Annotated in this window: 53 protein-coding genes (1 of these 53 cut by a window edge); 29 read left to right on the top strand and 24 right to left on the bottom strand. The window is 53.6% G+C overall.

All coding sequences use genetic code 11. The features are described from left to right. Window positions 1-15: 15 nt before the first annotated feature. Window positions 16-713 (bottom strand): IS1-like element IS1B family transposase gene (locus tag OGV65_RS19120; protein WP_095033700.1). Its coding sequence is split into 2 segments (ribosomal slippage): window positions 16-464 and window positions 464-713, totalling 699 coding nucleotides; the frame shifts between segments, so codons are not numbered across the junction. A gap of 230 nt (window positions 714-943) precedes the next feature. Here OGV65_RS19120 and otnK point away from each other — a divergent pair. The 8 genes from otnK to OGV65_RS19080 are packed head-to-tail and all read left to right on the top strand — an operon-like array spanning window position 944 to window position 7698. Continuing rightward, window positions 944-2200, top strand: coding sequence for a 3-oxo-tetronate kinase (otnK, locus tag OGV65_RS19115; RefSeq protein ID WP_286455335.1), 1257 nt, complete (start codon window positions 944-946; stop codon window positions 2198-2200). Continuing rightward, window positions 2197-2841: a 3-oxo-tetronate 4-phosphate decarboxylase gene (gene otnC, locus OGV65_RS19110; protein ID WP_016152294.1), complete on the top strand. Its 645-nt coding sequence runs from the start codon at window positions 2197-2199 to the stop codon at window positions 2839-2841. The genes otnK and otnC overlap by 4 nt, the downstream gene beginning before the upstream one ends. Before the next feature lie 9 nt (window positions 2842-2850). Next, window positions 2851-3657 carry a DeoR/GlpR family DNA-binding transcription regulator gene (locus tag OGV65_RS19105; protein ID WP_046274719.1) on the top strand — a complete coding sequence of 269 codons (807 nt, stop codon included), beginning with the start codon at window positions 2851-2853 and terminating at the stop codon, window positions 3655-3657. Next, a complete protein-coding gene (locus OGV65_RS19100) occupies window positions 3638-4414 on the top strand; it encodes a hydroxypyruvate isomerase family protein (RefSeq protein ID WP_141874984.1) in 777 nt (258 codons plus the stop codon). Before OGV65_RS19105 ends, OGV65_RS19100 begins: the two co-directional genes overlap by 20 nt. A 28-nt stretch (window positions 4415-4442) precedes the next feature. Further along, complete coding sequence (locus tag OGV65_RS19095; protein ID WP_141874983.1) at window positions 4443-5255, top strand: beta-keto acid cleavage family enzyme; 813 nt, start codon at window positions 4443-4445, stop codon at window positions 5253-5255. 21 nt (window positions 5256-5276) lie between these two features. After that, on the top strand, window positions 5277-6623 hold the full coding sequence (locus OGV65_RS19090; RefSeq protein ID WP_016156006.1) for a bile acid:sodium symporter family protein: 1347 nt from the start codon (window positions 5277-5279) through the stop codon (window positions 6621-6623). A 5-nt stretch (window positions 6624-6628) separates the two neighbouring features. Continuing rightward, a complete protein-coding gene (locus tag OGV65_RS19085; protein ID WP_019076297.1) occupies window positions 6629-7048 on the top strand; it encodes a GlcG/HbpS family heme-binding protein in 420 nt (139 codons plus the stop codon). Further along, window positions 7045-7698, top strand: a complete 654-nt coding sequence (locus tag OGV65_RS19080) for an aspartate/glutamate racemase family protein (RefSeq protein WP_016152288.1) — start codon at window positions 7045-7047, stop codon at window positions 7696-7698. Before OGV65_RS19085 ends, OGV65_RS19080 begins: the two co-directional genes overlap by 4 nt. Before the next feature lie 53 nt (window positions 7699-7751). Here the strand turns inward: OGV65_RS19080 and mngB are convergent, their stop codons facing one another. Together mngB and mngA are read right to left on the bottom strand one after the other, a co-directional pair. Then, a complete protein-coding gene (gene mngB / locus OGV65_RS19075) occupies window positions 7752-10385 on the bottom strand; it encodes a mannosylglycerate hydrolase (protein WP_286455334.1) in 2634 nt (877 codons plus the stop codon). A 24-nt stretch (window positions 10386-10409) separates the two neighbouring features. Beyond that, window positions 10410-12326, bottom strand: a complete 1917-nt coding sequence (gene mngA / locus OGV65_RS19070) for a PTS 2-O-a-mannosyl-D-glycerate transporter subunit IIABC (protein WP_286455333.1) — start codon at window positions 12324-12326, stop codon at window positions 10410-10412. 184 nt (window positions 12327-12510) lie between these two features. Between mngA and OGV65_RS19065 the strand changes: the two genes are divergently transcribed. Next, window positions 12511-13227 carry a GntR family transcriptional regulator gene (locus OGV65_RS19065; RefSeq protein WP_286455332.1) on the top strand — a complete coding sequence of 239 codons (717 nt, stop codon included), beginning with the start codon at window positions 12511-12513 and terminating at the stop codon, window positions 13225-13227. 81 nt (window positions 13228-13308) lie between these two features. On the opposite strand, the gene sucD is transcribed toward OGV65_RS19065, so the two are convergent. The 8 genes from sucD to sdhC all read right to left on the bottom strand — a co-directional run bounded on the left by sucD (window position 13309) and on the right by sdhC (window position 22953). Beyond that, the gene (gene sucD / locus OGV65_RS19060; protein ID WP_003022929.1) at window positions 13309-14178 is read right to left on the bottom strand and encodes a succinate--CoA ligase subunit alpha; all 870 of its coding nucleotides are present in this window, start codon (window positions 14176-14178) and stop codon (window positions 13309-13311) included. Further along, window positions 14178-15344: an ADP-forming succinate--CoA ligase subunit beta gene (sucC, locus tag OGV65_RS19055; protein ID WP_003022927.1), complete on the bottom strand. Its 1167-nt coding sequence runs from the start codon at window positions 15342-15344 to the stop codon at window positions 14178-14180. Before sucC ends, sucD begins: the two co-directional genes overlap by 1 nt. A 90-nt stretch (window positions 15345-15434) precedes the next feature. Next, entirely contained in the window at window positions 15435-16658 is a 1224-nt protein-coding gene (gene odhB / locus OGV65_RS19050; protein WP_016156001.1) for a 2-oxoglutarate dehydrogenase complex dihydrolipoyllysine-residue succinyltransferase, read from the bottom strand. Between the two features lie 14 nt (window positions 16659-16672). Beyond that, the gene (gene sucA, locus OGV65_RS19045; protein WP_016152283.1) at window positions 16673-19474 is read right to left on the bottom strand and encodes a 2-oxoglutarate dehydrogenase E1 component; all 2802 of its coding nucleotides are present in this window, start codon (window positions 19472-19474) and stop codon (window positions 16673-16675) included. A 235-nt stretch (window positions 19475-19709) separates the two neighbouring features. Continuing rightward, on the bottom strand, window positions 19710-20426 hold the full coding sequence (sdhB, locus tag OGV65_RS19040) for a succinate dehydrogenase iron-sulfur subunit SdhB (RefSeq protein WP_003022921.1): 717 nt from the start codon (window positions 20424-20426) through the stop codon (window positions 19710-19712). Between the two features lie 15 nt (window positions 20427-20441). Beyond that, window positions 20442-22208, bottom strand: a complete 1767-nt coding sequence (gene sdhA / locus OGV65_RS19035; RefSeq protein ID WP_286455331.1) for a succinate dehydrogenase flavoprotein subunit — start codon at window positions 22206-22208, stop codon at window positions 20442-20444. Next, window positions 22208-22555: a succinate dehydrogenase membrane anchor subunit gene (gene sdhD / locus OGV65_RS19030; RefSeq protein WP_005122550.1), complete on the bottom strand. Its 348-nt coding sequence runs from the start codon at window positions 22553-22555 to the stop codon at window positions 22208-22210. Before sdhD ends, sdhA begins: the two co-directional genes overlap by 1 nt. Beyond that, window positions 22549-22953, bottom strand: a complete 405-nt coding sequence (gene sdhC, locus OGV65_RS19025) for a succinate dehydrogenase cytochrome b556 subunit (RefSeq protein ID WP_016152282.1) — start codon at window positions 22951-22953, stop codon at window positions 22549-22551. Before sdhC ends, sdhD begins: the two co-directional genes overlap by 7 nt. Window positions 22954-23390: 437 nt before the next feature. On the opposite strand from sdhC, the gene OGV65_RS25540 reads away from it, so the two are divergent. The 3 genes from OGV65_RS25540 (at window position 23391) to OGV65_RS19015 (ending at window position 26153) form a co-directional block, all read left to right on the top strand. Further along, entirely contained in the window at window positions 23391-23444 is a 54-nt protein-coding gene (locus OGV65_RS25540) for a hypothetical protein (RefSeq protein WP_418135082.1), read from the top strand. A 206-nt stretch (window positions 23445-23650) separates the two neighbouring features. After that, the gene (locus tag OGV65_RS19020) at window positions 23651-24934 is read left to right on the top strand and encodes a citrate synthase (protein WP_016152281.1); all 1284 of its coding nucleotides are present in this window, start codon (window positions 23651-23653) and stop codon (window positions 24932-24934) included. 172 nt (window positions 24935-25106) lie between these two features. Further along, window positions 25107-26153, top strand: a complete 1047-nt coding sequence (locus OGV65_RS19015; RefSeq protein WP_103766035.1) for an AbrB family transcriptional regulator — start codon at window positions 25107-25109, stop codon at window positions 26151-26153. On the opposite strand, the gene nei is transcribed toward OGV65_RS19015, so the two are convergent. The 8 genes from nei to ybgI are packed head-to-tail and all read right to left on the bottom strand — an operon-like array spanning window position 26150 to window position 32445. Continuing rightward, on the bottom strand, window positions 26150-26941 hold the full coding sequence (gene nei / locus OGV65_RS19010; protein WP_137352662.1) for an endonuclease VIII: 792 nt from the start codon (window positions 26939-26941) through the stop codon (window positions 26150-26152). The genes OGV65_RS19015 and nei overlap by 4 nt on opposite strands. 14 nt (window positions 26942-26955) lie before the next feature. Continuing rightward, window positions 26956-27600, bottom strand: a complete 645-nt coding sequence (gene pcp / locus OGV65_RS19005; protein ID WP_286455330.1) for a pyroglutamyl-peptidase I — start codon at window positions 27598-27600, stop codon at window positions 26956-26958. Between the two features lie 9 nt (window positions 27601-27609). Continuing rightward, a complete protein-coding gene (locus OGV65_RS19000) occupies window positions 27610-28605 on the bottom strand; it encodes a DUF979 domain-containing protein (RefSeq protein ID WP_286455329.1) in 996 nt (331 codons plus the stop codon). Then, window positions 28602-29324: a DUF969 domain-containing protein gene (locus tag OGV65_RS18995; RefSeq protein ID WP_003831395.1), complete on the bottom strand. Its 723-nt coding sequence runs from the start codon at window positions 29322-29324 to the stop codon at window positions 28602-28604. Before OGV65_RS18995 ends, OGV65_RS19000 begins: the two co-directional genes overlap by 4 nt. 55 nt (window positions 29325-29379) lie before the next feature. Next, a complete protein-coding gene (pxpA, locus tag OGV65_RS18990) occupies window positions 29380-30114 on the bottom strand; it encodes a 5-oxoprolinase subunit PxpA (protein ID WP_279265155.1) in 735 nt (244 codons plus the stop codon). Then, a complete protein-coding gene (gene pxpC, locus OGV65_RS18985; protein WP_047497731.1) occupies window positions 30104-31036 on the bottom strand; it encodes a 5-oxoprolinase subunit PxpC in 933 nt (310 codons plus the stop codon). Before pxpC ends, pxpA begins: the two co-directional genes overlap by 11 nt. Then, window positions 31030-31686, bottom strand: coding sequence for a 5-oxoprolinase subunit PxpB (gene pxpB / locus OGV65_RS18980; protein WP_046274709.1), 657 nt, complete (start codon window positions 31684-31686; stop codon window positions 31030-31032). The genes pxpC and pxpB overlap by 7 nt, the downstream gene beginning before the upstream one ends. 15 nt (window positions 31687-31701) lie before the next feature. After that, complete coding sequence (gene ybgI / locus OGV65_RS18975; RefSeq protein WP_016152273.1) at window positions 31702-32445, bottom strand: radiation resistance protein YbgI; 744 nt, start codon at window positions 32443-32445, stop codon at window positions 31702-31704. 289 nt (window positions 32446-32734) lie between these two features. Between ybgI and dtpD the strand changes: the two genes are divergently transcribed. Further along, window positions 32735-34216: a dipeptide permease DtpD gene (gene dtpD / locus OGV65_RS18970; RefSeq protein WP_016152272.1), complete on the top strand. Its 1482-nt coding sequence runs from the start codon at window positions 32735-32737 to the stop codon at window positions 34214-34216. A 49-nt stretch (window positions 34217-34265) separates the two neighbouring features. On the opposite strand, the gene OGV65_RS18965 is transcribed toward dtpD, so the two are convergent. The 3 genes from OGV65_RS18965 to OGV65_RS18955 all read right to left on the bottom strand — a co-directional run bounded on the left by OGV65_RS18965 (window position 34266) and on the right by OGV65_RS18955 (window position 37109). Continuing rightward, window positions 34266-35198, bottom strand: coding sequence for an Rpn family recombination-promoting nuclease/putative transposase (locus OGV65_RS18965; RefSeq protein ID WP_279265157.1), 933 nt, complete (start codon window positions 35196-35198; stop codon window positions 34266-34268). 161 nt (window positions 35199-35359) lie between these two features. After that, entirely contained in the window at window positions 35360-36778 is a 1419-nt protein-coding gene (gene phrB, locus OGV65_RS18960; protein WP_286455328.1) for a deoxyribodipyrimidine photo-lyase, read from the bottom strand. A gap of 124 nt (window positions 36779-36902) precedes the next feature. After that, window positions 36903-37109: a YbfA family protein gene (locus OGV65_RS18955; RefSeq protein ID WP_003022870.1), complete on the bottom strand. Its 207-nt coding sequence runs from the start codon at window positions 37107-37109 to the stop codon at window positions 36903-36905. 308 nt (window positions 37110-37417) lie between these two features. On the opposite strand from OGV65_RS18955, the gene kdpF reads away from it, so the two are divergent. The 9 genes from kdpF (at window position 37418) to potE (ending at window position 49356) form a co-directional block, all read left to right on the top strand. After that, complete coding sequence (kdpF, locus tag OGV65_RS18950) at window positions 37418-37507, top strand: K(+)-transporting ATPase subunit F (RefSeq protein WP_001670793.1); 90 nt, start codon at window positions 37418-37420, stop codon at window positions 37505-37507. Next, the gene (gene kdpA, locus OGV65_RS18945) at window positions 37507-39186 is read left to right on the top strand and encodes a potassium-transporting ATPase subunit KdpA (protein ID WP_046274707.1); all 1680 of its coding nucleotides are present in this window, start codon (window positions 37507-37509) and stop codon (window positions 39184-39186) included. Before kdpF ends, kdpA begins: the two co-directional genes overlap by 1 nt. Window positions 39187-39206: 20 nt before the next feature. After that, window positions 39207-41255 (top strand): potassium-transporting ATPase subunit KdpB, encoded by a 2049-nt coding sequence (kdpB, locus tag OGV65_RS18940; RefSeq protein ID WP_016152268.1) that lies wholly within the window; start codon window positions 39207-39209, stop codon window positions 41253-41255. An 8-nt stretch (window positions 41256-41263) separates the two neighbouring features. Further along, window positions 41264-41830: a potassium-transporting ATPase subunit KdpC gene (kdpC, locus tag OGV65_RS18935; RefSeq protein WP_286455327.1), complete on the top strand. Its 567-nt coding sequence runs from the start codon at window positions 41264-41266 to the stop codon at window positions 41828-41830. A gap of 10 nt (window positions 41831-41840) precedes the next feature. Beyond that, window positions 41841-44525, top strand: coding sequence for a two-component system sensor histidine kinase KdpD (kdpD, locus tag OGV65_RS18930; protein ID WP_047359485.1), 2685 nt, complete (start codon window positions 41841-41843; stop codon window positions 44523-44525). Continuing rightward, window positions 44522-45199: a two-component system response regulator KdpE gene (gene kdpE / locus OGV65_RS18925; protein WP_016152265.1), complete on the top strand. Its 678-nt coding sequence runs from the start codon at window positions 44522-44524 to the stop codon at window positions 45197-45199. The genes kdpD and kdpE overlap by 4 nt, the downstream gene beginning before the upstream one ends. 280 nt (window positions 45200-45479) lie before the next feature. After that, the gene (gene speFL / locus OGV65_RS18920) at window positions 45480-45584 is read left to right on the top strand and encodes a leader peptide SpeFL (protein ID WP_114149115.1); all 105 of its coding nucleotides are present in this window, start codon (window positions 45480-45482) and stop codon (window positions 45582-45584) included. A 257-nt stretch (window positions 45585-45841) separates the two neighbouring features. After that, complete coding sequence (speF, locus tag OGV65_RS18915; RefSeq protein WP_286455326.1) at window positions 45842-48040, top strand: ornithine decarboxylase SpeF; 2199 nt, start codon at window positions 45842-45844, stop codon at window positions 48038-48040. Beyond that, window positions 48037-49356: a putrescine-ornithine antiporter gene (gene potE, locus OGV65_RS18910; RefSeq protein ID WP_286455325.1), complete on the top strand. Its 1320-nt coding sequence runs from the start codon at window positions 48037-48039 to the stop codon at window positions 49354-49356. The genes speF and potE overlap by 4 nt, the downstream gene beginning before the upstream one ends. A gap of 71 nt (window positions 49357-49427) precedes the next feature. Here potE and pgm read toward each other — a convergent pair whose 3' ends face one another. Next, window positions 49428-51068 (bottom strand): phosphoglucomutase (alpha-D-glucose-1,6-bisphosphate-dependent), encoded by a 1641-nt coding sequence (gene pgm, locus OGV65_RS18905; RefSeq protein ID WP_016152262.1) that lies wholly within the window; start codon window positions 51066-51068, stop codon window positions 49428-49430. Between the two features lie 24 nt (window positions 51069-51092). Further along, window positions 51093-51635: a replication initiation negative regulator SeqA gene (gene seqA, locus OGV65_RS18900; RefSeq protein ID WP_016152261.1), complete on the bottom strand. Its 543-nt coding sequence runs from the start codon at window positions 51633-51635 to the stop codon at window positions 51093-51095. 194 nt (window positions 51636-51829) lie between these two features. Between seqA and ybfF the strand changes: the two genes are divergently transcribed. The 7 genes from ybfF to tcuA all read left to right on the top strand — a co-directional run. Continuing rightward, window positions 51830-52603, top strand: a complete 774-nt coding sequence (ybfF, locus tag OGV65_RS18895; protein ID WP_032947058.1) for an esterase — start codon at window positions 51830-51832, stop codon at window positions 52601-52603. 128 nt (window positions 52604-52731) lie between these two features. Next, complete coding sequence (gene ybfE, locus OGV65_RS18890; RefSeq protein ID WP_003022842.1) at window positions 52732-53019, top strand: LexA regulated protein; 288 nt, start codon at window positions 52732-52734, stop codon at window positions 53017-53019. A gap of 155 nt (window positions 53020-53174) precedes the next feature. After that, entirely contained in the window at window positions 53175-53705 is a 531-nt protein-coding gene (fldA, locus tag OGV65_RS18885; protein ID WP_003022839.1) for a flavodoxin FldA, read from the top strand. A gap of 210 nt (window positions 53706-53915) precedes the next feature. Further along, window positions 53916-54002 carry a ryhB-regulated fur leader peptide gene (locus tag OGV65_RS18880; RefSeq protein ID WP_049259739.1) on the top strand — a complete coding sequence of 29 codons (87 nt, stop codon included), beginning with the start codon at window positions 53916-53918 and terminating at the stop codon, window positions 54000-54002. After that, a complete protein-coding gene (gene fur / locus OGV65_RS18875; RefSeq protein WP_003022836.1) occupies window positions 53995-54441 on the top strand; it encodes a ferric iron uptake transcriptional regulator in 447 nt (148 codons plus the stop codon). The genes OGV65_RS18880 and fur overlap by 8 nt, the downstream gene beginning before the upstream one ends. A gap of 128 nt (window positions 54442-54569) precedes the next feature. Then, a complete protein-coding gene (gene tcuR / locus OGV65_RS18870) occupies window positions 54570-55496 on the top strand; it encodes a tricarballylate utilization LysR family transcriptional regulator TcuR (RefSeq protein ID WP_286455324.1) in 927 nt (308 codons plus the stop codon). Between the two features lie 97 nt (window positions 55497-55593). Then, a protein-coding gene (tcuA, locus tag OGV65_RS18865) for an FAD-dependent tricarballylate dehydrogenase TcuA (RefSeq protein ID WP_235116612.1) crosses the window boundary here: on the top strand, window positions 55594-55805 show its 5' end (the start). It continues 1192 nt past the right edge of the window; only the first 212 of its 1404 coding nucleotides appear in the window; the start codon lies at window positions 55594-55596; its stop codon lies beyond the right edge, outside the window.

Genomic DNA, 55805 nt, shown 5'->3' with positions numbered 1-55805 from the left:
GGTAATGACTCCAACTTATTGATAGTGTTTTATGTTCAGATAATGCCCGATGACTTTGTCATGCAGCTCCACCGATTTTGAGAACGACAGCGACTTCCGTCCCAGCCGTGCCAGGTGCTGCCTCAGATTCAGGTTATGCCGCTCAATTCGCTGCGTATATCGCTTGCTGATTACGTGCAGCTTTCCCTTCAGGCGGGATTCATACAGCGGCCAGCCATCCGTCATCCATATCACCACGTCAAAGGGTGACAGCAGGCTCATAAGACGCCCCAGCGTCGCCATAGTGCGTTCACCGAATACGTGCGCAACAACCGTCTTCCGGAGCCTGTCATACGCGTAAAACAGCCAGCGCTGGCGCGATTTAGCCCCGACGTATCCCCACTGTTCGTCCATTTCCGCGCAGACGATGACGTCACTGCCCGGCTGTATGCGCGAGGTTACCGACTGCGGCCTGAGTTTTTTAAATGGCGGAAAATCGTGTTGAGGCCAACGCCCATAATGCGGGCGGTTGCCCGGCATCCAACGCCATTCATGGCCATATCAATGATTTTCTGGTGCGTACCGGGTTGAGAAGCGGTGTAAGTGAACTGCAGTTGCCATGTTTTACGGCAGTGAGAGCAGAGATAGCGCTGATGTCCGGCAGTGCTTTTGCCGTTACGCACCACCCCGTCAGTAGCTGAACAGGAGGGACAGCTGATAGAAACAGAAGCCACTGGAGCACCTCAAAAACACCATCATACACTAAATCAGTAAGTTGGCAGCATCACCCTCTCTTGTGAGACTCTTTTCGCAACGCTCAACACCTAACTTCATTATTTTCAATAAATTACCCGTTTTTAATCTGAATCGATGATGTGCTTATTTGTGATAATCATCATGTGAATGTGAAAGGCCCTCCTGAATAATATGTTCAATTAGCAAACAATCTGAACGGAGTTGATCCATGGCCGTCACCACAGGCGTTATCGCCGACGATTTTACCGGCGCAACGGACATTGCAAGCTTTATGGCGCAGCAGGGGTGGCGCGTCGCGCTTCTGCCCGGTATGCCCGATACCGCGCAATGCTGGAATGAAGAGGTTGACGCTATCGTCATCTCGCTGAAAAGCCGCTCATTACCCGCAGAACAGGCCGTCGCCCAATCCCTGTCCTGTGCCCGCTGGCTGAAACAAAATGCAGGTGTCCGCCAGATTTATTTTAAATATTGTTCGACGTTTGACTCCACGCCAACAGGCAATATTGGCCCGGTCAGCGATGCATTGATGAACGACCTGCAGGTTCCGCTGATCGTCCACTGCCCCGCTCTGCCGCAAAACGGACGCACGGTGGTGCATGGTCATCTTTTTGTACACGGTGTACTGCTTAACGAATCCGGGATGGAAAAGCATCCGCTCAATCCAATGATTGATGCCAGCCTGCCGCGCCTGCTGAGCGCGCAAACGCCAGGCGCGGTTGGTTGCATCAACCTCACGACCCTGCGTCAAGGTGTGGAAGCGGTCACTTACGCCCTGGCCCAACTTCAGGCTGAAGGTACGCGTCACGTTATCGTCGATACGCTGGATGAAGCAGATCTCAACACGCTGGCGCAAGCTCTCCATGCCAGCCCTCTGTTAGCCGGTGGCTCCGGGCTCGGCGGCGCGCTGGCCGCCTGCAGCGGAGGCCAGCAATCCATGCCGCCGGACTCTTTTCCACTGCCTGCCAAAACGGTGGTGTTCTCCGGTAGCTGTTCGGCAATGAGCAATCGTCAGGTTAATCGCTATAAGGCCGCGGCAGCGTCTCGTTTGCTTGATGTGTCCCGCTGCCTGTCTGATGCCGAACGCTACACCGATGAACTGAGCGCCTGGGCGATGACGCATATCAGCGACCCATTAGCGCCATTGATATACGCCACCCAGCCGCCAGACGTACTCAAACGTATTCAACAGGAGCACGGCGAACAGGCCGCCAGCCAGGCAATCGAACACGCTTTTGCCCGGCTGAGTTCAAAGCTACGAACTGCGGGTGTAAACACCTTTATCGTCGCGGGCGGAGAAACCTCCGGCACCGTTGTGGAAGCCTTGCAGGTGAAGCGTCTGTCCGTCGGCAAAGCCATTGCGCCAGGCGTACCGTGGGTATTTTCCTCCGGTCTGGCGCTGGCGCTGAAGTCAGGCAACTTTGGTGACGACGATTTCTTTTTTACTGCCCAGGAGTACGCATTATGAATTCGGTGAGTGAACACCAACTGCGCGAACTACTCGTCCACTATGGCCGTTCCCTGTTTATGCGCGGTTACAGCAGCGGCGGTTCCGGCAATCTTAGCGTCAAAATGCCGGATGGCGGCTATCTGGTGACCCCGACCAACTCTTGTCTGGGCGAGCTTGATCCTGCCACGCTAAGTCGGCTGGATGCCAACGGCGTTCATCTTAGCGGCGACAAACCCTCAAAAGAGGTGCCCATGCATCTGGCGTGGTATCGACATCGGCCATCCTGCGGCGCGGTCGTGCACCTGCATTCTCCATGGCTGACCGCGCTCTCCTGCCTGCCGTGCACCACGCCGAAAAACTGCCTGCCGCCGTTAACACCGTACTATGTGATGCGCGTCGGGCAATTACCGCTGCTGCCCTATTTCAAGCCTGGCCATGAAGGCATTGCCAGCGCACTGAGTGAAATCGCGGCAGACCATACGGCCGCGCTGCTGGCTAATCACGGGCCGGTAGTAAGCGGTCGCTCGCTGCGTGAGGCGGTGTTTAACGCCGAAGAACTGGAAGACAGCGCCCGCATCTGGCTGACGTTAAAACCGCTTGGCTATGTTCCGCTCTCAGAAGAAGCGGTGGCCGAACTTGAACATTCCCGGCAAGCGTGAGGTGACATAATGATCCCCGAGCAACGACGTGATTTTATCTACCGCTACGTGCACGAAAAAAATGCCGCCTCATTTAATGAACTGGCAGATTTGATGAGCGTGTCGCATATGACCGTGCGTCGCGACATCCAGTTGCTGGAAGAAGAAGGCAAAGTTATTGCCATTAACGGCGGAGTGAAGCTCAATAACCTGCTGAAATCCGAGCTGCCATGGCGGGAAAAAGCCGAGTTGAATCATGACGTGAAACGTAAAATGGGCCAGCTCGCCGCCATGCTCATTGAGCCCGGACAAACGCTGTATCTGGATGCCGGAACGTCGTTGTTTGAAGTGGCGAAAGCGGTCGCCGCCAGCCACTGTTTCAATCTGACGGTAGTAACCAACGATTTTTCCATCAGCCACTATCTGATGGATATGCCGCACATAACGCTCTATCACACCGGTGGTCTGGTGGATCAGCGTAACCGCTCATGCCTTGGAAAAAGCGCCGCCAGTTTTCTGCGCACCATTAATATTGACGTGGCGTTTCTGAGCTCCTCATCGTGGGATACCGAACGCGGCATGTCGACGCCGAGCGAAGGGAAAGCCTCGGTTAAAGAAGCGGTACTCACCGTTTCCCGGCGTCGGGTGCTGGTCTGCGACAGCAGTAAGTTTGGCAAATACGGCATGTTCCATATCTGTGGGCTGGAACAGTTAACCGACATTATTTCTGATAACCGGTTACCGGAAAACGCCCAGCAAACTCTTGCCAGCCAGGGCGTTAAGCTGCATCTGGTTGATAACCGGGAGGGTGCGCGCCATGCTGAAGTTAGCGGCTAACCTCGACTGGTTGTTTACAGATTTACCGATAGCGGCGCGATTTGCGGCGGCGCAGGCGGCTGGTTTTCGCGGCGTTGAAGGGCTATTTCTCTGGCAGCACCCGCTGGCGCATTTGCACGCTGCACAGCGGGAAACATCCCTGCCGGTGGTGCTGATGAACGCACCGGCGGGTAACTGGGCACAAGGTGAGCGGGGACTAGCCGCACAGCCCGGTCGAGACCAGGAATTTCACCATAGCCTCAACGTGGCGCGTGATTACGCCACGGCGCTGGGCTGTCGTCGGGTTCACGTTATGGCCGGTTCGCGCTGCGACGATCTGACGCTTCACGCTCAGCGCACTCTCCTGGCCAACCGGCTGCGTATCGCCTGCGATATGATGGCTGAAGCGGAAATCGATGTGCTGATTGAACCGTTAAATTCGCAGGATATGCCCGGTTATTTTATTGACAGCTTTCCGTTGGCCGAATCTATTATTCAAGAGGTTGGCAAGAAAAATATCGGTTTACAGTTTGATATTTACCACTGTCAGAAAATTCATGGCAATGTGGCAAAAAATATTGAACGCTACTTCACCTTAATTAAACATTTTCAAATTGCTTCTGTCCCCTATCGCCATGAACCGGGAACAGGTGAATTAAATGAAACATGGCTATTCGATTTTATTAGAAAAATGAATTACCAGGGCTGGATTGGCTGTGAATATCAACCATCAACATCAGGGCCCGACTCATTAAACTGGATAAAGCCTTACCTATAATTTAAATATCTCTGTACCGGAGGAAAATATGTCGGATACTGTTATTATTTCGCTGGCACCCGTTGCCGCGGATTGCCCCAGAGTTATACCCGCAGAACTGGCGCAGGAAATACTCGCCAGCGTAGAGCATGGCGCGTCCATCGTGCATTTACACGTTCGCGATAAACAGGGTCGCCTGACGCCGGATACCACCGATTTTCAGGCGACCATTGATAGCGTCATGCGCCATTCAGACCTGATTATTCAGGCATCTACCGGCGGCGTCTCTTCAATGTCCATCACCGAACGCTGCGCGCCACTCTCCTGTCCCGGCGTAGAGATGGCTTCGCTGAACGTCGGTTCCGTCAACCTCGGAGATGCGGTGTACTTTAATCCCGGTCCGGACGTGGAATATTGCTCCCGGCAAATTGTCGAGCACAATATTATTCCCGAGTTTGAAGTTTTTGAAATTGGCATGATTAATAACATCCTGAACCTTGAAGATAAAATAAAATTCCAAAAACCCATGCTCTTTAATATCGTCCTCGGCCATCGCGGCAGTACGCCAGCAACCATTGACGCTTTAATTGCTCTGCGTAGCATGATCCCGCGCGATGCCTTATGGGGTATTACTCATTTTGGCAGAAAGAATTTCGATATTATTGCCGCCGCCGTCGGCATGGGGGCCAGTGAAGTACGAATCGGCTTTGAGGATAGCTATTATTTAAGCGCTGAAGAAAAAGCACAGCATAATTACCAGCAGGTTGCCAAACTCGCCACGCTCATTCGCAGCATGGATAAAAAAGTCGCCACGCCAGAAATTGCGCGGCACATGTTATCTATTCCATCCCGGCAGCAATAACAACAGCAAGGACATTTCAACATGACTATGACCACTGTTATTCACAAAACCGGACTCGGCGTCAGCGTTGCGGGCGCGGCGCTGGCGATTATCGGTGCGCTAATCCAGTCCGCGGCGCTCTGGCAGCCCGGGCTGGTGATGTTCACCGCCGGATTCGCCGCCGGTGCAGGCTACTGGCCGGGTCTACGCAGCTATCAATTTACGCTATGGATCATCGCCGGATTTGTCGCCGCCATGACCTGGTCTACGGATCTGATCGTCTGGGGCGGTTTCAATATCACCCATAAATGGATCGTATTCCTCGTCATTCAGGCCACCATGTTTAGCATGGGCACTAAGCTAACGATCCAGGATTTTATTGACGTCGCCAAAATGCCGTGGGCGGTGTTTATTGGCACCTTCTGTCACTTCGTTATCATGCCTCTGCTCGGCCTGAGCATTACGCTTATCTTTAACTTTCCGCCTGAGGTGGCGGTCGGGATTCTGCTGATTGGCGCCTGCCCAAGCGGACTCTCCTCTACCGTCATGGTCTATATCGCGAACGCCAACCTGGCGCTGGCGGTCTCGATCGCCGCAGTCTCAACGCTGGCGGCGACGGTGATGACGCCGCTGTGGGTTAATCTGCTGGCGGGGTCGATGATCGATATCCAGCTCACCGCAATGGTAATGGATGTGGTGAAAATCGTATTGATCCCCATCGGCGCGGCAATTCTGCATGACTATCTGAAAACCTATGCGGGCGTGCGCGGACGCCGTGTCGTCCAGATGCTGGCCGGGATCGGCGCTCTTTGGTTGCTGTATATGATTGCTGGCGGCTGGGACGCGCTGTTTGGTCACGCCAGCGCCGACGCGCAAATGTACGCGGTGGTGCTCAACTTCGTGGCAGGCGGTCTCGTCTGGGCATTGTTCTACAACTGGCTGTATGGCCGCGTGGCGGGCGTGAAGAAAATCATGCCGACCATCTCAATGATGGGGATCATTTTCTTTACGACCACCGCAGCCGCAGCCGGGCGCGAGAACCTGGTGCAGGTCGGCTTCCTGCTCTGCTTCGCCATGTTGATGCATAACCTCGGCGGCTTCCTGATTGGCTATCTGATGAGCCGCTGGATCTTCCGCATGGACGTACAGTCTGCCCGCACCGTAGCCTTTGAAGTCGGCCTGCAAAACGGCGGCATGGCGTCCGGGCTTGCCGCAGCGATGGGCAAACTGGCAACGGTTGGCCTGGCCTCGGCGGTGATGACTCCACTTGGCAACGTCAGCGGCTCGCTGCTCGCGAACTACTGGCGCAAGAAAGACGCCAGACAGGCGCAGGCCGCCGCAGCCAAAGATCCCGTTCAACCCGCTTGCGAAAATCTGTCAAAAGGATAATCACGATGACAACTCTCACTCTGGGGCATGCCCTGCGCGCCGTGGCCTCTGCGCTCGACCTCGCCGAAACATGTTACGCAAAACGTCCGTTAAGCGTAGCCGTATGCGACGCCAATGGAGAACTAATCAGCTTTGCGCGGATGGATAACGCCAAACTGTTAACCATCGAGTTAACCCAGCGCAAAGCACGCACCAGTAGCCGCCTGGGCTGTACCACGCAGGCATTTTTACAGCGCCTGCAGAAAGAGCAACTGGATATTGGTTATTTTGCCGACCCGCTGTTTACGGCGCTGCCGGGCGGGATCCCGATTCTGCACCAAGGAAAATGCCTTGGGGCCGTCGCGGTAGGCGGTTTATCCGCGCAGGAAGATCATGATGCGGCGCTGGCCGTCGCGGAAACGTTACTTAAGGAGATTGCCCAATGAAAAAGGTCGCCATGCTGCATACCAGTGCCGCCACGCTTACGATGATGCAACAGCTGATTGCCGACATCATGCCGGATGTGGAAGTCATGCACCTGGTAGAAGAATCCATGATCAAGCAGGTAATGAAGGCCCAGGGCGTGACGCCCAATATTGCCGCCCGCATCGCCGACTATGTGCATATTGCCGAAAAAGCGGACTGCGATATCTTTATTACCGCCTGCTCCTCAATTGGTACTGCGGTGGAGCAATGCCAGTTTATGACCCCACTGCAGCTCGCGCGCATTGACTGCGCAATGGTGGAAGAGGCGATTGAAAAAGGTGAGCGGATCGCCGTACTGGCGACCGTGGCAACCACGCTGAAGCCAACGCTGGATTACGTACAGCGCAAAGTGCAGCAGAGCGGTAAATCGCGAACCATCACGCCTATATTAATGGAGGAGGCATTCCACGCGCTGCTGGCGGGAGACATGGATACTCATGACCGTATCGTCAGTGAAGGGTTACAGAGCGCCTTTACCCAGGCAGATGTTGTGATGCTGGCGCAAGCCTCGATGGCGCGCGTTTTACAGCAGCTCCCTTCCCCGCCGGTGCCGGTAATGACCTCGCCGGAAAGCGGAATTCGCTGGTTGAAAACACTGGCATCATCCTGATAGCGGCCGGTCAGCGCCAGCATAAGATTGCTGGCGCTGACTCATCACTTCTTTCAGGCCAGTTTCAGACTAAACGTCCGCGACTGCCCTGGCCGAAACTCGCCGTTAATCCCCTTCGCATCGCTCTGCTCGCCAGCGGGTATTTCATCCATACCGGTTTCGCGGCAATGCATTACGCTTTGGCTAAACGACACGGCGGCATCGCAGGTGACGCTGTCAGAGGGATTAAATAAACGCAGGATGATTTCATCTCTGTCCTCTGCTTTTTTTAACGCGCTAAGCTGACAGCCGACCGGTGACATACTCAACAGGCTGTAGCTATCGGGAACAGTAAACGCTGCTTTGTTGAGCTTCATCGCATCCCACGGGATTTTGTTATAACACTGGACGGGCGTCAGCCAGGCACGCGCCTGCTGAGCCAGGCCAACGTTAAGCGGCGTCCCGCTATAACTAAACAGGCAAAAGCGCCCGTGCAGCACGCCCCGCATCTGGGAATCCGGTACCGCCATTTTTATGCCTGACGGCCTGCCGGGACGTAATAAGAGATCCTCTTTTCCGAGTAAGCCGACGCCACGGAGCAGCGTCAGAGCAAACGTTTTTTTCTCCTCACCCACTACCTCAAATTCGCGCAATCCTTCGCTAAACACCGCGAGTCCATGACGCCCCTCCTGCAGCGCGGCGTAGTTGAGCAGATTCCAGACCGGCACCGGCGCTTCTTTCCATCCCTCAGCCTGCCAGTTGGCCATCGCTTCATCGTGAACAGGCCGCAGCAGCGAACCAAACTGGGTATCAGCCAACACGTCATTAGTGTGAAATGGCGTGGGGATAAGCACCCGAACTCGGTGATCGTCAGCCTGATTGTTAATGCGAATATCAACCTCAATCCGCCGGCTGTTATGGCTCAGCGTAACACCTATTTCGATGCTAACTTCACCATTGCGCTGACGTGACGCGCGCGCCTCCAGATCCGCCGGAACCGCCATCCGATAGCGAATGATTGCCCGGTCTTGCCATCCCTCGCGGATAATTTCATGCTCAAACGCAACGCCCGCAGACGTGAGGCGCCAATCCTCGCGCGAGGGGGAGTAATCGTACTCATCCCCGTCGTCGGCGCTTTCTTCAATCTCCAGTACGCGTTGATAAACAATCCCTGAATCCTTATCGCGTAGCTGTAGCGTTCCATCGTTATTGAGATCGATCAGCCAGAACGCGTTCTCCAACAGTGCCTGGGTCGCCGGAGCGGGTATCGCCTGACGGCCAGCAACATGCGGTTCGATATACAGCGTGCAGTACCCCATCGAAGGTAGAATCTGGTTGAGCTGAATATCAAACTCCATAAACGGCTCGTAGTTGCCGTAATGGACGATTTGCCGGTCGATAAGACCAGGATCAAGCTCGCGCACGCCACGAATAAAATAAGGGATTTCATTTCCTCTGCCATCAAGCAGGCGGAACTGGCTGGCGCGAAGACGTACGGTCGTATTGATCACCGCCTCACGCGGCCAGGGCATCAGGTTGAACATCACCAGCTTGTCTTCTTCACTGTGCGCCATGTTGTCAGTGATTTTACGCAGGTAAAAACGAATCAAATTGTCGGCCATATCTTCGGCCAGCACGAAGCGTGAAACGATTTCACGATGCACTTTATCGCTACAGCAACAGCCGATGCTGTCGTGGGCATGATTCTTTAAAATCTCTTTCCACATTTTCTCCAGCAGACCGTGGTGATATTCAAAACCTAAACTCCAGGCCAGCGTGGCGAGCGGTTCCAGCAGGTTAACGATTTTATTCTCAATACGCGCATGGATAATTTTGATATCCATTCGTGTGGAGCCAATCGTACGATGCACGCGCATATATTTACCGTCGATAAACTCGCCGTGCAGGGTAGCCAACGTCTCCCGATGCGCTTCGATATGAGCAAAAACCTCCTCGAAGCGGCTCATGACAAATTTTCGCTGCGGGTAGATTTCACGCAGTTTATCCATCACCGCAAAGATGTTTTGCTGTAACGGCATCTGGTCATGCCCGTTGGGTAATAGGATTTCTTTAGTCACCGAGGCGTTCTCCAGCACCTCGAAGTAGCCGTCAAGTCGCTTACGCAGCCCGGCCTCATCCTCGGGTAAGTACTTACCAATCGCATAGCCCAGCGGCAACACCTGTGTCGTGACCTGGCTACCGTCAGCGCTTTGCCATAAAAATTCGGTTTTATCGGTGCCATGACGTTCAGAGCACCCACGCCAGAACAGAGCCCGGTTGATACCAAAACCATTATAAATATGCGGCATCTGCCCGGACATCCCAAATGAATCAGGTAGATAACCTATCTTCATCGGTTCGCCAAAGGCCATACAACCGCGGATGCCGTACATCAGATTGCGGACAATTGACTCACCGGAAACGAGGGTCGTATCCGTTTGCGTGTACCAGGGGCCGATAATAAGCTTCCCGGCCTGCACCAGCGCTTTAACCCGCTGCCGGTTTTCAGGTTTCACCGCAAAATAGTCTTCCAGCACCGCCGTTTGACCATCCAGCACGTAATATTTGTACTCTGCATCCTGCTCAAGGCGAGTCAGGATCTCTTCCATATTGTTAACCAGCAAAATACGCGACTCTTCGGTGGTGAAGTACCACTCACGGTCCCAGTGCATATGCGGCGTAATGTGAACGCGAGATACTGCTTTCATCGTCATTTCCTGTTGAGTAAGTGCTTACGGCATCACGCTATCGGTGACGAATTTCCCCTGTTTAACCGCTTGACGACGCCAGAGCAGTAAAATCGCCGTGGAGATAATCGTCCCAATCAGCGCGGCGCCAAACCAGCCCGCGGCGGCCATCACCGCGCTTAGGTCTGCGGGGATAAGTAAAAAGAGCGAGAAAATCCCGGCACCTGGGGTCGAAAGCCCAATCCCCATGGCCCCAACGATGGCTCCGGTCGCCATCGACCCCATCACTAAAGAGCCAATCACCCGAATCGGGTCCTCAATCGCCAGCGGAATCGCGCCTTCGGTAATCCCGGCAAGGCCGAGCAGCCAGGTGGATTTACCGGTCTCAATCTCAAACTGTTTGAACAGGCGTGGCGCCAGCATGGTTGAAGCGGTGACGGTGAAAGCAGAAACCATTTTTACCGAAGCGAAAATGGCGTAGGGACCGAATACGCCGTTGGCCATCGCGCCCAAACAAAAGGCATACGCCGCCTTATTGACCGGACCACCAAGATCAAACGAACACATAAAGCCCAGGATCATACCGAGCAGTAGCGCGTTGGTGCCTGATAACCCATTTAGCCAGGCCGTCAGCGAGGTATTGATCCAGGCGACAGGCTCGCCAATCACAAACAACATCAGGCTACCCGCGCCCAACGTGCCAATCACCGGATAGAGGTAGAACGTTAAAAAGCCATTGAATTTGCTGCTTAATCGCAGATGCTGTTTCACCCAACGCATGAGATAACCGGCAATCAGGCCACCGGCAACACCGCCAAGAAAACCCGAGCCGATTAAGTTCGCCGCCAGACCCGCCGCAAAGCCTGGAGCCAGCGCTGGTTTATCCGCCAGTGAATAAGCGGTATAGGCCGACAGTACCGGAACCATCAGCGTGCCCAGCATCCCGCCGCCGAGTTGGCGATACATCCACAGCCAGGACTTCTCTAAGCTGTACACATCCTGTAGGCCGAAAATCTGTGCAATCAATACCGCCACCGCCAGTACCGTCCCTCCGGCGACGATTAACGGCACGGCAAACGAAATTCCGCTCAGCAGTGCTTGTTTCAGGTCGGTTTTCAGCCCCTTTTTCACCTCTGTCTGTGGCTGAGAAACACGCTGGCTTTGCAGAGGCTCCAGCGCTAACGCCTGTTCAATCAGCGCTTTTGCGTGGCGCAACGGTTCGGCAACCGGAACGGAGATCGCCGGGATACCGTTGAAACGTTCACTTTCTTTAATAGCGACCTCTGCGGCGAAAATGCAGGCGCGCGCATCATTCAGTTGTTGAGCCGTTAAGCGGTCTTCAATGCCATTGGCACCCTGTTTTTCCACCACCACGTTAACGCCCATTTGTCGGCCGGCTTTCTCCAGATACTCAGCCGCCATATAGGTATGCGCAATGCCCGCCGGACATGCGGTAACGCAAACAATCGTTGGCGCATCCGCCGTCGCCACTGCGGCCTGCGGCGGTGTTTCGACCACTAACGCCGCCAGCACCGCTTCGGCGCTGGTCGCCGCCATCACGCGAGCACGCAGACCCTCATCCGCAAGGCAGGTGGTCAGTTCGGTCAGGATTTGGATATGAGTTGAACCGGCTTCATCTGGCGGGATCGCCAGCAAAAAAATAAGTTCAACAGACTCCGGGCCATCAATACCTTCCCAGTCCATCGGTTCACTCAGCGTCGCCACCGCGAAAGCCGCCTCTTTCACGGCCGACGATTTACCGTGCGGTACCGCCAATCCTTCGCCAAGCGCCGTAGGTCCCAGCGATTCGCGGTGAAAAACTTCCGCCAGATAAGCGTCGGCATCGGTGATTTTGCCTAATTCGGTCAGCCGCTGCGTAAGTTGGCGAATGGCATCGTCACGATCGGTAAATCTCGCCTGCACACAGACTGCGCGAGGGTGGGACAGTATTGTCAAATTCATCATGGTCCTCAGAGGATTGTCATTATTATGTGCCGCGATTGTCGCAGACAAAACAATACCTTTGCGTGATCAATTTCACTAACGAGACAATATTTGTATTTAATTTGTATTATTTACTATTGATAAAATGTACGCATAATTTGTCTTGAATATCTGACTTTATTGCCGACAAAAGCGAAAAGAGATGAGCAAAAAACCGATGTACCGCCAGATAGCCGACGTTCTGCGCGAACAAGTTGCAAAAGGTGAATTAAAACCAGGTGATGCACTTCCCACAGAATCTACGCTACAGAGCCGTTTCGAGGTCAGCCGCGTGACCATCAGGCAAGCACTCAAGCTGCTGACGGAACAGAATATTATCGAGAGCATTCAGGGCAGCGGTTGGTATGTGAAAGAGGAGCGCGTCAATTACGACATTTATCAGCTCACCAGTTTTTATGAGAAGCTTGCCGACCGTCAGGTTGAAACGCACAGCGAAGTGAAGGTCTTTGAGGTCATTCCAGCAGGAGAGATGCTGGCCGAGTGGCTACAGCTGGCGGCTGAAGATAAAGTCTGGCATGTAAAACGGGTTCGTTTTATTAAGCAGAAAGCCGTTACCCTCGAAGAGACATGGATGCCGCTCGCCCTCTTTCCCGATCTCACCTGGGAGGTGATGGAAAATTCTAAATATCACTATATAGAACAGATCAAAAAGATGGTTATCGATCGCAGCGAGCAGGAACTGATCCCGATTATTCCGGATGAGGATACTGTAGAAATGCTGGGCATGCCGCAGGGGAAACCGGTGCTGGAGAAAATCTCTCGCGGGTTTCTGCTCGATGGACGCATTTTTGAATACAGCCGCAACACCTTCAAAAGCGACGATTATAAATTTACGCTGGTGGCAAAACGACGCCATTAAAAAAGGCCATCATCAGATGGCCAACCATGTCGAAACGGGAGCAGCCCTTGACTATGCAGAGAGTCAGGGCTGTTTTTTTTCTTACTTAATCACTGTTTTCAGCGCTTCGCCGATATCGGCCAGGCTACGAACGGTTTTCACGCCAGCGGCTTCCAGCGCAGCGAATTTCTCATCTGCCGTACCTTTACCACCTGCGATGATCGCACCAGCATGACCCATACGTTTACCTTTCGGCGCAGTCACACCCGCGATGTAACCCACAACCGGCTTGGTCACATGATCTTTAATGTACGCCGCCGCTTCTTCTTCCGCGCTACCGCCGATCTCACCGATCATGACGATCGCTTCGGTCTGCGGATCTTCCTGGAACAGCTTCAGGATATCGATGAAGTTAGAGCCTGGGATCGGGTCGCCGCCGATACCCACACAGGTAGACTGACCAAAACCGTAGTCGGTGGTCTGCTTAACCGCTTCATAGGTCAGCGTACCGGAACGAGAAACGATACCGACTTTACCAGGCTTGTGAATATGGCCCGGCATGATGCCGATTTTACATTCGCCAGGGGTGATAACACCTGGGCAGTTCGGGCCAATCATGCGTACGCCAGCTTCATCCAGCTTCACTTTCACAGTCAGCATATCCAGCGTTGGGATACCTTCGGTGATGGTGATGATAAGCTTGATGCCAGCATCAATAGCTTCCAGGATGGAGTCTTTGCAGAACGGAGCCGGAACGTAGATAACGGTGGCGGTTGCGCCGGTCGCTTCTACTGCTTCACGTACGGTGTTGAACACCGGCAGACCCAGATGCGTGGTGCCGCCTTTGCCCGGCGTAACACCGCCGACCATTTGCGTACCGTAAGCAATCGCTTGTTCAGAGTGGAATGTCCCCTGGCTACCGGTGAAGCCCTGGCAGATAACCTTGGTATCTTTATTAATTAAAACTGACATTATTTCCCCTCCACTGCGGCAACAACCTGCTGAGCTGCATCCGTCAGACTTTTCGCTGCAATAATATTCAGGCCGCTATCAGCCAATTTTTTCGCGCCGAGTTCAGCGTTGTTACCTTCAAGACGTACCACGACCGGAACGTTAACGCCCACTTCTGCTACCGCGCCGATGATACCGTCCGCGATCAGGTCGCAGCGTACGATACCGCCGAAGATGTTAACCAGTACGGCTTTAACATTGTCGTCAGAGAGGATAATTTTGAACGCTTCAGTTACACGCTCTTTGGTCGCACCGCCGCCGACGTCGAGGAAGTTAGCCGGTTCGCCGCCGTGCAGTTTAACGATGTCCATGGTGCCCATTGCCAGGCCCGCGCCGTTAACCATACAACCGATGTTGCCGTCCAGAGCGACGTAGTTCAGTTCCCACTGTGCAGCCTGTGCTTCACGCGGATCTTCCTGAGACTGATCGCGCATTTCACGCAGGTCAGCCTGGCGGAACAGCGCGTTGCCGTCAGCGCCCAGTTTGCCGTCGAGGCAGATCAGATCCCCCTGCTTGGTCACCACCAGCGGGTTGATTTCGATCAGCGCCAGATCGCGCTCAAGGAAGATAGTCGCCAGACCCATGAAGATCTTGGTGAACTGCTGAACCTGTTTACCTTCCAGACCCAGTTTGAACGCCAGTTCACGACCCTGATAAGGCATCGGACCGGCCAGCGGATCGAGCGCTACTTTGTGGATCAGGTGCGGCGTTTCTTCCGCCACTTTTTCAATTTCCACGCCGCCTTCGGTAGAGGCCATGAAGACCACACGACGGGAACTACGGTCAACAACTGCACCGAGGTAAAGTTCTTTACCAATGTCGGTCGCTGCTTCAACCAGAATCTGATTTACCGGTTGACCATGGGCGTCTGTCTGGTAAGTGACCAGACGTTTACCCAGCCAGTGTTCAGCAAAAGCGCGAATGTCTTCTTTGCTGTTCACAACCTTCACACCGCCCGCTTTACCACGGCCACCAGCGTGAACCTGACATTTCACTACCCACGGGCCTGCGCCGATTTTAGATGCAGCTTCTTCAGCTTCACGCGGAGTAGTACAGGCATATCCCACCGGTGCCGGTAAGCCATAGCGGGCAAAAAGTTGTTTTGCCTGATATTCATGTAAGTTCATGTGTTCTGTCCATCCTTCAGGTAATCGTTATCTTTTACCCGTAGGCCTGATAAGCCTCCAGACCTACGGGGCAGGTGATACTCTTATTTACTACACGTCCAGCAGCAGACGCGTCGGATCTTCCAGCAACTCTTTAATGGTTACCAGGAAGCCTACTGACTCACGACCATCGATCAAACGGTGGTCATAAGACAGCGCCAGATACATCATCGGCAGGATTTCAACCTTACCGTCTACGGCCATCGGACGATCTTTGATGGCATGCATACCCAGGATGGCGCTCTGCGGTGGGTTGATGATCGGGGTAGACATCAGGGAACCGAACACGCCACCGTTAGTGATGGTGAAGTTACCGCCCGTCAGATCGTCGACCGTCAGCTTGCCGTCGCGACCTTTAACTGCCAACTCTTTAATATTTTTCTCGATGTCAGCCATACCCAGCAGATCCACATCACGCAGGACCGGCGTGACCAGGCCACGCGGCGTGGAGACCGCCATGCTGACATCAAAGTAGTTGTGGTAAACCACGTCATCACCGTCGATGGACGCGTTCACTTCCGGATAGCGTTTCAGCGCTTCAACAACCGCTTTCACGTAGAAAGACATAAAGCCCAGACGGATACCGTGACGTTTCTCGAACGCATCACCGTACTGCTTACGCAGATCCATGATTGGCTTCATGTTGACTTCGTTGAACGTGGTCAGCATGGCGGTGGAGTTTTTCGCTTCCAACAGACGCTCAGCTACGCGTTTGCGTAGACGGGTCATCGGAACACGTTTTTCGCCACGAGCGCCCAGTTGAGCCTGTGGTGCAGGCGCGGCGGCCGGCGCTTTGGCTTCTGCTTTCGCAGCCGGTGCTTTGGCCAGATGCTTTTCAACATCTTCACGCGTGATACGACCACCGACGCCGGTGCCATTGATGGCGCTGGCTTCGAGGTTATGCTCACCCAGCAGGCGACGGATCGCCGGGCTCAGGGCATCGTTGTTCTGTTCAGCAAGAGACGCCTGCTGGCGTTGTGCCGGAGTAGAATCTTTCTCTTCAGACTTGGCGCTGGTCTCTTTGCCAGAGCTGTTGCCTTCACGCAGGCGACCGAGGATCTGGCGAGAAGTGACGGTTGTCCCTTCATCTTCCAGAACCGCATCAAGAATACCGTCCGCTGATGCCGGTACTTCCAGTACCACTTTGTCAGTTTCGATTTCTACCAGTACTTCATCACGACGTACTGCATCGCCCGGTTTTTTGTGCCAGGTTGCAACCGTTGCATCCGCTACGGATTCAGGCAGGTCGGGAACAAGAATATCTACGCTACTCATTATTTATCCTTTATTTAATCGACGTTCAGCGCGTCATTAACCAGATCTTGTTGCTGCTTCTGGTGAACGGACATATATCCTACTGCCGGAGAGGCAGAGGCCGGGCGACCTGCATAACGCAGAGCTGACCCAAATGGAATTACTTCACGGAAATGATGCTGGCTGCAGTACCATGCGCCCTGGTTGAGCGGCTCTTCCTGGCACCAGACAAAATCATGTACATGAGCAAACGGTTTCAGCGCTTCCTGCACCGCTTTATGCGGGAACGGATAGAGCTGTTCGATACGCACAATGGCGACATCTTTTTGGTCGTTCTTGCGGCGTTGCTCCAACAGGTCGTAATAAACCTTACCAGAACACATCACGACACGCTTCACGCCTTTAGGATCAAGTTCATCTACTTCGCCAATGGCTGGCAGGAAGGTGCCATTTGCCAGTTCGTCCAGCGTGGACACCGCCAGCGGATGACGCAGCAGCGACTTCGGTGACATCACTACCAGCGGACGACGCATTCCGCGCAGCGCCTGACGACGCAGCATGTGGTAAACCTGTGCCGGGGTAGACGGGACGCAAACCTGCATGTTTTGCTCAGCGCAAAGTTGCAGATAACGTTCCAGACGCGCGGAGGAGTGCTCCGGGCCCTGACCTTCATAGCCGTGTGGCAGCAGCATAACCAGACCGCACATACGGCCCCATTTCTGCTCGCCGGAAGAGATGAACTGGTCGATAACCACCTGCGCACCGTTGGCGAAGTCACCAAACTGCGCTTCCCAGATAGTCAGGGTGCGCGGTTCTGCCGTGGCATAACCGTACTCGAATGCCAGCACCGCTTCTTCAGACAGCACGGAGTCCCATACGCGGAACGTGCCCTGCCCGTTATGCACATGCTGCAGCGGAGTGTACGTTGAACCATTCGCCTGGTTATGAATCACCGCATGACGGTGGAAGAAGGTTCCGCGGCCAGAGTCTTCACCCGACAGACGTACCGGAATGCCTTCATCAACCAGCGTGGCGTAAGCCAGATTCTCTGCGCCACCCCAGTCGAACAGCTTCTCGCCTGCGGCCATGGCCTGACGGTCGCCGTAAATTTTGGCAACACGCGACTGCATTTCCACCGCTTCAGGCACGGTGCTGATGCGTTTTGCCAGCTCCTGCAGACGCTTCATCTCAACTTTGTTCGGGTAGTTTTCATCCCATTCGTGGTTGAGGTACGGCGACCAGGTGAAGGAGTGCATATTCATTGGACGCCACTCTTTCACCACGCATTCGCCTGCGTCCAGCGCGTCACGATACAGATTGACCATTTCGGTCGCATCTTCCAGCGTAGCGACGTTGTCCGCTTCCAGCTTGTCAGCGTAGATTTTGCGCGGGGTCGGATGCTTTTTGATTTTCTGATACATCAGCGGCTGGGTTGCGCTTGGCTCGTCGGCTTCGTTGTGGCCGTGACGGCGGTAGCACACCAGATCGATGAAGACATCGCGTTTAAAGGTATTACGGAAATCCAGTGCCAGGCGCGTTACGAAAGCGACCGCTTCCGGGTCATCCGCGTTCACGTGGAAAATCGGCGCCTGAACCATCTTACCGATGTCGGTGCAGTACGGTGTAGAACGTGCATCTAGCGGGTTAGAGGTGGTGAAGCCCACTTGGTTGTTGATAACGATGCGAACGGTACCGCCCACTTCGTAACCACGCGCTTTCGACATGTTCAGGGTTTCCTGAACCACGCCTTGCCCGGTTACTGCCGCATCACCATGAATAGTGATTGGCAGCACTTTATTGCTGCTCGGCTCGTCCAGACGATCCAAGCGTGCACGTACGGAACCGATAACCACCGGGCTAACGATTTCCAGGTGCGACGGGTTAAACGCCAGCGCCAGATGCACCAGACCGCCTTCGGTTTCAATATCCGATGAGAAGCCCATGTGGTACTTCACGTCACCGGTGCCGAGGTGTTCTTTATGTTTGCCCGCAAATTCGTCGAATAGATCCTGCGGCTTTTTACCCAGCACGTTAACCAGGACGTTCAGACGACCACGGTGCGCCATACCCAGTACCACTTCACGGGTACCGCTGTTACCGGCGTGGCGGATCATCTCTTTGAGCATTGGGATTAACGCATCACCGCCTTCCAGCGAGAAGCGTTTCGCGCCCGGGAATTTCGCGCCCAGGTAGCGTTCCAGACCTTCCGCTGCGGTCAGTTCGCTGAGGAAGCGTTTCTTCTCTTCACTACTGAACGCAGTACGGCCAGACTCGATACGCTGCTGAAGCCAGCGTTTTTCTTCGGTGCTGGTGATGTGCATATACTCGGCGCCAATCGGGCCGCAGTAGGTTTGTTTCAGCGCGACAACCAGGTCGCTCAGCTTCATCGTGTCTTTGCCACCGGCAAAAGAACCCACGTTAAAGCTTTCCTGGAAATCCGCATCGGTCAGATCGTGGAAGGAGGGATCCAGATCGGCCACATTTTCTTGCTGCCACAGTCCCAGCGGATCGAGATTCGCATGCTGATGACCGCGGAAACGATAGGCGTTAATGAGCTGCAGGACTTTAACCTGCTTCACATTGGCATCAGGGTCGGAAATAGAAGAAGAGTAACGTGGGGTAATCAACGCCTGTCGACGGAAATAATCACGTGTTTTTGAGTGGAGTTGATCCGGTTTGACTCCGGTACCAGGTAACTGCTGGAACGTCGAACGCCAGTTAGCATCTACCGAGTCAGGGTCGGTTAAGAAGTCTTCATAGAGCTGTTCTATCCAGCTCTGGTTAGAACCAGAGAGGTAAGAAGAGTCCAACCAGGCTTTCAAAGCGCTGTTCTGCATCGTGATCCCTTAAGCATTTGTATGCTTATTTCGCCGTGGATACTACCACGCACACCGATGTGCGTGCCGGGGTTCACTTGTTGCGGACTGTCGTGTCATCTGCGTCCGCTAAGGAACCTTTAAAAACTGTCTAATAATCGTCGTCGTTCAGGCTGCGATTATTGCTATCAATGTGGCAGTTTTTAGAGGTTTCCCTGCACGGCCGGGGAATCTCTTCCCCGGCAACTACAACTACTTATGCACTACGTTTGAGCAGCATCGACTTAATATGACCGATGGCGCGCGTCGGGTTCAGCCCTTTAGGACATACGCTGACGCAGTTCATGATGCTATGACAGCGGAATACGCTGAAAGCGTCACTTAAACCTTCCAGACGGCTGTCGGTCTCGGTATCGCGGCTATCAATTAAGAAGCGATACGCGGCCAACAGGCCTGCCGGGCCAATAAACTTGTCCGGGTTCCACCAGAATGATGGGCAGGACGTTGAGCAGCATGCACACAAAATACATTCATACAGCCCATCGAGCTTCTCACGCTGCTCTGGCATTTGTAAATGCTCACGAGCCGGAGGATTTTTCCCATTATTCAACAAGTAAGGCTTAATCTTCTCATACTGTGCGTAGAATTGTCCCATGTCTACCACCAAATCGCGCACAACCGGTAAACCTGGCAGCGGGCGAATGACAATTTTCTTGCCCGGCTGATTCAGTGCAGAAATAGGTGTGATACAGGCCAGTCCATTTTTGCCGTTCATGTTCAGACCGTCGGAGCCGCAGACCCCTTCACGGCAGGAGCGACGAAACGACAGCGACGGATCTTTTTCTTTCAGCTGCATCAACGCATCCAGCAGCATCATGTCGCGCCCTTCTTCCGCCTCCAGGGTGTAATCCTGCATGCGCGGAGCGTCATCAACATCCGGGTTATAGCGATAAACTGAAAACTCGAGTTTCATTGTCCTGTCTCCGCATTAATAAGTACGAATCTTCGGCGGGAATGCCGGGCGCAGCTTCGGTTCCATATTGACTTGACGTCGCGTCATGGATTCCGACTCTGGCAGGTACAGGGAATGGCACAGCCAGTTTTCGTCATCACGTTCCGGGAAGTCGAAGCGGCTATGCGCGCCACGGCTTTCGGTACGGAAGTTTGCAGATACTGCAGTGGCGTACGCGGTCTCCATCAGGTTATCCAGCTCCAGACACTCAACGCGCTGGGTGTTGAACTCGCTGGAGGTATCGTCCAGACGGGCATTTTTCAGGCGTTCGCGAATCGCTTTCAGCTCTTCCAGGCCCTTCGCCATCGCATCGCCTTCGCGGAATACCGAGAAGTTATGCTGCATACATTCTTGCAGCGCTTTACGAATTGCCACCGGATCTTCACCGTTACGGTTACCGTTCCAGCGATTCAGACGCGCCAGAGAAGCGTCGATTTCATCTTCGGTTGCATCCAGCTGGTCACCCTGCTCTGCGATAGATTCCTGCAGATGCAGACCCACGGCACGACCAAATACCACCAGGTCAAGCAGAGAGTTGCCGCCCAAACGGTTAGCACCGTGAACCGATACGCAGGCGATTTCACCGACGGCAAACAGCCCTGGGATCACCACATCTTCGCCCTGCTCATTCACGGTCAGCGCCTGGCCGGTGACTTTGGTCGGAATACCGCCCATCATATAGTGGCAGGTTGGGATAACCGGGATCGGCTCTTTCACCGGGTCAACGTGAGCAAAGGTACGGGACAGTTCGAGAATACCCGGCAGACGGGACTCCAGCACTTCTTTACCCAGGTGGTCGAGTTTCAGTTTGGCGTGCGGCCCCCACGGACCGTCGCAGCCGCGACCTTCGCGGATTTCGATCATGATGGAACGCGCCACCACGTCACGACCCGCCAGGTCTTTCGCATTCGGGGCATAACGCTCCATGAAGCGCTCACCGTGTTTGTTCAGCAGGTAGCCACCTTCACCACGACAGCCTTCTGTTACCAGAACACCCGCGCCAGCGATACCGGTTGGGTGGAACTGCCACATCTCCATATCCTGCACCGGCACACCAGCGCGGATAGCCATACCGACGCCGTCACCGGTGTTGATGTGGGCGTTGGTGGTGGACTGATAAATACGGCCAGCACCGCCGGTCGCCAGCACGGTTGCGCGAGCTTTGAAGTAAACTACTTCACCGGTTTCGATACACAGCGCGGTACAACCAACAATCGCGCCATCGGCATTTTTCACCAGATCCAGCGCATACCATTCGGAGAAGATGGTGGTATGGTTTTTCAGGTTCTGCTGATACAGCGTGTGCAACAGCGCATGGCCGGTACGGTCTGCCGCTGCCGCGGTACGTGCCGCCTGCTCACCGCCGAAATTCTTCGACTGGCCGCCAAACGGACGTTGATAAATTGTGCCATTATCGAGGCGAGAGAACGGCAGCCCCATGTGGTCCAGCTCCAGAATCGCTTCCGGACCGGTTTTACACATATATTCAATAGCGTCCTGGTCACCAATGTAGTCCGACCCTTTCACGGTGTCGTACATGTGCCATTCCCAGTTATCTTCATGGGTATTACCGAGCGCAACGGTGATGCCACCTTGCGCAGATACGGTATGGGAACGGGTTGGGAACACTTTGGAGAGCAGCGCACAGGTCTGACCGCTCTGGGAAATTTGCAGCGCCGCGCGCATACCTGCGCCGCCGGCACCAATCACAACAGCATCAAATTCTCTGACTGGCAGTTTCATTACACACCCCACACCACAACAAATCCATAAATGACGTAAACCACCAGCGCAACGACGATAGCCAGTTGCAGAATCAGGCGCACGGCCAGCGGTTTAACGTAGTCGGTCAACACCTGCCACATGCCGATCCAGGCATGAATCAAGATGGAGAAAAGAGCCAGCAGGGTGAAGACTTTGGTGAATGCCGATGAAAAGAAACCGGTCCAGACTTCAAACGTCAGTTCGCCGCTGGTGGCGAAGAAGCCGACCATATAGATGATGTATAACGTCAGAACGATAGCGGTAGCACGGACCAGAATGAAGTCATGTACGCCGTTGCGTCCTAATGCGGAGGCGTTGCTTACCATACGAGGACTCCTGCGAGAAGTGAAAGCACGACAATGATAACGAAACAAATTTTGGCGGAACGTGTCCCTGCTTCGAGGGTTTCTTCGATATAGCCAAAATCCATCAACAGATGGCGAATGCCCATTACGGCGTGATATGCCAGCGCAATCAGGATCCCCCACAGAATTAACTCCACAAAGAAGTTATTCATAATGGATGACGCCGCGAGGAAACCTTCAGGGGAGGAAAGGCTGGTACCCAATAACCACAACAGAATCCCGACCGCCACGAAGGTGATCACTCCGGATACGCGATGGAGAATGGACGCTATCGCCGTGATTGGGAACCGGATCGTTTGTAGATCCAGATTGACAGGTCTTTGTTTTTTCACATTTCTTATCATGAATAACGCCCACATGCTGTTCTTATTATTCCCTTTGGACTTCGGGTACAGAAGATGAAGACACCTGTAGCCTGAAAGACGACGGGATTTCCTTCCTCCGGTCTGCGTGCGGGTCAGACAGCGTCCTTACTATAACTACGCGTCATATAAAACACTGCTTCCAGATGCTAAAACGACACGTTACAACGCTGGTTGGCTCGGGATTGCAGGGTATTCCGGAGACCTGGCGGCAGTATAGGACGTTCACAAAATCATTACAATTAACCTACATATAGTTTGTCGGGTTTTATCCCGAACAGTGACATAGGTCACGATAACAACATTATTTTAATTTTTAACCATCTAATTTGACAATCATTAAACAAAGTTGTTACAAACGACACCAGAAAAAGCATATAATGCGTAAAAGTTATGGGGTCACTCTTTCACCGGACATTTAGTTATGTAACAGTGTGGAAGTATTGACCAATACAGTCAGGACAGTTATTAGTGATAGACAGGTTTAATAATTCGGATTGCTAAGTTCTTGATTTGCAGTTTATTCGCCATGAAAAGACCGTTTTACCTGCAAGCGCCCATAGCTCTGTACCCAGGTTATCCCCTCTTTCGCAGAGCGGCGAGCCAAATAACAAACTGGTAACGGTTCATTGATGTACGAAGGCAAATGTGAGTTCCAGCAGTCTTAAGCAATAAGGCGCTAAGGAGACCGTAAATGGCTGATACTAAAGCAAAAATCACTCTAAATGGTGACTCTGCTATTGAACTGGATGTGCTGAAAGGTACGCTCGGTCAAGATGTTATTGATATTCGTAGTCTTGGCTCAAAAGGGATGTTTACTTTTGACCCAGGTTTCACCTCTACCGCATCCTGCGAATCCAAAATTACTTTCATCGACGGTGACGAAGGTATTTTGCTGCATCGCGGCTTCCCGATTGATCAGTTGGCGACCGAGTCGAACTATCTGGAAGTGTGTTATATCCTGCTGTACGGCGAAAAACCGACGCAGGAGGAGTACGACGAGTTCAAAACCACAGTCACTCGCCATACCATGATCCACGAACAGATCACCCGCCTGTTCCACGGTTTCCGCCGCGACTCTCACCCGATGGCCGTTATGTGTGGTGTTACCGGGGCGCTGGCTGCGTTCTACCACGACTCGCTGGATGTGAATAATCCGCGTCACCGTGAAATCGCCGCCTTCCGTCTGCTGTCCAAAATGCCGACCATGGCAGCGATGTGCTACAAATATTCCATCGGACAGCCGTTCGTGTACCCGCGTAATGACCTCTCCTACGCCGGTAACTTCCTGAACATGATGTTCTCCACGCCGTGCGAAAAATACGAAGTGAATCCGATTCTGGAACGCGCAATGGACCGTATCTTGATCCTGCACGCTGACCACGAACAGAACGCCTCAACCTCTACCGTTCGTACCGCCGGTTCTTCTGGCGCTAACCCGTTTGCCTGCATCGCGGCCGGTATTGCTTCCCTGTGGGGACCCGCACACGGCGGCGCAAACGAAGCTGCGCTGAAAATGCTGGAAGAAATCAGCTCTGTTAAACACATTCCGGAATTTGTTCGCCGCGCGAAAGACAAGAATGATTCCTTCCGCCTGATGGGCTTTGGTCACCGTGTTTATAAAAACTATGACCCGCGCGCCACCGTCATGCGTGAAACCTGCCATGAAGTACTGAAAGAACTGGGCACCAAAGATGATCTGCTGGAAGTGGCGATGGAACTTGAACACATTGCGCTCAACGACCCGTACTTCATCGAGAAGAAACTCTACCCGAACGTAGATTTCTACTCCGGCATTATCCTGAAGGCGATGGGTATTCCGTCTTCCATGTTCACCGTTATCTTCGCCATGGCGCGTACCGTGGGCTGGATTGCACACTGGAACGAAATGCACACCGACGGCATGAAAATCGCTCGTCCGCGTCAGCTGTACACCGGCTACGACAAGCGCGATTTTAAGTCTGATATTAAGCGTTAATTGTCTGCCGGATGGCGCCAGCGCCTGTCCGGCTTACAGCCATTAATTCTCCCGGGTCGGACAAGGCATTGAAGCCACAATCCGACCTTTTTTTTGATGCATATTATTTTATTCTCATCATGCTTTCTCTATGATTTACTGAGATTTCCGTCATTTCACTCAGGAGCATGGGATGCCTGTTTTGCAGTGGAGCCTGTTGTTTCTGCTATCGCTCCTTCTTTCCCTGTTCTTTTTGTTTATACACCTTCCAGGACCGCTGCTGCTCGGTTCGATGATCGTCGGCATCATATTCAGTATGCGCGGCATCTCACTACACCCTCCCCGCTGCACATTTCTTGGCGCGCAGGCGATTCTTGGCTGCATGATTGCCCAAAACCTGACGGGCTCAATCTTGACGACCCTTACGGCCCACTGGCCGATGGTGATTATCATCCTGCTGGCGACCCTTATCAGCAGCGCGGTAATCGGCTGGCTGCTGGTTCGCTATAGTAACCTACCGGGAAACACCGGTGCATGGGGCTCGTCACCTGGCGGTGCGGCGGCAATGGTGGCGATGGCGCAGGAATATGGTGCCGACATCCGGCTGGTGGCGTTTATGCAGTATCTGCGCGTACTGTTGGTGGTTGGCGCGGCAGCACTGGTCACCCGAGTGATGATGGGCGACCAGGCCCAAACGGTCAGTGAGCAAATTCTCTGGTTTCCGCCGCTGAGCAGCAATCTGTTCAGTACCCTGGCGCTGGCCGCCGTTGCCGGTACGGCCGGGCGTCTATTGCGTATTCCCTCTGGCGTCATGTTGCTACCGATGTTGGCAGGCGCATTGCTGAATGCCGGTGGCGTGATGGTGATCGAACTGCCGGAATGGCTGCTGGCGATTGCCTATATGGCCATCGGCTGGCAAATCGGCCTGGGTTTTGACAAGCAGATCTTTTTAATGGCGTTGCGCCCCTTACCGCAAATCCTCTTGTCCATTTTTTCACTGATGGCGATCTGCGCCGCTATGGCCTGGGGACTGGCGCATTACATGCAGATAGATTTTCTTACCGCCTATCTGGCGACCAGTCCAGGCGGCGTAGATTCTGTTGCGGTGATTGCCGCAGGGAGTCACGCCGATATGGCGCTGATCATGGCGATGCAAACCCTGCGGCTATTCAGTATTTTATTGACTGGCCCGGCGGTGGCGCGGTTTATTTCGCTACACGCGCCAAAGCATCCCGCTTAGTGCTGACATCCCGGACACCAGTAAAAGGGTCGTGAAGAGAGCGTCGTTTTTTCGATGGTTCCGCCACAGCGCTCACAGGCTTCACCATCCCGGTGAAAGACCTTAAAGCGAAACAGCGCGCCGTGATGTTTGTTCTCATCCACCAGCCCGCGGGTGTTATAGGACAAACGAGGAATATCAAGCAGCGCATGCGCCAGCGCATCCAACTGCTCATCTCCGAGCATCGACGCTTTATGCTGCCCGGTCAGCCCTACCTGCCAGAGAATCTCTACCCGCAGGTAGTTACCTAATCCCGCCAGAAACGCCTGGTCCAACAGCAGGCCAGAAAACTGGCGATTGCGAAAACGCGGGGATAACAGACGCGCTTTCACGTCATCGGGCGTTAAACGTAAATCCAGGACGTCCGGCCCAACCCGTTGCAGGAACGGATGGGTAGCGAGCTGTTCCGGCGTCAGCATGTCGATATCAGAGGCGCTATAGAGCAGAATAGTTTTGTCATGTGTTTGCAACCTGACACGCAGTACCCGCGAAGTCTGCGGTATTTTTCCGGTATCCACCACTCGCCACACGCCATAGAGCTGATTGTGGCTGTACAGCGTCAATCCATTAGAAAAATGGGTCAGCAATGCTTTACCCCGCGTTTCAAGCTGGGTAACACTCTGCCCAATCAGTTGAGATTGATACGGTTTTAGCTGCTCAAAGGCAAACCAGACATCGGTCAGGGGTTTGCCTTTGACTGCCGCCTCCAGGTTATCCGCCGCGCGGCGGATCTCCGGGCCTTCAGGCATAATACTGTCCTTTTTTAATGTGTTGCACCGCCCGTCACTGCGATATCACTCGCCACCTGCAACGCGGTGGCAATCGCAACTTCCAGCGCCCGGCGCACCGTGTCCGCTGCCATACTTGGCGCCCCGGGGTGCTGTGCAGCCTGTTGCGGCAAATAAGGGATATGAATAAATCCTCCCTTCACCGCCGGAACGTCACGTAGTTTATGCAGTAGGCCATACATCACGTGGTTACAAACGAAAGTGCCCGCGGTTTGGGAAACCGAAGCCGGAATTCCCGCGTTGCGCATGGCAACAACCATCGCTTTGATCGGCAACGAACTAAACCATGCCGCCGGACCATCGGCCACAATCGGCACATCTACCGGCTGTTGACCCTGATTATCCGCAATACGCGCATCGTCAACGTTGATCGCCACGCGCTCCACGGTGACATCCGTGCGCCCCCCCGCCTGCCCCACCGCCAGCACCAGTGATGGCGACAGCGCGTCAATCGCACCATTGAGTACGGCAAGAGACTCGCCAAAGACGCACGGCAGTTGGCGGGCAACGACGCGGCATCCGCCGATGATAGCATTGTCGAGGCCCGAGACCACTTCCCAGGAAGGGTTAACTGACTCGCCGCCAAAGGGTTCAAATCCCGTGATGAGTACTGTTTTCATCCTGTCACCTTACAAGAACATCAGGAAATACATCAGGAACACGTTGACCAGCAACAGCAGTATGCCGGTTGGCACCTGCGCTTTAATCACCGCGTTTTTATCCGGCAGCTCCAGCAGCGCTGCAGGAACAATGTTAAAGTTTGCCGCCATCGGCGTCATTAACGTCCCGCAATAGCCAGAGAACATACCAATTGCCGCCATTACTGCCGGATTGCCGCCGTGCTGCAGCACGAGGATCGGAATACCAATTCCAGCGGTCACGATCGGGAAAGCGGCAAACGCATTGCCCATGACCATCGTCAGCAATGCCATGCCGATGGTGTACACCGCCACTGCGATAAAGCGGCTATCCACCGCCAGGTATTCTTGCGTTAGCCAGGAAATACCGCTGCCTACGCCCGCTGCCGTAAACAACAGCCCGAGCGTGGCCAAAATCTGCGGCAGGATGAACGCCCAGCCAATGGAGTCCAGCAGACGACGCGCCTCCTGAATCGGTTGATGAACCCGCTCATGGGTCATTTTTATCGCCATCGCCAGACCAATCAACGAGCCTGCGGTCATGGAAAAGAGCGTCACCAGCGTGGCGTGATTACCCGGCCCAAACAGCGCATCCTGTAAGCCCGGAATATGGTTGAACATCAGCACGCCAATAACCGTTACCACCGGAATTGCCAGCGCCGGGAAAAACAGGCGATTACCCAGACGACTGGCGCTTTCTTCGCGCTGTTGCTGCGTTCGTTGATGGTAGCTTCCAAGCTTCACGCCGCCAAAACCGGCGATCAGGGCCAGCACGACCACCGCGACGCCAACGGCAATATGCACCGTGCGTTTGTCGCCAAACAGCGAGTATGTCCAGTCGCCAAGCAGAAACAGTACGCCGTATATGCCCCAAAACAGGCCGGTGGTAAAGCGACGCGGGTTCGCTTTGTCCTGCCAGGACATCAGCGCCACAATCAGTAATACCGCTCCCGCCAGCCAATAGAGATAGCTTTGTTGAAAATTCATTTCGCTTCCCCTTTCGCTGCGGCATTCGCTTTCGCCACCTCACGTTGCAAATAGCTATCCAGACGCCACAGACGCGTACCGTGGATCAGGAATGCACAAATTGCCGTTGGGATCCCCCACAAGGCAATATGCAGCGGTTCGGTCTGGATCCCACCAGACTCCAGCATAAAGTTGTGCATAAAAATGATGGCGCCGAAGGCAACAAAGATATCTTCACCGAAGAACAGTCCGACGTTATCGGTCGCAGCTGACATGGCGCGCAGACGATAGCGTACCGCCCCAGGTATCTCGCCGTGATTTTTCTCTGCGGCCCCTTCCGCCATCGGCGCCAGCAGCGGACGCACCATCTGCGGATGCCCCCCCAGACTGGTCAACCCTAACGCAGCGGTCGCTTCGCGAATGAACAGATAGACAATAAGCAGACGGCCACTGGTGGCGCTGCGGATTTTTGCAATCCACGCCTGAGCACGCTCTTTGAGTCCGTGGCGTTCCAGCAGGCCAATCACCGCCAGCGGGATCAGCAGGATAAATGGCAGGTTGCGGGTGTTAAGAAAACCTTCACCCAGCTTCTCAAGGATAGTGGCGATCGGCATATGCGCCGCCAGCCCCGTGACGATCCCGGCAATAATGACCACCAAGACCGGGTTAAAACGTAAAAGAAATCCGACCACGATGACGGCGATCCCCGTCAATGGCCAGAGAGAAATTACCTCTCCCATAATTCAGTCCTGTATATGTTGTTGTGTAATATATTATTGTTTTATATGAATAAATTTATGCGCTAATTTGAATATTGCATGCATTGAATGCGGCTCGCAAGCGACGGGCAAAAGCGAGTGCGTGCTCACCATCCCCGTGAATGCATACCGTCTGGGCTGTCACGCTCGCCCACGTTCCACTCTGGCTTTTTACTCTGCCGGATTGCACCATTTCTAGCGTTTGCGCCAGCGCCTGCTCTTCATCCTCAATCAATGCGCCCGGTTGGCTGCGCGGCACCAGACTGCCATCCGCCTGATAACCCCGATCGGCAAAAACCTCCTGACGTGTTACCAGACCATAGCGTTCTCCGGCACGAATCAGTTCGCTTCCCGCCAGCCCTACCAGAACCAGCGACGGATCGCAGGCATACACCGCTTGAGCAATAGCATCCGCCAACTGAGGATCTTTCGCCGCCTGGTTATAAAGCATACCGTGCGGTTTAACATGACGCATTACGCCGCCCTGCGCACGCGTGATGCCAGCCAGCGCACCAATTTGATACAGCGTCTGCGCATACACCGTTTCCACAGGCAGGGTCATGGCGCTACGGCCAAAATTTTCCCGATCCGGAAAACTCGGATGCGCACCTATCGCTACGCCATTTTTTAGCGCTTCGCGCACGCTTAAAAGCATCGTCTGCGCATCACCGGCGTGAAACCCACAGGCGATGTTGGCTGATGACACCAGTTGCAGCAGCGCTGCATCGTTAGGGCATCCCTCACCGAGGTCTGCGTTGAGATCAATTTTCATTGTTAAGTCGCCATGTTAACTGTTCCAGATAACGCTGCCGATCCTGGCGCGCCTTAAGCGCTTCCTCCAGCGAACACTGCACAAAATGAATCGGCTGGCCGAGCGGGATCTGCGCCAGATGATACATATCTGCTTCGATGATACAGGCGATACGCGGATAGCCGCCCGTCGTCTGAGCATCGTTCATCAGCACGATGGGCTGACCATTATGCGGAACCTGCACTACGCCAGGGAGCAAACCATGCGACAATAGCTCGCGATCGGTCGTGCGCGTCAGCGACTGCCCCTGCAAGCGATACCCCATACGGTTGCTTTGCGGACTCAGCTGCCACGGGGAGCGCCAGAAAGAAGCCTGCGATACTTCGTCAAACTCCTGGTATTCAGGCCCGGGGAGCGCACGAATGTGGTTGCCCCACATCAGCTGTTTTACGCCCTGCGGCCCGCTGAATTGCCGGGTCGATGCGCCAATTGGCAGCCGATCGCCATCGCGCAGCAGACGCCCTTCCAGCCCGCCAATTCCGACTTTGAGATCGGTACTGCGCGACCCCATTACTTCGGGCACATCAAAACCGCCCGCTACCGCCAGATAGCTGCGCATGCCGTGATGTGGACGTTTTAGCGTCAGACGTTGCCCGGCTTTCACCGGTAGCCGCCATCCGCTCCATACGGGAGTACGATCCAGGTGCGCTTCACATCCCGCTCCGGTCAGGGCAAACCAGCCATCGGTTTCAAATTCCACCACCAGTTGCCCCAGTGTGATTTCCAGCGCAGCGGCATTCGCATCATTACCCACCAGCAGATTAGCAACGTTCAGCGCCGGTTTATCCAGCGCGCCACAGTGACTGATTCCGGATTGACGAAAACTATGGCGTCCCCCGTCCTGTACTGAGGTGTACATGCCAGCGCGAATGATGTTTAACATATCCCCTCCTTCTGCGGGACAAAACGCACGGTATCGCCAGCCCGTAACAGAATCGGCTCCTGCCGTTTTGGATCAAATAACGCAACGGAGGTACGGCCAATCAATTGCCATCCACCTGGCGTGGAAAGCGGATAGACCCCCGTTTGGGATCCGCCAATACCGACAGAACCTGCCGGAACAAGCAGACGCGGTTCCGCACGCCTCGGAGTATGGAGTGGTTCAGGTAAGCTCCCGAGATAGGGAAATCCCGGCTGAAAACCGATAAACCACACCACATAATCAACCGACGCATGAAGTTCGACGACCTGCTTGTCGCTTAATCCACTGTGCCGGGCGACCTCTGCCAGATCGGGGCCGAACTCACCGCCATAGGTCACGGGAATTTCAATAAAGCGCGAGTCCGGCTCCAGCGCCTCACTCTCTTCCCACCAGCGCTGCAGGCGTTCAATCGCATCCAGCGCCAGCGTTTTCGGGTCGCGCAGGGTAACCGTGATATTGTTCATTCCCGGAATAGCTTCCAGCACATTCGGGGCATCAACCAGACGCTGGGCCAGACGCCAGATGCGTTTCTGAGTCGCCAGCGTAATGGGAGGTTCCAGCTCAAGAACCACCGCACTTTCACCTAACAGATAACAACGCGCTCGCTGCACTTTCGTCCCTCTTTATTACGCTGGATTAGGAATATCGATAAAGGTTACGTCCAGATCGGTATTTTCATTCAGCCATTCGCTCAATGCGCGAATGCCGCCGCGTTCGGTCGCATGGTGACCAGCAGCATAAAAATGCAACCCCTGCTCGCGGGCTGAGTGAATGGTTTGCTCTGAGACTTCACCGGTGATAAAGGCATCGACACCAAACCGGGCTGCGCTATCAATGAAACTCTGACCGCCCCCTGTACACCAGGCGACGCGCTGAACTTTTTCCGGCCCGGTATCACCGCACCATAACGGTTTACGGCCTAAACGCGCTTCAATCCACGATGCCAGCTCCAGCCCCGGAACCGGCATGGAGAGTTCTCCCCATGGCACCAGTGGCTCGATTTCACCCATGACGGTGATCCCCAACAGCGCTGCCAGCTGCGCGTTATTACCCAGTTCCGGGTGAGCATCCAGCGGCAGGTGCCAGCCATACAGGTTGATATCATTTTCCAACAGCGTTTTCAGACGATGGCGCTTCATACCGCGAATAACCGGAGATTCGCCTTTCCAGAAATAACCGTGATGAACGATGACCGCATCCGCCTGCAGGCGTACCGCCTCGTCCAGCAACGCTTGACTTGCAGTCACGCCGGTCACGATTTTATGCACCGTCTCTTTGCCCTCAACCTGCAAACCATTCGGCGCATAGTCGCTAATGGCGGCGCTGTTCAGTTTGTCGTTGATCAGTTGTTCCAGTTCGGTGTTTTTCATCATCGTCCTCGTAGTCATAAATTCTGCCTGCCCAATCAGCAACACAGCTTAGGTTAAAATAGCGTCCCCGCTTGCGTTCGTCGATAGACATTTCACTGACACATCAAGAAACAATCACACCCGATTTGAACGCAATTTGCTTACCCCCACGCGATCTAATTCATGTATATTTATGCAATCAGACAGCATATTGCAAAAATAATCAGATCTGTATCAAAGTTAAAACTTTAAGGAAACACACTCGCACAGCACGTTCAGCCTGTCGCGAGGCATTTACTTCGAGAAAATAATGAATAAACAAGCATCTCAACCACGGGCGATTTATTACGTCGTTGCGCTACAAATTTGGGAATACTTCAGTTTTTACGGCATGCGTGCATTGCTGATCCTGTATCTCACTAACCAGCTTAAGTACGACGATAATCACGCATATGAACTTTTCAGCGCCTACTGCTCGCTGGTCTACGTCACGCCCATTCTTGGGGGATACCTGGCCGATAAAGTGCTCGGCAATCGAATGGCGGTGATGATCGGCGCATTTTTAATGGCGGTGGGGCATCTGGTATTGGGCGCCAGCGAAATGGCCCCGGCGTTCCTTTATTTATCGCTGGCGATTATTGTCTGTGGCTACGGTCTGTTTAAATCCAACATCAGTTGCCTGTTAGGCGAGTTGTATCAGCCTGAAGACCCTCGCCGTGACGGTGGATTCTCTCTGCTCTACGCTGCCGGTAATATTGGTTCAATCATCGCGCCCATTGCCTGCGGCTACGTGCAGGAAGAGTACAGTTGGGCGATGGGCTTTGCGCTGGCGGCGATTGGCATGCTGGCGGGGCTGGTGATTTTCGTATGCGGTAATCGCCATTTCGCCCATACCACCGGCGTCAACAAGGCCGTCTTGTGTGCGAAAAAATATATGCTGCCAAACTGGGCCTGGTTATTAGTTCTGCTGGTTGCAGCACCGCTGCTGATTACCGTTCTGTTCTGGAAAGAGTGGTCCGTTTACGCACTGATCGTTGCTACTGTTATTGGTCTGGCGGTTCTGGCGAAGATTTACCGCCAGGCGCAGACCCAGAAACAGCGCAAAGAGCTGGGGCTTATCGTTACGCTGACCTTCTTCAGTCTATTGTTCTGGGCCTTTGCTCAACAGGGCGGCAGTTCGATTAGCCTGTATATCGACCGCTTCGTTAACCGCGATATTCTGGGATATTCCGTCCCTACCGCGATGTTCCAGTCGGTTAACGCCTTTGCCGTTATGCTGTGCGGTATCGTGCTGGCCTGGGTGGTCAAAGAAAGCGTTAGCGGTAATCGTACCGTACGTATCTGGGGTAAATTTGCCCTTGGCCTCGGTTTAATGAGCGCCGGATTCTGTATTCTGACCTTGAGCGCCCGCTGGTCTGCGGCTTACGGTCACTCTTCCATGCCGCTGATGGTATTGGGGCTGGCGGTCATGGGCTTTGCCGAGCTGTTTATCGATCCGGTGGCTATGTCTCAGATTACACGTATCGAGATCCCAGGAGTGACCGGCGTATTAACGGGTATTTACATGCTGCTTTCCGGGGCCATCGCCAACTACCTGGCCGGCGTTATCGCCGATCAGACCTCACAAGGTTCGTTTGACTCAGCGGGCGCTATCAACTATTCCATCAATGCATATATTGATGTCTTTAGCGAAATAACCTGGGGCGCGCTGGCCTGTGTGGTGCTGGTACTGCTGATTTGGCTGTACCAGTCGCTGAAGTTCAGAAATCGTCCGCTGGCGGTAGAGTCCTGAGTTTACAGGCCCGATGATGTAATAAGATTCGGGCCTGTTTTTCTGGAAATTATGCATGGTTTACAGCCAAATCCGCTTCTGAAACACCGGTCACCAGTTTTACCATTTCGCGTTCGATTCCCTGTTCCAACATGGTTTGTGCTATACGTAATGCCGCTTCTTGTTTTCCTTGTTGTAGTCCTTGTTGTAGACCTTGTTGTAGACCTTCCTGTAATCCATCTAACCGTAACCGCTCTGCAATAGTCATCAGCCTCTCCTTGTGTTGGGGGATCCGTTGTGTCATCTCTTGCATAAACTCATTAAAGCGAGATTCATCGCCAGATTGTAGAATGTAATTAAACATCGCTTGTAATTGCGTGTCATTAGCGCATCCAGTAAGTAGCAGCGTGGTCAGTTGCTCTACCAGCCTCATCAAATCCCGCCGACGGATATGTTTTTGCATTAATTCCAGCAGCGCCATTCGCCTGTGAGCCATGATCTCATCATCGGGTACCACCGTTATGTCCACCAACGGAAATGCGCTGGAATAAAGTTGTCTTGCCGCCACGGAGTCGGCAAAGGCATCCAGCCAGCACAACGAGTACGGATAGGGGCTTCGGCAGCCATGATAAAACAGCATCGGTATCACCAACGGCAGTTCCTTATGCCCTGCGTCCAGATGGCGCTGCATCGCCGCCATCGCATAACGCAACAGACGAAAAGCCATATGCAGCTCGGCTGAACTTTGATGCTCTAAAACCACATAGACATAACCGTCGCCGTCGCGTGTGTGCAAAGACCAGAGCACGTCGGAGTAGCGCGAACGTAAATCCGCTTCAATAAAGCTTTCTGACTCCAGCTTCAGCGAATTCAAATCGCAAAGCGTCCGCAGTTCAGCTGGTAGGTGAATGTCGAGAAAATCCCGCGCAGTTTCGGGATGATGTAAAAACGTTTTAAACACCGCATCGTGCGGTGTGGATGTCGTTGGCGTTGGCGTTGTCATTAATTTCCGTCATCTGAATGAAGATGACAGAAATTTACTGCTGAGGGAAAACTTATGCAGCAGGGTATTCACGGTACTGAGAGCACGTTTCAGCGCTAAAAGCTCCCGGCTGCAACATGTTCATTCTGCTGGAAGGCATTACGCAAAAATCGGTCACATACTTATCCCTTGCGCGCCGCCTCATAGGCCGCCAGCGTCGCCAGTCTTGCCTGTTTATGATCGACAATCGGACGAGGATAGTTAAGCGTAACCTGCGCTTTTTCAGCCCACGTCCACGGATCATGAATGGCTTTACCCGGCACATCGCGCAGTTCCGGCAGCCACTGGCGGATAAACTCGCCGTCGCGATCAAATTTTTCGCCCTGAGTCGTGGGGTTAAAGATACGGAAATACGGTGCGGCGTCGGTCCCGGTTGAGGCCGCCCACTGCCAGCCGCCGTTATTGGCCGCCAGATCGCCATCGATCAGTTGCGACATAAAATATTGCTCGCCTTTACGCCAGTCGATCAGTAGATCTTTCACTAAAAAACTGGCCGTAATCATGCGTAATCGATTATGCATCCAGCCCGTGGCGTTGAGCTGACGCATCGCCGCATCAACAATCGGGTATCCCGTGTTCCCTGTTTGCCAGGCTTGCAAATGTGCAGGATTATTCTGCCATTGCACGCGATCGGTCCAACGGATAAACGGTTGATGCCGACACAGCGCCGGATGGTAAGTCATCAGATGACGATAAAATTCACGCCAGATAAGTTCGTTCAGCCAGACGCAGCCTTCCCCTCCTTCAAGCGCCTGCGGCTGCTCCGCGAGCAGTCGATTCAGGCACTGGCGCGGCGACAATCCCCCTGTCGCCAGGCTCGCGGATAATCGACTGGTACCGTCAACCGCGGGGAAATCACGCCGTTGCTCATATTCTCTCGCGGCCTGCTGGCAAAACTGGCGTAATTGCGCGATAGCCAGTTTTTCTTCTGCCACAAACCGCTGCGCATCAAAATCTTGCTGCGGATAGCTCAGCGTTATTGATGTTAACGGAGCGTCAAGAGCGCCGCTTTCTCTCACCTTCGGCGCGCTAACGCATTCTGGAACACCCTCTTTAATCCGCTTCAGCCAGGCATTTTTAAACGGTGTAAAGACTTTATACATTTCGAGATTGCCGGTCATGACCGCCCCCGGAGGCAAGATCACGCTGTCGTCAAACCCTTCACACACCACATGGGGTAGTACCTTCTCAACGGCGACATCACGCTGACGTTCGTTTATTTCGTATTGATAGTTATAAAACAATCGGCTGACGCTATGCTGTGCGCAGACGTTTTTGACGGTTTCCACGCTGGCCGCAAAATCTGCAACTTCATCAAACAGAAGCGGGATGCCTTTTTCCGCCAGCGCCGTCTGCAACGCATTCAACTGCGCACTCACAAATGCCGCCTGACGTGGGGCCATTTCGTGCGCCTTCCACTGCTCAGGAGTAGAGATATATAGCGCGATGACCTGCGCAGTACGATCCCGACAAGCCGCCGCCAGCGCGAGGTTGTCATGCAGACGTAAATCACGTCGAAACCAGACCAGATGGGTGGTCATAATACTCCCGGATATAAATTAATCATTGCCACTCGTTATCTATTACACCGACAAGTGTAGACGTCGGCGCATAAAAAAAACCGCCACATTACTGTGAGCGGTTTTCTTGAGCAAGAACGATAACTTAGTAGAAATCGCAGGTGGCTTTTTCAGCCTGCTCCATCCACACCGGTTTATCACTGGTTTTAGACCAGACGCGGTGCAGATAGCTGTAAAAACGAGCGCGGTCTTTCCAGAACAGCATGACCGGTAGCGCCAGCACGCCCGCCACTACGGCAAAGGTACGGCGCAAGAAAACAATGTGTGCTGGATATTCTTTATAAAAGTCCATAATCCTCTCCCATATATCTGTTCGGTGAATAGCACCGGAAAAATAAACTTGGTTAACTGATGAAAATAATACCGCCTTGTGTGTAATTTTGCTACTCATCCGACCACTTATTTTTATCTATTGATGCTCCGTTTAGCATAAAACCGTAATTAAGTTACATAAAGGTTAAATTAATACTAACCATTAGTTAAATAATGGTTTTTGCCATTTTTATACTTTTTTTACACCCCAGCCGCTGATTTTTGCGAAATCTTTGCAAGCAAAAACCTACGCTCTGGTTATCACATTTATGCCACTGGAGGTGCACTGTGAGTGCAGGCGTGATAACCGGCATTGTGCTGGTCTTTTTATTATTAGGTTACCTGGTCTATGCCCTGATCAATGCGGAGGCGTTCTGATGGCAGCCCAAGGATTTTTACTCATTGCCAGTTTCTTGCTGGTGCTATTTGTCATCGCCAGACCGTTGGGATTTGGGCTGGCTCGACTGATCAACAATACGCCCCTGCCGGGTCTGGTTGGCGCGGAGCATTTACTCTGGCGCGGTCTGGGCATCTCGCAGCAGGAGATGAACTGGCGGCAGTATCTGCTGGCTATCCTCGCTCTCAATGCGCTGGGCCTGCTGGTCCTGTTTTCGATGCTGATGGCGCAAAACCTGCTGCCGTTAAATCCCCAGCAACTGCCAGGGCTTTCGTGGGATCTGGCGCTCAACACGGCGGTGAGTTTTGTCACTAATACCAACTGGCAATCCTATGCTGGCGAAACCACCTTAAGCTATTTCAGCCAGATGGCTGGGTTGACTGTGCAGAATTTCCTGTCTGCGGCGACCGGAATTGCGGTGATTTTTGCCCTGACCCGCGCTTTCACACGCCAGAGTATGAACACGCTGGGCAACGCCTGGGTCGATCTGGTTCGCATTACGCTGTGGATCCTCGTCCCTATTGCGTTGCTCATTGCCCTGTTCTTCATTCAGCAAGGTACGTTGCAAAACATATTGCCTTATCAGCCCATCACCACCCTTGAAGGGGTGAAACAGCTGCTGCCAATGGGGCCAGTCGCCTCACAGGAAGCGATTAAGATGCTCGGCACTAACGGAGGGGGATTCTTTAACGCTAACTCATCGCATCCGTTTGAAAACCCAACCGCACTGACCAATCTGGTACAGATGCTGGCTATTTTCTTAATTCCCACTGCGCTGTGTTTTGCCTTTGGTGATGTAGTGGGCGATCGTCGTCAGGGGCGGACCTTACTGTGGGCCATGTCATTGATTTTTGCGGTCTGCGTTGCCGTCGTGATGTGGGCCGAAGTTCAGGGCAACCCGCACCTGATGGCATTCGGTGCCGACAGCAATATCAACATGGAGGGCAAGGAGAGCCGCTTTGGCGTGCTGGCCACGAGTCTCTTTTCCGTCGTCACCACAGCAGCATCCTGCGGGGCTGTCGATGCGATGCATGACTCCTTTACCGCACTGGGCGGCATGGTACCTATGTGGCTGATGCAGATTGGTGAAGTGGTCTTCGGCGGTGTGGGTTCAGGTCTGTACGGCATGCTGCTGTTCGTGCTGCTGGCGGTATTTATCGCCGGGTTAATGATTGGCCGTACGCCGGAGTATCTGGGTAAGAAAATCGACGTGCGCGAAATGAAAATGACCGCGCTGGCGATTCTGGTCACCCCTACGCTGGTCCTGCTCGGTACAGCGATCGCCATGATGAGCGATGCCGGGCGCAGCGCCATGCTTAATCCAGGTCCTCACGGCTTTAGTGAAGTCCTGTATGCCGTGTCGTCTGCCTCGAACAACAACGGTAGCGCCTTTGCCGGATTAAGCGCCAATAGCCCGTTCTGGAACTGCCTGCTGGCCCTGTGCATGTTCTTCGGTCGCTTCGGCGTGATCATCCCCGTGATGGCTATTGCCGGGTCGCTGGTTAGTAAAAAGATCCAGCCAGCAAGCCCAGGCACGCTACCTACCCACGGCGCGCTGTTTGTCGGGTTGTTAATCGGTACGGTGTTACTGGTTGGCGCTCTCACCTTTGTTCCTGCCCTGGCGCTTGGCCCGGTCGCAGAATACCTGTCATTACACTGAGTGATGCGGAGCACATTACTATGAGTCGCAAGCAACTGGCGCTGTTCGAACCCTCTCTGGTCGCACAGGCGCTGATGGACGCCGTGAAAAAATTAAGCCCACATACCCAGTGGCGTAACCCGGTGATGTTTATCGTCTGGCTGGGCAGTTTGTTAACGACCCTGTTAACGGTGGCGATGGCAACAGGTCATATGCAGGGCAGCCCGTGGTTTACCGGCGCGATAAGCCTGTGGCTGTGGATTACCGTTCTGTTCGCCAACTTCGCTGAGGCGCTGGCGGAAGGTCGCAGTAAAGCTCAGGCTAATAGCCTAAAGGGAGTCAAAAAAACCGCCTTCGCCCGCAAACTTCGCGAACCCAAATACGGCGCGGCAATGGATCACGTTCCTGCCGATGATTTACGGAAAGGGGATATCGTGCTGGTGGAAGCTGGCGATATTATCCCGTGTGACGGCGAGGTCATTGAAGGTGGCGCATCAGTAGATGAAAGTGCCATTACCGGTGAATCCGCGCCTGTGATTCGTGAATCCGGTGGCGATTTCGCCTCCGTCACCGGCGGGACCCGCATCCTCTCCGACTGGCTGGTTATCGAATGCAGCGTAAACCCCGGTGAAACGTTCCTCGACCGGATGATCGCCATGGTTGAAGGCGCGCAGCGGCGTAAAACGCCCAATGAAATCGCCCTGACGATCCTGCTGATTGCCCTGACCATTATCTTTTTGCTGGCGACCGCCACGCTATGGCCGTTTTCCGCCTGGGGTGGTAGTGCGGTCAGCATCACGGTGCTGGTTGCCTTGCTTGTGTGTTTGATCCCTACAACGATAGGCGGACTGCTCTCAGCGATTGGCGTCGCCGGGATGAGCCGCATGCTGGGCGCGAATGTCATCGCTACCAGCGGACGTGCAGTAGAGGCGGCAGGTGACGTAGACGTACTGCTGCTGGATAAAACCGGCACCATTACGCTGGGTAACCGTCAGGCTTCGGATTTTCTGCCCGCCCACGGCGTGGACGAAAAAACGTTGGCCGACGCCGCACAGCTTTCATCGCTGGCCGATGAAACGCCGGAAGGCCGCAGCATCGTGATCCTGGCAAAACAGCGCTTTAATCTGCGTATTCGCGACGTGCAATCTCTGCACGCTACCTTTGTGCCGTTTACCGCCCAAAGCCGGATGAGCGGCATCAACATCGACAACCGAATGATCCGCAAAGGGTCGGTCGATGCCATTCGTCGGCACGTTGAAGCCAACGGCGGCCACTTTCCCGCCGATGTGGAGCAGAAGGTCGAAAGCGTCGCTCGCCTTGGCGCAACGCCGCTGGTGGTTGCCGAAGGCTCCCACGTACTGGGCGTGATTGCGCTGAAAGATATTGTGAAAGGCGGGATCAAAGAACGTTTTGCTCAACTGCGCAAAATGGGGATTAAAACGGTGATGATCACCGGCGATAACCGCCTGACCGCCGCCGCGATCGCCGCTGAGGCCGGAGTGGATGACTTCTTAGCTGAAGCCACGCCGGAAGCCAAGCTGGCGCTGATTCGTCAGTATCAAGCGGAAGGTCGTCTGGTGGCAATGACCGGCGACGGAACCAATGACGCACCTGCCCTGGCGCAGGCCGACGTTGCGGTCGCCATGAACTCTGGAACCCAGGCAGCGAAAGAAGCAGGTAACATGGTGGATCTCGACTCCAACCCCACCAAACTGATTGAAGTAGTGCACATTGGTAAACAAATGCTGATGACGCGCGGTTCGCTGACCACTTTCAGTATTGCCAACGACGTCGCGAAGTATTTCGCTATTATCCCGGCCGCCTTCGCCGCCACCTATCCGCAGCTCAATGCGCTGAACGTGATGGGACTGCATTCGCCAGACTCGGCGATCCTCAGCGCGGTTATCTTTAACGCGCTGGTTATCGTCTTTCTGATCCCACTGGCGCTAAAAGGCGTGAGCTACAAACCTTTGTCCGCATCCGCGATGTTGCGCCGCAATTTGTGGATCTATGGTTTGGGCGGTTTGGTTGTGCCGTTTATCGGTATCAAAGCGATTGATTTACTGCTGACCCTGCTGGGTCTGGTGTGAGGTTTCAGATGAGTGGATTACGTCCTGCATTATCAACATTGATTTTCCTGATGCTTATCACTGGCGGGGCTTACCCGTTGCTGACGACCGCGCTGGGGCAGTGGTGGTTTCCCCACCAGGCTAACGGTTCGCTTCTTAGCGAAGGTCAGGTTGTTCGCGGCTCTGAGCTCATCGGGCAACATTTTACCGCTGCCGGTTATTTTCAGGGGCGTCCGTCTGCCACAGCTGAAATGCCCTATAATCCAATGGCTTCAGGCGGCAGTAATATGGCAGCCAGCAACCCGGAACTGGATAAACAGCTGCAAAGCCGGATTGCCGCACTGCGTGCCGCCAACCCGCAGGCCAGTCCTGCCGTCCCGGTAGAGCTGGTAACGGCTTCTTCCAGCGGGCTGGATAACAACCTGACGCCAGCCGCGGTGGCCTGGCAAATTCCCCGCGTGGTGCAGGCTCGCAACCTCAGCGTTGAAGAGGTTACGCGGTTGGTTGCACAATATACGCACAAGCCGTTGGTCAGTTTTATCGGTCAGCCGGTGGTGAACCTGGTGGAACTTAATTTAGCGCTGGATAAGCACTGAGAAAAAGGACATGCATAACGAACCCTTACGCCCCGACCCCGATCGCCTGCTGGAGCAGACCACGGCCCCGCATCGGGGAAAACTGAAAATTTTCTTCGGTGCCTGTGCTGGCGTCGGCAAAACCTGGGCCATGCTGGCAGAGGCCCAGCGACTGCGGGCGCAAGGGTTAGATGTGCTGATTGGCGTGGTGGAAACCCATGGACGCAAAGAGACCGCCGCGCTGTTGGACGGCCTCAGCATCTTGCCGCTAAAGCGACAAGCGCGCCATGGCCGCCACATCAATGAGTTCGATCTCGACGCTGCGCTGGCCCGCCGTCCAGCGCTCATTTTGATGGATGAACTGGCGCACAGTAATGCGCCAGGCTCACGGCATCCTAAGCGCTGGCAGGACATTGAAGAGCTGCTGGAAGCCGGGATTGATGTCTTTACTACCGTTAACGTGCAGCATCTGGAAAGTCTCAATGACGTGGTCAGCGGCGTTACCGGCATTCAGGTTCGTGAAACCGTACCCGACCCTTTTTTCGATGCCGCCGACGATGTGGTGCTGGTCGATCTCCCCCCCGACGATTTGCGCCAGCGCCTGAACGAAGGCAAGGTTTATATCGCCGGTCAGGCAGAAAGAGCAATTGAGCATTTCTTTCGCAAAGGTAATCTGATCGCGCTACGTGAACTTGCCCTGCGCCGCACGGCTGATCGGGTAGACGATCAGATGCGCGCCTGGCGAGGACGTCCGGGAGAGGAGAAAGTCTGGCATACCCGCGACGCTATTTTACTGTGCATTGGGCACAATACCGGCAGCGAAAAACTGGTACGCGCCGCCGCACGTCTGGCGGCGCGTCTCGGCAGCGTCTGGCATGCGGTGTATGTCGAAACGCCAGCGCTGCACCGACTGCCCGAAAAACAACGCCGCGCAATTTTAAGCGCTCTGCGGCTGGCTCAGGAGTTAGGCGCAGAAACAGCCACCCTTTCCGACCCCGCCGAAGACAAAGCGGTCATCCACTATGCCCGTGAGCATAATCTGGGAAAAATTGTGCTCGGGCGTCCGACTACGCGTCGCTGGTGGCGTAGCGATTCCTTTGCCGACAAACTCGCTCATCGCGCACCGGATCTCGACCTGATGATTGTTGCGCTCGATGAGCCCCCTTCACGCCCTGTGCTGCAAACGGCTGATAGCCGCACCTTTAAGGATAAATGGCGGGTACAAATTCAGGGTTGTGTGGTTGCCGTTGCGCTGTGCGCCATCATTACGCTAATCGCCATGCAGTGGCTAATGGCCTTTGACGCCGCCAACCTGGTGATGATCTATTTATTGGGTGTGGTGGTTATCGCACTCTTTTACGGACGCTGGCCGTCAGTGCTGGCAACCTTTATTAACGTCGCCAGCTTCGATCTCTTCTTTATTGCCCCACGCGGGACGCTGGCCGTTTCAGACGTTCAGTACCTGCTCACCTTTGCCGTAATGCTAACGGTAGGGCTGGTTATTGGTAATCTGACCGCCGGGGTGCGTTATCAGGCGCGGGTAGCGCGTTATCGTGAACAGCGTACGCGTCATTTGTATGAGATGTCGAAAGCGCTGGCCGTCGGTCGGAGTCAGACGGATATCGCCGCCACCAGTGAACAGTTTATCGCTTCAACGTTTCAGGCCCGCAGCCAGGTTTTACTGCCCGGTGAGAACGGCAAGCTGGCCCCGCTCACCCATCAACAGGGCATGACGCCGTGGGATGACGCCATTGCCCAATGGAGCTTTGACAAAGGGCAACCGGCCGGTGCAGGCACCGACACGTTACCGGGCGTGCCATATCAGATTTTACCGTTAAAAAGCGCCGATAAAACGCATGGGCTGCTGGTGGTCGAACCGGGAAATTTACGCCAGCTTATGATCCCCGAACAGCAACGCCTGCTGGAAACCTTCACTCTACTGGTAGCCAGTGCGCTGGAGCGCCTGACGCTGACCGCCAGCGAAGAGCAGGCGCGGTTTGCCAGCGAGCGCGAAAGCATTCGCAACGCCCTGCTCGCTGCTCTGTCCCACGATTTGCGCACGCCGTTGACGGTGTTGTTCGGTCAGGCGGAAATCTTAACACTGGATCTGGCCAGCGAGGGATCGCCGCACGCGCGCCAGGCCAGTGAGATTCGCCAGCACGTTCTGAATACTACCCGACTGGTTAATAACCTGCTGGATATGGCGCGAATTCAGTCTGGCGGCTTTAATCTTAAGAAGGAGTGGTTAACGCTGGAAGAGGTGGTCGGCAGCGCCCTGCAGATGCTGGAGCCCGGTCTCTCTGCCCCAATAAATCTGTCGTTACCTGAACCGTTAACACTGATTCACGTCGATGGTCCGCTCTTTGAACGGGTGCTGATTAATCTGCTGGAAAACGCCGTCAAATACGCGGGGCCACAGGCGCAAATCGGTATTGATGCCAGCGTCGATGGCGCACATCTGCAACTGGACGTCTGGGATAATGGGCCGGGTATTCCGTCGGGTATGGAACAGCGCGTTTTTGACAAATTTTCCCGGGGGAATAAAGAGTCATCGGTGCCCGGCGTTGGGCTGGGGCTGGCAATTTGTCAGGCTATTGTGGACGTGCACGGCGGTACTATTTCGGTCCACAATCGCGCGCAGGGAGGAGCCTGTTTTCGTGTTACACTGCCCCAAGAAATCCCCCCTGAACTTGAAGATTTTCATGAGGATATGTGACGAACGTACTGATTGTTGAAGATGAACATGCCATTCGCCGCTTTCTGCGCACTGCGCTGGAAGCCGATGGCCTGCGTGTATATGAAGCGGAAACGCTGCAACGTGGTCTGTTGGAAGCCGCCACGCGAAAACCCGATCTCATCATTCTCGATCTCGGCCTGCCGGACGGCGACGGCATTGATTTTATTCGCGACCTGCGACAATGGAGCGCGATTCCGGTGATTGTGCTTTCAGCCCGCAGTGAGGAAAGCGATAAAATTGCTGCGCTGGATGCCGGTGCCGATGACTATCTCAGTAAACCCTTTGGTATTGGCGAGCTACAGGCGAGATTGCGCGTGGCATTGCGTCGCCACGCCAGCGGTGCGTCTCCCGAACCGGTGGTACATTTTTCCAACGTCAAAGTGGATATTGCCGCACGCCTCGTTCACCGAGGTGACGAGGAAATTCATTTGACGCCGATTGAGTTTCGCCTGTTAGCGGTTCTGCTAAATAATGCCGGGAAGGTACTGACGCAACGCCAGTTGTTAAATCAGGTTTGGGGACCAAACGCCGTCGAACACAGTCATTATCTACGTATTTATATGGGACACCTGCGCCAGAAGCTGGAACTGGACCCGGCCCGTCCGCGTCATTTTCTGACCGAAACCGGAATTGGCTATCGGTTTATGCCGTGAATTCTTATTCATTTTTTCTGATTAATTAATAAATATATTTTTCATTACTCATTTCACTGCATAATACTTATTATGCAGCCAGTAGAATATTGTAAAAAAAAATAATAAAATACAAATAAATAACATATAAACAACAAAACAGCATCTTGTCTCGTACTATGCATAAATGGCGACTAAATATTTTATAAACGATCGTTTTTTATTGATCTTCTTCACAGTTCATAGCCATTTCCTGGATAAAATACCCGCACCTTCCACTTATCCAGTAAAGGTAACTAAAATGGAAAATAATAGCCGTACAATGCCACATATAAGGCGAACAACGCATATTATGATGTTTGCCCACCGCAACAGTTTCGACTTTCATTTCTTTAATGCCCGTTAGTCTTCCGACTAAGGGCACTCAAGTATACAGGTCTTCCTGACTCTCTGTATCGCAGGCTAACGCCTGTATCCGCAGTGCTCTCCCTGCATAACCCTGTATTACCTGTGACCGGACCGGTTAGGGTTTATTGCATCTTCAAAAAAGCAATTTACTGATTTATTTATCAGCGGTATGACTTTGCTTTTTTTTTCCGGAGTTATCAATTTCTCATTTGAGAAATTGAGGACCTGCTATTACCTAAAAATAAAGAGATGAAAATGTCAGAATTAAAAATTGCCGTAAGCCGTTCCTGTCCTGATTTTTTTTCTACGCAGCGTTCTTGCGTAAATATCGATGAAAGTAATTTTATTGATGTTGCTGCTATCGTATTATCCATCAATGATATTGAACGTGGAAAACTCGATGAAATTGACGCCACCGGCTATGGGATTCCTGTTTTTATCGCCACCGAAAATGAAGAACGTGTTCCATCTGAACATCTGCCGCGCATCTCAGGTGTATTCGAATGTAATGAAGCCCGTACCGCCTTTTATGGCCGGCAGTTAGAAACCGCCGCCAGCCATTATGAAACGCAGTTACGTCCGCCGTTCTTCCGTGCGCTTGTCGACTATGTCAATCAGGGCAACAGCGCCTTTGATTGTCCTGGTCATCAGGGAGGCGAGTTTTTCCGTCGCCATCCTGCGGGTAATCAGTTTGTCGAATATTTCGGCGAAACACTTTTCCGCTCCGATTTGTGTAATGCCGATGTCGCAATGGGTGATCTGCTGATTCACGAAGGCGCTCCCTGCATCGCACAACAGCACGCAGCTAAAGTTTTCAACGCGGATAAGACCTACTTTGTACTGAACGGGACCTCCTCATCGAACAAAGTGGTGCTTAACGCATTGCTCACCCCAGGCGATCTGGTGTTATTCGACCGCAACAACCACAAGTCAAACCACCACGGCGCGTTATTGCAGGCCGGGGCAACGCCGGTATATCTGGAAACCGCGCGTAACCCGTACGGCTTTATCGGCGGGATCGACGCGCACTGCTTTGAAGAAGGCTATCTACGTGAACAGGTGAGTGAAGTTGCGCCACAACGTTCGAAAGATGAGCGTCCATTCCGTCTGGCCGTGATTCAGTTAGGTACCTACGACGGCACAATCTATAACGCCCGTCAGGTGGTGGATAAGATCGGTCATCTGTGCGACTACATCCTGTTTGACTCCGCGTGGGTTGGCTATGAGCAGTTTATTCCGATGATGGCCGATTGCTCTCCGCTGTTGCTGGATCTTAACGAAAATGACCCCGGCATTCTGGTCACCCAGTCAGTGCACAAACAACAGGCAGGCTTCTCTCAGACTTCGCAGATCCACAAAAAAGACAGCCATATTAAAGGCCAGTCTCGCTACGTGCCTCATAAACGAATGAATAACGCGTTCATGATGCACGCCTCCACCAGCCCGTTCTATCCGCTCTTTGCCGCACTGGACATCAACGCCAAAATGCATGAAGGCGTCAGCGGGCGCAACATGTGGATGGACTGCGTCGTCAACGGAATTGATACTCGTAAGTTGATCCTGGAAAACTGCCACCATATCCGCCCGTTCGTGCCGGAGATAGTAGAAGGTAAACCGTGGCAGGCTTATCCCACCGCTGAAATCGCCAGCGACCTGCGTTTCTTCCATTTTGTCCCCGGTGAACACTGGCATGCCTTTGAAGGGTATGCCGAACACCAGTACTTTGTGGATCCATGCAAATTGCTGCTCACCACTCCGGGTATTAATGCGCGTAACGGCGAATACGATACCTTCGGCGTTCCGGCTACCATTCTGGCTAACTTCCTGCGCGAAAATGGTGTGGTGCCCGAAAAATGCGACCTCAACTCCATCCTGTTCCTGCTGACCCCCGCAGAAGATATGGCGAAGTTGCAGCAGCTTGTCGCCCTGCTGGTACGTTTCGAAAAACTGCTGGAAGCCGATGCCCCGCTAGCCGAGGTTCTGCCTTCGATCTACAAGCAGCATGAAGCCCGTTACGCCGGTTACACCCTGCGCCAGCTGTGCCAGGAGATGCACGATTTGTATGCGCGTCACAACGTGAAGCAGCTCCAGAAAGAGATGTTCCGTAAGGCACATTTCCCGCGCGTTAGCATGAATCCGCAGGATGCCAATTATGCATATCTGCGTGGTGAAGTTGAACTGGTGCGTCTGCCGGACGCTGAAGGTCGCATCGCGGCAGAAGGCGCGCTGCCTTATCCTCCGGGCGTACTGTGTGTGGTTCCGGGTGAAATCTGGGGCGGTTCAGTATTACGTTACTTCAGCGCACTGGAAGAAGGAATCAATTTGCTACCGGGTTTTGCGCCTGAACTCCAGGGTGTCTACATCGAAGAACACGACGGTCGTAAACAGGTGTGGTGCTACGTGATTAAGCAACAAAGCGCGCAACACGCTCTGTTGAAAGGGGAAATGTTATGAGCAAAGCCAAATCCAACAAAATGGGCGTCGTCCAGCTCACTATCCTGACCATGGTTAATATGATGGGATCCGGAATCATCATGTTGCCCACCAAGCTTGCGGAAGTCGGTACTATCTCGATCATCTCGTGGCTGGTGACTGCTGTCGGTTCAATGGCGCTGGCCTGGGCCTTCGCAAAATGCGGTATGTTCAGCCGTAAATCCGGTGGTATGGGGGGTTACGCTGAATACGCCTTTGGCAAATCCGGTAACTTTATGGCGAACTACACTTATGGCGTTTCGCTGTTAATCGCCAACGTGGCTATCGCCATCTCCGCCGTTGGCTACGGTACCGAGCTGTTTGGCGCCACACTGACACCGGTGCAGATTGGCCTGGCAACCATTGGTGTACTGTGGATCTGTACCGTGGCTAACTTTGGCGGGGCGCGCATTACCGGGCAGATCAGCAGCATCACCGTTTGGGGCGTCATTATTCCGGTTGTCGGTCTGTGTATCATCGGCTGGTTCTGGTTCAGTCCGACGCTGTACGCTAACTCCTGGAATCCACACCACGTCCCGTTCTTCACGGCTGTCGGTTCTTCCATTGCGATGACCTTGTGGGCTTTTCTGGGTCTGGAATCGGCCTGCGCCAACGCTGAAGTGGTAGACAATCCGGAACGCAACGTGCCCATCGCCGTATTGGGCGGTACGCTGGGCGCTGCGGTGATTTACATCATCTCCACCAACGTGATAGCCGGGATTGTGCCGAATATGGATCTGGCTAACTCTACAGCACCGTTCGGTTTAGCCTTCGCACAAATGTTCACCCCAGAAGTCGGTAAGGTGATCATGGCGCTGATGGTGATGTCCTGCTGCGGTTCACTGCTGGGCTGGCAATTCACTATCGCTCAGGTATTCAAATCGTCGGCTGATGGGGGTTACTTCCCTAAAATCTTCTCCCGCGTGACTAAAGTAGACGCGCCGGTTCAGGGGATGCTGGCTATCGTGATTATCCAGAGTGGTTTATCACTGATGACTATCAGCCCGTCACTGAACAGTCAGTTCAACGTGCTGGTCAACCTGGCGGTGGTGACGAACATCATTCCGTATATTCTGTCGATGGCCGCGCTGGTAATTATTCAAAAAATGGCGAATGTTCCGTCGTCGAAAGCGAAACCGGCAAACTTCGTGGTGTTTGTTGGCGCATTGTACAGCTTCTATGCGCTCTACTCCTCTGGCGAAGAAGCAATGCTTTATGGTTCTATCGTGACCTTCCTCGGCTGGACGCTGTATGGCCTGGTATCACCGCGTTTTGAACTGAAAAATAAGCATAGTTAAATCCTGGCATAAAAAAGCCCGGTAGCGCTAACGCTTACCGGGCCTACAAAACGCGTCAGTACAAACAAGACTTACGCGTTTTTCAGCACTTCGCTGACAATCTCAACGGCTTCTTTTTCGATCTGCTTGCGATGTTCTTCACCAAGGAAGCTCTCGCAGTAGATTTTATAGGCGTCTTCAGTACCTGACGGACGCGCAGCAAACCAGCCGTTGTCAGTCATCACCTTCAGACCGCCGATAGAAGCACCGTTACCCGGTGCCGCCGTCAGACGTGCCGTGATCGGGTCGCCCGCCAGCGTGCTGGCACTCACCATTTCCGGAGACAGCTTAGACAGCGCCGCTTTCTGCGCGGAGGTCGCGCTTGCCTGCAGGCGGTTGTAGCTTGGCGCGCCGAAGCGGGCTGCCAGTTCGTTGTAGTGCTCTTGCGGATTCTTACCGGTCACTGCGGTAATTTCTGCCGCCAGCAGGCACATGATGATGCCGTCTTTGTCGGTTGACCACGGTGTACCGTCAAAGCGCAGGAAAGAAGCGCCCGCGCTCTCTTCACCACCAAAGCCAAAGCTGCCGTCAAACAGACCGTCAACGAACCATTTAAAGCCAACCGGAACTTCGACCAGTTTACGCCCTAAATCATTCACTACGCGGTCAATCATCGCCGAAGAGACCAGCGTCTTACCAACGGCAACGTCTTTGCCCCACTGCGGACGATGCTGGAACAGGTAGTTAATCGCCACAGCCAGGTAGTGGTTCGGGTTCATCAGACCCGCCGGGGTGACGATACCGTGACGGTCATAGTCAGGATCGTTGGCAAAGGCCAGATCGAACTTGTCACGCAGCGCCAACAGTCCCGCCATCGCGCACTCGGAGGAGCAGTCCATACGGATTGCGCCATCTTTGTCGAGATGCATAAAGCGGAAAGTCTGATCAACGTGATCGTTAACGATAGTCAGGTTCAGGTTGTAGTGCTTGGCAATACGCTTCCAGTATTCGATACCGGAACCGCCAAGCGGATCGACGCCCAGCGTCAGGCCCGCTTTCTGGATCGCCGCCATGTCGACGATGTCGGCCAGTCCTTCAACAAACGGCTGAACCAGGTCCTGCTCTTTTACATGACCAGATGCCAGCGCAGCATCCAGCGACATACGCTTCACGCCTTGCAGACCATCAGCCAGCAGAGCGTTAGCCCTGTCTTCCACCACTTTGGTGACGTTAGTATCTGCCGGACCACCGTTTGGCGGGTTGTATTTAATACCACCATCTTCCGGCGGGTTGTGGGATGGCGTGATCACAATGCCGTCAGCCAGCGGGCCGCCTTTTTTGTTGTGGACCAGGATAGCATTCGACACGGCAGGGGTTGGCGTAAAGCCGTTATTTTCCTGCACGATGACGTCCACGCCGTTCGCTGCCAGCACTTCCAGGACAGAGATAAAAGCCGGTTCAGACAGCGCGTGGGTATCCTTGCCCACGTAGCACGGGCCAGTGATCCCGTTTTTCGCACGTTCTTCAGCAATCGCCTGAGCGATAGCCAGAATATGCGGCTCGTTAAAACTATGACGACCTGCACTGCCGCGATGTCCGGACGTACCGAACTTGACGGCGTGCTCAGCGTTCCCTGCCGTTGGTTTCAGTACATAGTACTGTGCCGTCAGTTGGGCGACGTTAATCAAATCACTCTGTTGCGCAGGTTGACCTGCACGGTTGTGGATTGCCATTGCCTGGTCCTTCTAATGCAAGGATTAAATTGTTCCGCAAACCTTTTCAATCAATTCCGCAGGGAATTGCATTGACTGCATGATGTGCTCAACCATGCTGCATTTACGGCCGGTATTGGTATTGGTGATTACCCAGTACGGCGTGCCTGGCACGTGTTTTGGTTTAGTTTGATTACCATTTTTCAGCAGCGTCTGTTCATCTGCTGCAAAATAAACGCGCGTACGACCATGCAACGATTCCGTTGCTTCGGCGAACGCGTTTTGATCCAGTGAATAGAGTGTAGACAGCACCAGCATAAAGCGATTTACTGCTTTCTTCTGCTCTGCATATTCGTCGGACAGCAGCAGTTCACGCATCGCGCGCACTTTATCTTTTACGGGGTTAACCGGCTTCGCTTCCACGACAGCTTGCACAGCGCGGACTTCTTTTACTACCGGAGTGACAGGCTGTGATGCGGCGGAAAACTTCAACATACGCCGTAAAATGTCGGATGCGCTCTCGCCGATATGCTTGGTGTGGCTGGCAATATAGCTATAGAGTTCATCATCAACTTCAATCGTTTTCATCTTAATCCAGTGCAGTGTTTAGCTGAATACAAGTTGTTGGGGTCAACACGCGTAGTGTAAAGGCAAATCCCAACAGCGGATAGCGTCAAGCCTGGTGGCTGGCAAAACTCAGAGTAACCGTAGTTGTTGCAGCCATGTGGCAGAATGGTCAACATGATACCCTAACCCGTGAGTGTGAAAAAAAGAACTTTGCCATGAAATTGAATATCCGAGCGCAATCTGCGCAAAACCTGCACAATAATTCTCCCATCGTCCTGGTGCACGGCCTGTTTGGCAGTCTGGATAACCTGGGGATCCTGGCGCGCGATCTGGTGGCCGATCACGATATCATCCAGGTTGATATGCGAAATCATGGCCTCTCCCCGCGTTCACCTGTGATGAATTATCCGGCCATGGCGCAAGATCTGCTGGATACGCTGGACGATCAACAGATCGAAAAAGCGATCTTTATTGGTCACTCAATGGGGGGCAAAGCCGTCATGGCGTTAACCGCGTTGGCCCCGGAACGTGTCGAACGGTTGGTAGCCATCGACATTGCTCCCGTTGACTATCATGTTCGCCGTCACGATGAGATTTTTGCTGCCATTAACGCAGTAACTGACGCGCAGTCCTCTTCGCGTCAGCAGGCGGCGAGCGTCATGCGCCAGCATCTGCAAGAGGAAGGCGTGATCCAGTTTCTGCTCAAATCCTTCGTGGACGGCGAATGGCGCTTTAATGTTCCCGTGCTGTGGGAGCAATATCCTCATATTGTCGGCTGGGAGACCATCCCGGCGTGGGAACACCCGGCGCTGTTTATCCCCGGTGGCAACTCACCTTATGTTACCGAAGCGTATCGCGAACAATTGCTGGCGCAATTCCCGCAGGCTCGGGCGCACGTTATTGCAGGCGCGGGCCATTGGGTGCATGCGGAAAAACCGGAGGCGGTACTGCGCGCCATCCGTCGTTATCTGAGCGAACAGGCTAACTGATTAAAAACTCAGCGTCTGCGCGTGATTACGCGCGTGGGCGTTGGCGTGTCTCCCCTGCTGATGTATTATGGCGAGCTATCCATCCGGGCAGACGCCTGGCTGATTGTTTCCCCGAAGTCACCAAGATCATGGCCAAAGAACAAACGGACCGTACGACATTAGATCTGTTCGCGCAGGAGCGTCGCCCGGGACGACCCAAAACTAATCCGCTCTCGCGTGATGAACAGTTACGTATTAACAAACGTAATCAGCTTAAACGCGATAAAGTTCGCGGGCTTAAGCGTGTCGAACTGAAACTGAACGCTGATGCTGTTGACGCTCTGAACGAGCTGGCCGAGGCGCGCAACATGAGTCGCAGTGAACTCATCGAAGAGATGCTGATGAACCAACTCAGCGCATTGCGCGGTCAGGCTTAGTCTGAATTTCTGCTCTAAATCATAAATCGTGTAGCACAGAGTGCAGTCCTGCGTGTTTGCTGTTTCCGCATGCCTGACTGTTCTGCTATGATTGCCCTTATCCGTGGGCAATGCGCCACCACCATTTCAATAAGTTTCAAGAGGTTATTTTACTCATGGCAATCACTGGCATCTTTTTCGGCAGCGACACCGGTAACACCGAAAACATCGCAAAAATGATTCAAAAACAGCTTGGTAAAGACGTTGCCGATGTACATGACATTGCAAAAAGCAGCAAAGAAGACCTCGAAGGGTATGACATTTTGCTGCTCGGCATTCCAACCTGGTACTACGGTGAAGCGCAGTGTGACTGGGACGATTTCTTCCCTACCCTCGAAGATATTGATTTTAACGGCAAACTGGTTGCATTGTTCGGCTGCGGCGACCAGGAAGATTACGCAGAATATTTCTGCGATGCGTTGGGTACAATTCGCGACATCATCGAACCACGCGGCGCAACCATCGTTGGTCACTGGCCAACGGCGGGTTATCACTTTGAAGCGTCCAAAGGCCTGGCGGACGACGACCACTTTGTGGGTCTGGCCATTGATGAAGATCGCCAGCCTGAATTGACCGCCGAACGCGTAGAAAAATGGGTTAAGCAGATCTCTGAGGAGCTGCACCTCGACGAAATCATCAATGCCTGATTTTGTGTGGCGCAGATTTCCATCTGCGCCACATCAATAGATAAAACCAATCAAAATAATTGCTACAAATTTGTAACTTTTTCGTCTGACCCTGTACAATGGCCGGATGCCAATCGGGTATTGCACAGTGTGTTTGTCGGCGATACCACGTTTTGATTAACAATATATGCCAGAGACTTGCAGTTTTCATTTAGCCATGGCAGTTCTATAATGAATCGCATTATCTCAAGTGCAATTTCTGTCACTTCTGTTAATGAAGTGAATCGTTTAGCTACAGGACAGATTCCGCATGACTGACAACAATACCGCATTAAAGAAGGCTGGCCTGAAAGTAACGCTTCCTCGTTTAAAAATTCTGGAAGTTCTTCAGGAACCGGATAACCATCACGTCAGTGCGGAAGACTTATACAAACGTCTGATCGATATGGGTGAAGAAATTGGTCTGGCGACCGTGTATCGCGTGCTGAACCAGTTTGATGATGCCGGTATCGTGACCCGCCATAATTTTGAAGGTGGTAAATCCGTCTTCGAACTGACTCAACAGCATCATCACGATCACCTCATCTGCCTCGACTGCGGCAAAGTGGTCGAGTTCAGCGATGATTCCATCGAGGCGCGCCAGCGTGAGATTGCGGCTAAACATGGTATTCGTTTAACCAACCATAGCCTCTATCTTTACGGTCACTGCGCCGAAGGCGATTGCCGCGAAGATGAGCATGCTCACGACGGTAAATAATGTGATGCTTTCTGAAAAGCCAACCATTCGGTTGGCTTTTTTTATGGGCGTTATCACCCCTTTTCCCCTTCCCTCCACTCCTGTGTTGCTTTAATGTAAAATCAATAGTCCCTTCCCGGAGAGTCGAAATGGAACTTCGCCAGCTACGCTATTTTGTTCGCATTGTAGAAACCGGCAGCATGGGTATCGCGGCGCTCGATCTCAATATTGGGGTTTCGGCACTCAGCCAGCAAATGTCCCGCCTGGAAAACGAACTCGCTATTCGCCTGCTGCAGCGCACCTCGCGTGGCGTTACGCCCACCAGCGCCGGACTGGCTTTTTACTCCCAGGCGCAGCTGGCGCTCCGCCACGCAGACGATGCAATCCTCGCCGCGCGAGAGTCCCGGCTTTCCGGGCACGTCAGCGTCGGTATGGCCCCCAGTACCGCTTCCGTTCTCGGCATGCCTTTTATTAACGCCATGCGGGAAAGCTATAGTGATGTCCGCCTGCATGTGGTGGAAAGCCTCTCTGGCAACCTGGAACGGATGATTAATACCCGCCAGATTGATCTGGCCGTGGTATTTCAAAAAGAAAAGCTCCTGCGCTGGAGCGCCAGACCGATTCTCGAAGAGCGCCTGTTTTTGATTGGGACTCATGCCTTACTGGCCGATATTGCCGATGACAATATTGCGCCAGCCCAGTTGGCAAGTATCCCATTGATAATGCCCAGCCCAGGCCACGGTCTGCGCGGCAGGCTGGAAGCAATTTGTCAGGAACACGCACTGCGCATTGAGATCGCCACAGAAATTGATGGTCTGGCGCTGCTAATGCGCGCCGTTCGCAGTGGAATCGGCGCTACTCTCCAGCCCGGCGCGGCGATTTCCCATCTCGATAAAGAGACGCTAAGAGTGATCGGCGTCCATAATCCAATACTGAGTCGCCCCAACTTTCTGGTCAGCCTTTCTGATGATGAGCTCACCCCCGCGGGCCTCGCCGCCCGCGTGGTGCTAACGAAAGTGATGCATCAACTGGTGGAAGCAGGAAGCTGGCCAGGCGCCATCCTTTACAATAACTAAAGCCCTCTTTAGCACTTCGTCATAGCGCCCGCACAAGCTGTACGTATACATTTCAATTACAAATTTAACAATTAGTTAAATGGTAATGGAGTATACGATGGTTGATGTTCTGGTGATTGGCGGTGGCAATGCCGCGTTATGTGCTGCCCTAACCGCCCGGGAGCAAGGAGCTTCGGTACTCCTGCTCGAAGCGGCTCCACGGGAATGGCGCGGGGGAAATTCTCAACACACACGTAATCTGCGCTGTATGCATGACGCGCCGCAGGATGTGCTGGTGGAAAGCTATCCTGAAGAGGAGTTCTGGCAGGA

This window comes from Citrobacter sp. Cb004 (assembly GCF_030337065.1).
In the GTDB taxonomy this organism is placed as follows: domain Bacteria; phylum Pseudomonadota; class Gammaproteobacteria; order Enterobacterales; family Enterobacteriaceae; genus Citrobacter; species Citrobacter braakii.
Note: the sequence above shows the minus strand (reverse complement) of the source record. Positions and strands in the feature narration are given on the sequence as shown.

Excerpts from the sequence above, each read along its gene's own strand:
- pgm (WP_016152262.1), bottom strand. The coding sequence starts at position 51,068 with ATGGCAATCCACAACCGTGCAGGTCAACCTGCGCAACAGAGTGATTTG.
- OGV65_RS18955 (WP_003022870.1), bottom strand. The coding sequence starts at position 37,109 with ATGGACTTTTATAAAGAATATCCAGCACACATTGTTTTCTTGCGCCGT.
- OGV65_RS18880 (WP_049259739.1), top strand. The coding sequence starts at position 53,916 with ATGAATCGCATTATCTCAAGTGCAATTTCTGTCACTTCTGTTAATGAA.
- sdhB (WP_003022921.1), bottom strand. The coding sequence starts at position 20,426 with ATGAAACTCGAGTTTTCAGTTTATCGCTATAACCCGGATGTTGATGAC.
- pxpC (WP_047497731.1), bottom strand. The coding sequence starts at position 31,036 with ATGTTAAACATCATTCGCGCTGGCATGTACACCTCAGTACAGGACGGG.
- nei (WP_137352662.1), bottom strand. The coding sequence starts at position 26,941 with ATGCCTGAAGGCCCGGAGATCCGCCGCGCGGCGGATAACCTGGAGGCG.
- kdpB (WP_016152268.1), top strand. The coding sequence starts at position 39,207 with ATGAGTCGCAAGCAACTGGCGCTGTTCGAACCCTCTCTGGTCGCACAG.
- OGV65_RS19100 (WP_141874984.1), top strand. The coding sequence starts at position 3,638 with ATGCTGAAGTTAGCGGCTAACCTCGACTGGTTGTTTACAGATTTACCG.
- mngB (WP_286455334.1), bottom strand. The coding sequence starts at position 10,385 with ATGAAAGCAGTATCTCGCGTTCACATTACGCCGCATATGCACTGGGAC.
- OGV65_RS19105 (WP_046274719.1), top strand. The coding sequence starts at position 2,851 with ATGATCCCCGAGCAACGACGTGATTTTATCTACCGCTACGTGCACGAA.
- otnC (WP_016152294.1), top strand. The coding sequence starts at position 2,197 with ATGAATTCGGTGAGTGAACACCAACTGCGCGAACTACTCGTCCACTAT.
- OGV65_RS19095 (WP_141874983.1), top strand. The coding sequence starts at position 4,443 with ATGTCGGATACTGTTATTATTTCGCTGGCACCCGTTGCCGCGGATTGC.
- sucA (WP_016152283.1), bottom strand. The coding sequence starts at position 19,474 with ATGCAGAACAGCGCTTTGAAAGCCTGGTTGGACTCTTCTTACCTCTCT.
- kdpD (WP_047359485.1), top strand. The coding sequence starts at position 41,841 with ATGCATAACGAACCCTTACGCCCCGACCCCGATCGCCTGCTGGAGCAG.
- ybgI (WP_016152273.1), bottom strand. The coding sequence starts at position 32,445 with ATGAAAAACACCGAACTGGAACAACTGATCAACGACAAACTGAACAGC.
- fur (WP_003022836.1), top strand. The coding sequence starts at position 53,995 with ATGACTGACAACAATACCGCATTAAAGAAGGCTGGCCTGAAAGTAACG.
- seqA (WP_016152261.1), bottom strand. The coding sequence starts at position 51,635 with ATGAAAACGATTGAAGTTGATGATGAACTCTATAGCTATATTGCCAGC.
- dtpD (WP_016152272.1), top strand. The coding sequence starts at position 32,735 with ATGAATAAACAAGCATCTCAACCACGGGCGATTTATTACGTCGTTGCG.
- sdhC (WP_016152282.1), bottom strand. The coding sequence starts at position 22,953 with ATGTGGGCGTTATTCATGATAAGAAATGTGAAAAAACAAAGACCTGTC.
- OGV65_RS19085 (WP_019076297.1), top strand. The coding sequence starts at position 6,629 with ATGACAACTCTCACTCTGGGGCATGCCCTGCGCGCCGTGGCCTCTGCG.
- OGV65_RS19080 (WP_016152288.1), top strand. The coding sequence starts at position 7,045 with ATGAAAAAGGTCGCCATGCTGCATACCAGTGCCGCCACGCTTACGATG.
- OGV65_RS19020 (WP_016152281.1), top strand. The coding sequence starts at position 23,651 with ATGGCTGATACTAAAGCAAAAATCACTCTAAATGGTGACTCTGCTATT.
- OGV65_RS18995 (WP_003831395.1), bottom strand. The coding sequence starts at position 29,324 with ATGGGAGAGGTAATTTCTCTCTGGCCATTGACGGGGATCGCCGTCATC.
- OGV65_RS18965 (WP_279265157.1), bottom strand. The coding sequence starts at position 35,198 with ATGACAACGCCAACGCCAACGACATCCACACCGCACGATGCGGTGTTT.
- OGV65_RS19090 (WP_016156006.1), top strand. The coding sequence starts at position 5,277 with ATGACTATGACCACTGTTATTCACAAAACCGGACTCGGCGTCAGCGTT.
- kdpC (WP_286455327.1), top strand. The coding sequence starts at position 41,264 with ATGAGTGGATTACGTCCTGCATTATCAACATTGATTTTCCTGATGCTT.
- sucC (WP_003022927.1), bottom strand. The coding sequence starts at position 15,344 with ATGAACTTACATGAATATCAGGCAAAACAACTTTTTGCCCGCTATGGC.
- pxpA (WP_279265155.1), bottom strand. The coding sequence starts at position 30,114 with ATGAAAATTGATCTCAACGCAGACCTCGGTGAGGGATGCCCTAACGAT.
- speFL (WP_114149115.1), top strand. The coding sequence starts at position 45,480 with ATGGAAAATAATAGCCGTACAATGCCACATATAAGGCGAACAACGCAT.
- speF (WP_286455326.1), top strand. The coding sequence starts at position 45,842 with ATGTCAGAATTAAAAATTGCCGTAAGCCGTTCCTGTCCTGATTTTTTT.
- mngA (WP_286455333.1), bottom strand. The coding sequence starts at position 12,326 with ATGAATTTGACAATACTGTCCCACCCTCGCGCAGTCTGTGTGCAGGCG.
- OGV65_RS19000 (WP_286455329.1), bottom strand. The coding sequence starts at position 28,605 with ATGAATTTTCAACAAAGCTATCTCTATTGGCTGGCGGGAGCGGTATTA.
- phrB (WP_286455328.1), bottom strand. The coding sequence starts at position 36,778 with ATGACCACCCATCTGGTCTGGTTTCGACGTGATTTACGTCTGCATGAC.
- odhB (WP_016156001.1), bottom strand. The coding sequence starts at position 16,658 with ATGAGTAGCGTAGATATTCTTGTTCCCGACCTGCCTGAATCCGTAGCG.
- sdhA (WP_286455331.1), bottom strand. The coding sequence starts at position 22,208 with ATGAAACTGCCAGTCAGAGAATTTGATGCTGTTGTGATTGGTGCCGGC.
- ybfF (WP_032947058.1), top strand. The coding sequence starts at position 51,830 with ATGAAATTGAATATCCGAGCGCAATCTGCGCAAAACCTGCACAATAAT.
- fldA (WP_003022839.1), top strand. The coding sequence starts at position 53,175 with ATGGCAATCACTGGCATCTTTTTCGGCAGCGACACCGGTAACACCGAA.
- otnK (WP_286455335.1), top strand. The coding sequence starts at position 944 with ATGGCCGTCACCACAGGCGTTATCGCCGACGATTTTACCGGCGCAACG.
- kdpA (WP_046274707.1), top strand. The coding sequence starts at position 37,507 with ATGGCAGCCCAAGGATTTTTACTCATTGCCAGTTTCTTGCTGGTGCTA.
- sucD (WP_003022929.1), bottom strand. The coding sequence starts at position 14,178 with ATGTCAGTTTTAATTAATAAAGATACCAAGGTTATCTGCCAGGGCTTC.
- sdhD (WP_005122550.1), bottom strand. The coding sequence starts at position 22,555 with ATGGTAAGCAACGCCTCCGCATTAGGACGCAACGGCGTACATGACTTC.
- OGV65_RS19065 (WP_286455332.1), top strand. The coding sequence starts at position 12,511 with ATGAGCAAAAAACCGATGTACCGCCAGATAGCCGACGTTCTGCGCGAA.
- tcuR (WP_286455324.1), top strand. The coding sequence starts at position 54,570 with ATGGAACTTCGCCAGCTACGCTATTTTGTTCGCATTGTAGAAACCGGC.
- ybfE (WP_003022842.1), top strand. The coding sequence starts at position 52,732 with ATGGCCAAAGAACAAACGGACCGTACGACATTAGATCTGTTCGCGCAG.
- pcp (WP_286455330.1), bottom strand. The coding sequence starts at position 27,600 with ATGAAAACAGTACTCATCACGGGATTTGAACCCTTTGGCGGCGAGTCA.
- OGV65_RS19015 (WP_103766035.1), top strand. The coding sequence starts at position 25,107 with ATGCCTGTTTTGCAGTGGAGCCTGTTGTTTCTGCTATCGCTCCTTCTT.
- potE (WP_286455325.1), top strand. The coding sequence starts at position 48,037 with ATGAGCAAAGCCAAATCCAACAAAATGGGCGTCGTCCAGCTCACTATC.